A 54759-nucleotide genomic window follows, 5' to 3' on the forward strand; every position below is an offset into this window, starting at 1 on the left:
TGGTGTAGGGCGGGCTCCACGACGTTGTTCACGTCGAAGCCGGCCTGGTAGCGCGCGCCCAGCCACCCGGCGGCGGGCCCGAGGCGCCACTGCCCGGCCTCGGTCTGCACCATGTACTGCGACAGGGCCAGCGTGCGGGCCAGCCGCAGCGCCGTGGTCTTGTGCATGCCGGTGCGCCGGCTCAGCTCCGCCAGGGACAGCGACGACTCCCCGACCTCGAAGGCTTCCATCAGCGACAGCGCGCGGGTCACGGCGACGACGCCGCCTTCGGCGCCTGCCTCAGCGTCGTCGGTGGCTCTCGTGTTGCGCATGTCGAACCATGGTGCACGTGTTGAAACGCTATTGTACGTAGCGCAACGCACGCCTACAGTGCCCCACGGCGCCCGGGGCGCCATCGGAGACAAACCACATGCAGATTTCCCGTCGTGCGGCCCTTGCCATCGCGGCCGCCTCCCTCGTCACCGCCACGGCCTTCGCGCAGGGCTGGCCCGCCAAGCCCATCCGCCTGATCGTTCCCTTCCCGGCCGGCGGCGGCACGGACATCATCACGCGCGAGGTCGCCAACAAGATGACGGGGCCCGGCTACACGTTCGTCATCGACAACAAGCCGGGCACCGGCGGCAACATCGGCGTCGACGCCGCGGCCAAGTCGGCCCCCGACGGCTACACGCTGGTGATGGGCCAGACCAGCAACCTGGCGATCAATCCCACGCTCTACCCGAAGCTGCCCTACGACCCGCTCAAGGACCTCACGCCGGTCAGCCTGGTGGCCAGTTCGCCGCTGGTGATCGTCGCCAGCGCCAACTCGCCGTTCCGCACCCTGGCGGACGTGGTGAAGGAGGCCAAGGCCCACCCCGGCTCCATCAACTTCGCCTCGTCCGGCAACGGCACGGTGGCGCACCTGGCCGCGGAATCGTTCCAGAAGGCCGCCGGCATCAAGCTCACGCACATTCCGTACAAGGGCGCCACGCAAGGCGCGACCGACGTGATCAGCGGGCAGGTGCAGCTGTACGTGTCCTCGATCCCCACGCTGATCGGCTTCATCAACGGCGGCAAGATGCGGGCGCTGGCGGTGACGTCGCTCAAGCGCGTCGACGACCTGCCGCAGGTGCCCACCATCGACGAGTCCGGCTACAAGGGCTTCGAGGCCGTCACCTGGTTCGGCATCCTGGGCCCGGCCAACCTGCCGAAGGACGTGGTCGCCAGGCTCAATGCCGACATCAACAAGGCCCTGAAGAACCCCGAGCTGGAAAAGAAGCTGGGCGCGCAGGGCGCGGACATCGCCGGCAGCACGCCCGAGCAGTTCACCAAGCTGATCCGAGACGACATCGCCCGCTGGGGAAAGATCGTCAAGGACTCGGGCGCCAGGATCGACTGACCCCCGCCAGGCTTCACCCCAGCGAGCCTCCCGAGCCGGCCTGCCGCGGCACCGGCCGGGTGTTCCCTTTCCCGACGGAAGACCCCATGACCCCCGACATCCTGCGCGACTTCGATCGCGTCTCCCCCGACCTGGTGCGCCAGGCCTCCGATTTCCAGGCAGCCATCCTGGCCGACGTGAACGGCCGGCGCGGCGCGCTGCACGGGCGCATCGCCGCGCTGCGCCCGCGCATGAAGCTGGCCGGCCCCGCGCTGACGGTCGACGTGCGCCCCGGCGACAACCTCATGATCCACGCCGCCATCGCGCTGGCCCGGCCCGGCGACGTGCTGGTCGTCGACGGCAAGGGCGACCGGACGGCGGCGCTGATGGGCACCATCATGCTGACCGCCTGCAAGCAGCTGGGCCTGGCCGGCGTGGTGATCGATGGGGCGGTGCGCGACAGCCTCGAGATCGACGAGATGGACTACCCCGTGTTCTCCTTCGGCACCAACCCGAATGGGCCGACCAAGAACGTGCCTGGCCGCATCGGGCATCCGGTCTCCATCGGCGGCGTGACGGTGCGCTCCGGCGACCTCGTAGTCGCGGATGCCGACGGCGTGGTCGTGATCGAGCGCGAGCGCGTGGAAGGCCTGTTGCCGCTGGCGCGCAAGAAGGTGGAAGACGAGTCGGCCCGCATCGCCGCCATCAAGAAGGGCAGCACCGCGGCTTCCTGGCTGGACGCCGCCCTGCGCACCGCCGGCGTCCTGAAGCAAGGGGACAGCCTGTGAGCGACCGCCGCGCCATCGTCGTCACGGGGGCCGACCTGGCGCCCCAGGCCTTGGAGCTGCTGAAGGAATTCGAGATCGTCTACGCGGGCAAGACGCCGCAGGAGGCGGACCTGGTCGCGCTGGGCCAGCGGCACGACCCCGTCGCGATCATCGTGCGCTACGGCAAGGTCGGCGCCGCGGTGATGGACGCCGCGCCGTCGCTGCGCGTCATCTCCAAGCACGGCAGCGGCACGGACACGATCGACAAGGACGCGGCCAGGGCGCGCGGCATCGAGGTGCGGGCCGCGGTGGGAGCCAATGCCGCGGCGGTGGCCGAGCAGGCGCTGGCGCTCCTGCTCGCCTGCGCCAAGTCGGTGGTGCGGCTGGACGCGCGCATGCACGCCGGCCACTGGGACAAGGCCACGCACAAGAGCATCGAGCTGCACGGCCGCACGATCGGCCTCGTGGGCCTGGGCGCGATCGGCCAGCGCTTCGCGCGCATGTGCGATGCCATGGGCATGCAGGTGATCGGCTTCGATCCGTTCGCGCAGCACCTGCCCGCATTCATCCGCTCCGTGGACCTGGCGACGATCTGGCGCGAGTCGGACGCCATCTCGCTGCACTGCCCGCTGACGCCGGAGAACCGCGACATGGTGAACGCCCGGACGCTGGCAGCCTGCAAGCGCGGCGTGCTGCTGGTGAACACCGCGCGCGGCGGCCTCGTCGATGAAGCCGCGCTGCTGGGAGCCCTGCGTTCCGGCCAGGTCGCGTCCGCCGGCCTGGACAGCTTTGCCGTCGAGCCCATGACTGCGCCGCATCCCTTCCACGGCGAGCCGAACATCGTCCTGAGTCCGCACATCGGCGGCGTCACCGGCGACGCCTACGTCAACATGGGCGTGGGCGCCGCACGCAACGTGCTCGCCGTGCTCGAAGCGGAAAGCCTCACGGCGACGTCATCGGCTGCCGCGTGAACCGCTGCAGCCACAGGCGTCCATCCTCCGATGTCGGCCAGGTGAGGACGAAGCCGCCGTCCGTGGCAGGCGCCGCAACCGACGGCGGGTAGAAGCGCGCGCCCGGCGGGGCAGCGTCCAGCTGCGTGGGGGCGGACAGCCCGGCGCCATCCGCGGCGAAGCGCCTCGCCAGCGTGCCTTGCGAGGCGCCGTGCCCGTCCAGGTTGCGCCACAAGGCCACCCAGCCACCGTCCGACGTGGTCACCAGCGAAACGCTGGCCTGGGTGGGAGGGCAATCCGTCGCCATCGGCTTGTAGCAGACCGCCGGGGGGGTCTGGAGCCAGGCCGGGTCGAGCATCGTCCGCGGGCCCAGGGGCATGCCTTCGGCCGTGAACCGCTGGACACCGGCGCCGCTGCCGTCCCACGCCATCACGAAGCCGCCATCGGGCAGGGCAGCGGCGAGGGCGCCGGCGGACGGCTCGGTGGTCGCCTTGACCTCGGCCGACCGCGCGTTGAATCCCGCGTCGAACAGCCGCATGTGCACCACCCGGCCGGTGACGGCGGCGTCCAGCTCGTCCCAGGTGACCACGAAGCCTCCCCCGGCCAATGCGGCAACACGCGGCATGGAGGGGAACTCGGTGTTGCCTGTCTTGTCGATGCGGCCCGCGGGCTCGGTGACCGTGCCATCGGTTCCGACGCGCAACAGGCGGACACCGTCGGCATCGAGGAACGTCATGACGGCCTCCCCGGAGACCAGGGTCGCCGCCGACATGCCGAACTGGGCGCCGTACGACGACGGCGTCGCCTGGACACCGCCGAGTCGGGCGCCGGCTTCGGTGAACGCCTGCATCTCCACGAAATGTCCGCTTGCGCCGGACGGCACGTCGTCGCGCGCCCATGCGAGCACGAAGCCGCGTCCCAGCGCGGTGGCCGTCACGGGCTGGGCGCTGTTCGGACTGGCGGGAAAGCACTGGGCGCCGTCGACCGCGGCGGACTGCGCCGTGTAACGGCGCCAGCACACGCCCGAGCCGCCTCGCCATGCCACCACATGCCCGTCGTCGGCGAGTTTCGCGATGCTCTGGCCGCCGCCTGTCGCCACCAATTGCGATGCGGTGATGACTGCAGGGGAAGCGGCCGGGGCTGGGGCGGGGATCGGGGCAGAGACCGGTGCCGGTGCCGGGGCCGGGGCCTCTGTCGATGCGGGGACCGGCGCCGGCGCAGGAACCGGGGCCGGCGCGGGAGCCGGAGCGGGGCCGGGACCCAGTGCCGCGGGCGCCGTGCCGCCCGGCGGCAATGGCGCCGCCGCGACCGGATCCCCGCTTGCGCCACCTCCACCGCCACAAGCGGTGAGGAGCAAAGCCCATGCACACGCCGCGGCATGCCACGCCTTCTTCATGGCCGATCTCCCTGCAACTGATCTGGGGGAACAGTACGGTGCAGGAGCCCGACCGTGGTGTGACGGAGATGGATGCGTGCGAGCGCCGCGCGGGGGCGGTTCTCCAATGAAGCAGGGGGCCGCGGCCCGTCGGTTCTTCGTTGCGCAACGACACGTTTGCGGGTGCGGTCGTCGCATGGGGACGACAAACGACCGAAGACCCTTCAGGCGTGGATCCGGCCGCGCCGCCTCACCCCCGCCGTGCCGCCTCGATCGCCGCGATGTCGATCTTGCCCATCTGCATCATCGCTTCGAAGGCCCGCTTGGCCGCCGCGGGATCGGGATCGGCGATCGCGTCGGTGAGGGCGCGGGGCGTGATCTGCCAGGACAGGCCCCACTTGTCCTTGCACCAGCCGCAGGCGCTTTCCTGGCCGCCGTTGCCGACGATCGCGTTCCACAGGCGATCGGTCTCGGCCTGGTCGTCGGTCGCGACCTGGAACGAGAACGCCTCGCTGTGCTTGAACTCGGGCCCGCCGTTCAGGCCCAGGCAAGGGATGCCGATGACGGTGAACTCGACCGTCAGGACGTCGCCCTGCTTGCCGGCGGGATAGTCGCCCGGCGCGCGATAGATGGTGCCCACCGCGCTGTCCGGAAACGTCGCCGCATAGAACTGTGCGGCATCCAGGGCGGTGCCGTCGTACCAGAGACAGATCGTGTTCTTGCTCACCATGTGGTTCTCCAATCAGGACTGGGAAGGGCCATCGGGGCGATGGGGCCGGCCCGACATCGGGCGCCGTGGGCACTCGGGCCAGCGCACCCGCGGCATCAGTCTGCGACGGATCGCAGGCGAGCGAAAGCAGGCATTCCCCTGACGGCGGCGCCGCGGCGCCGTGCCGGCTGGCCGTCAGGGGTCTCGCTTTCGGCAAGCCTCGCCGGTTCGGCAGGCGTGGTCAAATCGCCGGCGCTGTCTCCCCGGTTGCGCCCTGAACTCTTCCACCGACCTCCGTTATCCCGGCCTGCCGGTGCCCCAGCGGTACCAGGCGATGGCCGTCATCATCCTGGGCATCGCGGTCTCGGTGCTCGATGGCACGGTCGTGAACCTCGCGTTGCCCGGCATCGTGCGCGACCTGCAGTCCACGGCGTCGCAGGCCGTCTGGGTGGTGAACGCCTACCAGCTCGCGACCCTCGCACTCATCCTGCCGCTGGCCACGCTCGGTGACCGGATCGGCTACCGCCGCGTGTACCTGGCCGGCGTGGCCGTGTTCACGATCGCCTCCGCCTCGTGCAGCCTGGCGGACTCGCTGCCGGTGCTGGCCGTGGCGCGGGCGGTGCAAGGCGCGGGAGCGGCCGGGATGATGGCGGTCAATGCGGCGCTGGTGCGGCTGACCTACCCGAGCGAGCAGCTCGGACGCGGGATCGCGCTGAACTCCGTCGTCGTGGCGACCGCTTCGGTCGCGGGCCCCGCGGTGGCGGCGGCCGTGCTCTCCGTCGCCAGCTGGCCCTGGCTGTTCGCGGTCAACGTGCCGCTCGGGCTGGTGCTGCTGGTGCTCGGGATGCGCGTGTTGCCACGCAACGAGCACGCGCGCACGGCCGGTCGGCTCTCGCCGCTCGATGTGCTGCTCAATGCGGCCATGTTCTCGCTGCTGTTCCTGGGCGCCGATGCGTTGGGCGTGCGCGCCGGCGGCGGGGATGCCGGCGCGCTGCTCACCGGGGCGGGGCTGGTGGGTGCCTCGATCGTGGTCGGGGCGCTGCACGTGCGCCGGCAACTTCTGCAGACCCATCCGCTGCTGCCCATCGACCTGCTGCGGATCCGGATCTTCCGCCTTTCGATGGCGACGTCGGTGTGCGCGTTCTGCGCGCAGACACTGGCCTACATCGCGCTGCCGTTCCTGCTGCTCGATGCCTGGCACATGACGGCCGGACACGGCGGGCTGCTGATGGCGTGCTGGCCCGCCGCGGTGATCGTGGCCGCGACCGTGGCGGGCCGCCTGATCGGCCGCTATCCCGGTGGCCTGCTCGGCGCGATCGGGCTCGGCGTGCTGGCGCTCGGACTCGCGTCGCTGGCCGAGGCGGCGCTGCACGCGCAACCGCCGTCGCTGGCGTGGCGCCTGGCCCTTTGCGGCCTGGGCTTCGGTTTGTTCCAGTCGCCCAACAACCACACCATCCTCACCAGCGCGCCCGCCAACCGGTCGGGCGCCGCCAGCGGCATGCTCGGCACCGCGCGCCTGACCGGCCAGTCGCTGGGGGCGGTGAGCATCGCCGCGGTGTTCGCCGCCGCCGGCGCGCAGCACGGTCGCGGCGCCTTGTTCGCGCTGGGGCTGGCCGCCTCTTTCGCGGCCGCGGCGGCGGTGTTCAGCGGGCTGCGCGTGCGGCAGGCGTGAGATCGCACTGGCCTCGGGGAAATCCCGCTCCCTGCAGGCGCGCCGGGGATGGAAGCATGCTAATACCAAACAAGACACCCCAAGGAGACACCATGCTCAGACGCATCGGCCTGCTGGCCGGCGCCGCACTGCTTGCCGCCGGCTGTGCCCAGAACCCGCCCGCTTCCCAGCCCGTGCTGTCCGCCGCCGCGCAGCCGGTGGCGCAGGGCACGCCCGACTGGCAGCAGGGTCGCGCGGGGCAGTACGCCAACTCCACCTTGGCGCCGGTCCCCGGCAAGCTCACCGCCACGCCGCCCGGCGAGATCCCGCTCAGTCAGCTGAAGGTGCCGCCCGGGTTCAAGATCGAGCTGTGGGCGCACGGCATGCCCGGCATCCGCGCCATGTCCCGGGCCGACAACGGCAAGATCTATGCGGGCACGCGCGGCATCGGCCGCGTCTACGAGATCACCGATGCGGGCGGCCAGCGCACCAGCCGCGTGGTGGTGGACAAGCTCAACCAGCCGGCCGCCGTGTGGCACAAGGGAACGCTGTACGTGTTCGCGGTCGACAAGGTCCTGCGCTACGACGGCATCGATGCCAACCCGAACGCGCAGCCGGTGGACATGACGGCCAAGTTCGAGCTGCCGCCCAAGCAGCACCACAACTGGAAGTACGTGCGCGTGGGCCCGGACGGCAAGCTGTACGTGCCCTTCGGCGCGCCCTGCAACATCTGCCTGCCCGAGGCGCAGTACGCGCAGATCCGCCGCTACGACCTGGACGGCTCCAACATGGAGGTCGTTGCGCGCGGGGTGCGCAACACGCAGGGCTTCGACTGGCACCCGGTCACCAAGGAGCTGTGGTTCACCGACCATGGCCGCGACTGGATGAGCGACGACGGCCCCGAGGACGAGCTCAACCGGATGGCCAAGCCCGGCCAGTTCTACGGCTATCCGTTCTGCCACGCCAAGGGCATCCCCGATCCCGACGTCAAGCGCGACCGGGCCTGCGACGGCGTGACCCTGCCGGTCACCACGCTGGGCCCGCACGCGGCGGCCATGGGCGTGCACTTCTACACCGGCAGCATGTTCCCGCCCGAGTACCGCAACGCGCTCCTGGTGGCGCGCAAGGGATCCTGGAACCGCACGCAGAAGTTCGGCTACGACGTGGTGATGGTCAAGACCGATGCGGCCGGCAGCAAGGCGGAGGTGGTGCCGTTCGTCACCGGCTTCCTCGATTCCTCCAAGAACATGATGTCGGGCCGCCCGGTGTACATGCTGCAGTTGCCCGATGGCTCGCTGCTGCTGTCCGACGAGCAGCTGGGCGCCATCTACCGCATCAGCTATGCCCGGTAGGCGGCGCGGGGTGGGGCGGGCGCTGCTCGCCGCCCTGCTCGCCATGGCCGCCGGCGCGCTGCAGGCACAGCCGGCGCCGCCGCCCGCCCAGCTGGCCCTGTGCGCGGCCTGCCACGGGGCCGAGGGCCGATCCCAGAACCCGGAGATCCCGTCGCTGGCGGGGCAGCCGCGCCTGTTCATCGAGAACCAGCTCGTGCTGATCCGCGAAGGCCTGCGCGAGGTGCCCGCCATGAAGGGCGCGCTGGACGGCCTGAAGGACAGCGACTTCGTGGCGCTGGGGCAGTATTTCAGCGCGCAGAAGCCGGCCGAGGCGCGCGCCGCCACCGACGCGGCCGCGGCCGAGCGGGGCCGCGCCCTGGCCGATCGCCTGCACTGCGCGAGCTGCCACCTGGCCAGCTACGCCGGCCAGCAACAGGTGCCCCGGGTGGGCGGCCAGCACGAGCCGTTCCTGCTCAAGTCGATGAAGCAGCTGCGCGACAACCCGGGGCTGGGCCGTGACAGCATCATGGCCTCGGTCCTCTACGGCCTGAAGGACAACGACCTGGCGGACCTGGCGCACTTCCTCGCGCATTTCAGGCCGTGAGCGGGCGGGGCTTCGCCTCGCGCCTTTCAAAAAAAAACTGAAACGGCCGATGCTGGCCGAAGCGGACAACGCGCGCAGCGCGCCGCTCTCAGCCGCGCGCGCGCCGCCTGGCGCTGGCCGCCAGGAAGGCCGCGATCGCGCGCAGCATGTCGAGGTCGTCCTCGGTGGCGTCGGGCTTGGCCGCGAAGCTGAAGCAGCACACCGTCCCGAAGGCCCGGCCGTCGGGCAGCCTGATCGGAACGCTCAGGTGCGTGCCGATCGGGAAAGCGGTTTCCACCCGGTCCGGCGCCTGCAGCACGCCGGCATCGGCGATGAACGAGGGCAGGCGGCCGTCGACCACGCGCTGGCACCAGGACGCCTGCACGGGATCGGCACCCCCGACGGCGATGACCGGGTTGTCCTCGGGCACGTTCACGTGCCGGAACACGCGCTGGCCGTCGACGAACTCGGACACGAACACCACGTCCATGCCCAGCGCCTTCTTCACGACCGCGAGCAACGCCGGGATGACGCTCTCGAGCTCCAGGTCGGAGGCGTCGCTGGTGGCCACCAGCATCCCGGGCCGGGGCTCGGCGCGCCGCACTTCGGACAGGTGCCCGAGGATGCTGTCGGTGCCACTGCCGCTGCGGCCGAAGCCGGGTGTGGGAGGTGACGTGGGAGCGTTGGTCATCGGGCCCAAATTCTGACACGTGCCCGCGCGCATGAGTCGTCCTGCCGCGAGGCCGGAGCCGGCCCTACACTCATCCGATGAACCAGCCGACGCTGACCACCGAGCGCTTGGTCCTGCGGCCTTTCACCGAGGACGACGAGGCGCAAGTCCAGCGACTTGCGGGCGACGCCCGCATTGCCAGGGGAACCGACGCGGTGCCGCACCCCTATCCGCGCGAAGCGGCCCGAGCGTGGATCGCCGGCCACCGCGGCGCCCACGAGGCGATGAAGGAAATCGTGTACGCCGTCACGCTGCGATCCAGCGCGGGCCTGGTCGGCGCCATCAGCTTGCTGAACATCTCTGCGCGCGACCGCCGCGCCGAACTGGGCTTCTGGATCGGCGTGGAGCACTGGTCCCGAGGCTATTGCACCGAAGCGGCCCATGTTTTGATCGACCACGCGCAGCGCAGTCACGGGTTCTCCAGGATCGTGGGCCGGTGCATGGCCTGGAACACGGCGTCGGCCAAGGTGATGGACAAGCTGGGGATGCAGCCCGAAGGCCGCCTGCGCAAGCACGTATTGCGGGAGGGCCGCTTCGAGGACCAGCTGGTCTTCGGGCTGTGCCTCGACGGGCGCTGAGGGTTCGCTGCAGGCTTCCCAGGCTTGCTTCACTCACTCGCGCCCGAACATGGAGCCTGTTCATTTGGGCCGCCCGCCCATCCTGGTCGCCGTCTACGTCACGAACACCGACGCGCCCCAGGCCGACCGGAACGGCGCCATCGCTGCCGTGGCGCGCCGGGTCACTGCGTCGCACGACCACGCGCAGCGGCCGGGTCGATGACCCATGGCAGCGCACAGGCGAGGAGCAGCCCGCGCCGGAGGCGGTTGTGCGCTACCGCGCCGGAAGGGGCGGGCGGTTCTTCCGGTACGAGTTCTTCAAGGCAATCTTCCCGTCGCGGAAGGTGAACACGTCGCAGCCGTTCACCTCCACCCGGCTGCCGTCCGCCCGGGTTCCGGTGAATGTCCATTCGGAGATCCCGCGGTCGCCGCAGACGAGGTGGCGCGGGAACCGCCATTGCGCGTCGGGGTAGGTCTTCCACACCTCGGAGAAAGCGGCCCGCACCGCTTCGCGGCCGACATAGGACGTGCCGCAGGCCTCGGAGCCGGCGGACGCTTCGAACACGCAGTCGTCCGTCATGAAGCCCATGAGCGCTTCCGCGTCGTGCCTGTTCCAGGCATCGGCGAATGCCTGCAGTTCATCGACGGTGACGGGCATGGCTCATCTCCGGCGCAACCGGGCATCGACGAGGCCCGGCCGGCGGCCGCGGCAAGCGGAGGACGTCAGGGCGCATTGCGGGGCAGCACCGTGAGCACCCGCACGATGAAGGCGTGCAGTTCGACCATGTAGTTGCGCAGGAACTCGGCCGTGCCTTCGTCCGTGACCTCGCCCTCGGCGCTGATCAGGCCGGGCTTGAAATGGATGTAGGCCTCCACGTTGTTCATGAGCGGGGAGTTGCAGAAGCACAGCACGCCACGCAGCTGGCTCTGCGCCACGGCGGTGCCGATCGAGCCCGGCGACGTGCCGATCACGCCCGAGGGCTTGCGTGCGAAGGCGTTCTGTCCCCACGGCCGGCTGGCCCAGTCGATCGCGTTCTTCAAGCCCCCCGGGATCGACCGGTTGTACTCGGGCGTGACGAACAGGATGGCATCGCAGTCGGCGATCGCCTGCTTGAACGCGCGCGCCACGGGCGGGTAGTCGGCGTCGTAGTCCTGGCTGTACAGCGGCAGGTCACGAATCGGGATCTCGACCAGTTGCAGCTCAGGCGGCGCCAGGCGGGTCAGCGCCTTGGCCAGCATGCGGTTGATCGACGTGGAAGACAGGCTTCCGACCAGGTAGCCGACCTTGTAGCTGGCCATGGTGATTCCTTCGCTGTCGGGTTGAAGTGGCTGGCCTTCGCGGACGCTGGCGCGGTTTCGGGCACCTTGTCTTTCGCCCTTTGCGGGCGCAGCATGCCAAGCATTGGAGACCGATCCGGCGAAGGACGAACTCGACCACGGGGGGAAGGTTGTACTTGTTACCGGTGGCAGCACCGGCATCGGCCGGGACGCGCGGGCCTTCACCGCCGGGAAGGCCGCGCACGACGCCGCACGCGAGGTGCAGCATGAACGATCGATTGCAGCATCGGCAGGGCCGGGCCGAAGCGGCCCCGGCCGGTTTCGCACAGACCGCCGAACGGGCCGGGCTGTTCGCCGACGAGGCGTCGGTGACGCAACGGTCGTCCGACGTCGTCGGCCAGAGGGTCGGCCCGCGGGGCCGCGCCCACGCCTGGCTGCTGCGGCTGCCGCCGCCGCTGGTGTACGTGGCCGCCTTCCTGCTCGGCGTCGGCCTCCAGCGGCTGGTGCCGGTGCCGTTGCCCGTGCGCCTGGAAGCGCCCCTGCAGGCGATCGGCGCCGTCCTGCTGGCACTGGGGGTCTTGCTGGGTCCGATGAACGCGCTGATGTTCCTCTTTCGCGGCACGACCCTGAACCCGGCGGCGGCGCCCAGGCGCCTGTTTACCGGCGGCATCTACCGGATCACGCGCAATCCGATGTACATCGGGCTGCTGCTGGTCTACGCGGGCGTGGCGTTCCTGCACGCGCAGGCGTGGGCCTTGCTGCTGATCGCCGTGCCGATCGTGCTGGTGGACCGCGTCTACATCCCGTTCGAGGAGCAGCGGCTGGCCGACACCTTCGGGGCCGCGTACCTGTCGTACTGCCGGCGGGTGCGGCGCTGGCTCGGTGTGCGTCGTCCGCCGGCCTAGGCGCGCGCCTTCGGCGTCAGGCCGCGTCGCCGGACGACCAGCGCGGCAGGGTGTAGCCGGTCACCAGCGCCAGGACGCGCAGGCCGGTGGCGCAGGCGGCGGCGAGCGCGAGCGCCAGGCCGGCCGGTGCGCCCGCGTGCTGCGCCAGCACCAGCACCCAGCCGCCCACGAACGCGCAGACGGCATAAGGACGGTGGTCGCGCAGCGCCGCGGGGATCTCGTTGCAGACGATGTCGCGCAGCACGCCGCCGAAGGTCGCCGTCATCACGCCCATCAGCACCGCGACGATGCCAGGCAGGTCCTGCGCGAGCGCGAGCTGCGTGCCGCTGGCGCTGAACAGGCCCAGGCCCAGCGCGTCGGGCCACTGCATTGCCCGTTCGGTCGGCGCGAAATGGCGCGCGCGCAGGAAGGCCATGGCGGCGACGCACAGCGCCAGCAAGCCCCAGAGCCATTCGGAATGCGCGACCCAGAAGAACGGCCGCCGGCCCAGCAGGACGTCGCGCAGGGTGCCGCCGCCGAAGGCGGCAAGTCCGGCCACGAGGCAGACACCGACGGCGTCCAGGCGCTTGCGGGCGGCTTCCAGCAGGCCGGAGAGGGCAAAGGCCAGCGTCGCGGCAGCCTCGACGACGGTCTGCAGCCAGGACAGGAGTGGCGCGTTGGACATGCACGGATTCTCGCGCGGGTGCGAAGCCCGGGCGCGCACGAAGGCGAGTGCAGGTTCCTTGCGCGTCGGCCACTCCGGGTTAGAGTGGCCGGATCCTTCCAGGGAGGTCCCATGCGCCCGTTCATCCTCGCCCTGTGTCTGCTCGCTGGCGCGGCTGGTGCGGCGCCGCCAGGCTGGCGCGCCGCGACCCCGGAGGAGCAAAGGGCCGATGCGACCGCTTTCGAGGGGGTGGACCAGGCGATCGGCAGCCAGCTGACGGACATCCAGAGCGTGGTGGTCGTCCAGCGGGGGCGCATCGCCTACCAGTACCACCGTGACGCGAATCCCGACGCGCTGCGCGACACGCAATCGGTCGCCAAGAGTGCGTTGGCCGCGCTGGTGGGCATCGCGATCCAGAAGCGCCAGATCGCGTCGCTCGACCAGCCCGTGGTGGAGCTGATGCCGGAGTGGGGCCCGCTGAATCCGGATGCGCGCGCGCAGTCGGTCACCCTGCGCCACCTGCTCGCCATGACGGCGGGTTTCGAGGTCGACGACGCAGCCGGCACGTCGGCGGCGCTCGCGGCCCCGCAGGCCTGGGCACGGCGGCTGCGCACGCGGCCGGGCGAATCGTTCGCCTACGACAACAGCAGCGTCAACCTGGTCATTGCCGTCGTGGAGAAGGTGGGTGGCCGCCCCTTGCAGGACTACGCGCGCGAGCACCTCGTGCAGCCGCTGGGCCTGGCGGAGCCGTCGTACCGGAAGGGCCTGCACCTGCGCACCGTCGACATGGCCAAGCTGGGGCAGCTCTGGCTGCAGCAGGGCGCCTGGAACGGCGAAGCACTCATGCCGCCCGGCTTCGTGGCCCAGGCCACCCAGGCCCACAGCAAGGGAGGCCCGCCCGTGGGGCTGCCCTATGGCCTGTTCTGGTGGGTGCCGTCCGGCAGCACCTTCTTCGCCAGCGGCTATGCGGGCCAGTTCATCTGGGTCCATGCGCCACTGGACCTGGTCGTCGCGGTCACCTCGGCCGTTTCCCCGGCAAGCCAGCAGCGCGGGCAGGCCCTGCAACTCATTCGTGGGCGCCTGTTCCAGGCCGCGCAGAAGCGCGTGAGTGCGGGCAACGAGCAGCGGCCGCAGCCAGCGTCCTAGCGGTCGCAGGCCTGCGGCGGCCAAGCCGCGCGGCGCCGAAGGCTCGACGCGGCCTGGCAAGCAACCGGGTCCTGGGTTTCGGGATGAAAGAACCATGGACAGCCGGTGGGCATGAGGCATACAAGACCTTCGATCGACACAAGGAGTTGTTGCATGTCCGTCTCCAACCTTCTTCGGCGCCTGGTGTTGCCTGTCGCCTCGCTCGTCCTGGCCCTGCAGGGCGGCCAGGCGCTGGCGCAACCGCGCGAGATCGACCGCTTCGTGGTCTTCGGCGGAAGCCTGAGCGACACCGGCAATGCGTTCGTCTTCCTGTCGGATCCGGTCAACCAGGCTTGCGGCGCGCGGCAGAACGTGCCGCCCTACGACACGCTGGACGACCTGCTCGTGCCGGACGGGCCGTACGCCAGGGGCGGCCATCACTTCACTGACGGTGCGACCTGGGCCGAGGAACTGGCGCGCGATCTCGCGCTCGCGGGGAACGCGCGGCCGGCGCTGCGCAATGGAGGCACCGAGGCCAGCAACTTCGCAGCCGGCGGGGCGCGCGCCGTTGCGTTTCCGTGCCGGTTCAACCTGCCGGACCAGGTGGCGGCCTACGTCGCGAAGTTCCCGCAGACGTCGCCGCGGGCGCTCGTCGCGCTGGAGATCGGCGGCAACGACGTGCGCGACGCGCTGGTGGCGGCCGCAGCGGGGCAGGATCCGGCACCCTATGTCCAGAACGCGGTGGCGAGCATGGCCAACAGCATCGCGACGCTCTATGCGCGGGGCGCTCGCCGGTTCCTGCTGCTGAACGTGCCGGACCTGGCGAAGGCGCCGTCGGTGCGCCTGATCGACCAGCAGGTGCCGGGCGCCGCGGCACTGGCGACCCTGCTCTCGCAGTCGTTCAACGCCGCCCTGGCGGGCGTCGTGCAGTACGCCAACGGGCTTGGCGGTGCCCAGGCGCGCGTGCTGGACATCAGCGGGTTGCTCGATGAGATCGTGGCCAACCCTGGAACCTATGGCTTCCAGAACACGACGGACGCCTGCGTCACACCCAATACGCCGCCGTTCCAGTGTGCGGCCCCCCGCACCTATGTGTTCTGGGACGGCGTCCATCCGACGCATGCGGTCCACGCGCTGATGGCGCAGCGCGCGCTCGAGGTGATCTCGGCGCCGTGAGTGGTCTTCACGCCGGCCTTGTCGCGAACGCCGTGGGTTGTCCCGCCTCGCGTTCGAGCGCGTGACCTCGGGGGAGGCAGCGGGTGCTTGCACCCCTAGGGGATCTTATGCACGCGGGCCAGGGCTGCCGCGAGGTTTTCCGCGCTGGGCAGCAAAATGCATCGGTCCAGTGCAGGCTGAAAGCCGCTTCCGTCAACTCGTCGACGCCAGCCCTCACGAGAGGCAACGAAAGCGATGCGCCCGACCGGCACTAAGTTGAACGGGTAGATCTCCGGGCGGCGATACGGCGCGTCCAGTGAGCGAGCCCGGCGCTCGTTGCTGCACTGCGGCACCCTCTGTAGATCACCCTACATCGCAACTCGCACGACAGGTCTTTGCCCGTCATCCGGGGCGGGGTCGCCTGGCCTCTACGAACTTCCAATGGCGAAAACCCGGTGTGGATCAGGTGTCCGCGTCCGACAATTTAGGTCGTATGCGCGATGCAGATGGCCAGGAACACACTGGTGATAGAGCCGAGGAGCTGCTGGCCGACGAGACGCGAGTAAGAAAATAGAGCCGTGCACGCGAAGCGGCCTTGGGAAACCAGACTTACCGAGGTCACCTAAGGAAAACTCCCTGGTGGAAAGTTGGCCGCCACTGTGACGCCCAAGAAATTGCGAACCGACTGACTGAGGTATCCGCCAATGCCTATGCCCGAACCGCCGCAAAAGAAAGCCGACACCGCGAAAGACCTCGCGGCGCTGTTCAAGGACGCCCCGGATAAGGTCAAGCTGGAAGCGCTCGCCATGGCGACTCACGCGGAGCGCGTGAGTGCCTGGTTTAAAGGTGTCATGGGTGTCGTCGCAACGATCGGTCTCGCACTTGTGGCAATGTACGCGGGACCGGCACTGTCCTCAGTTGCCACAACGACGGCTCTGAGGCTTCTCGCGAGGGCTCTCTGATCTGTTCGCTGGGTCTGGCGCGCCCTCAGTGAACATTTTAGGTAGCGGGAGTTGAATGAGAACGGAGGAAACGCGACAACTCGCGAGCGCCCGTCCCGCGGGCTCCGCGGCGACGATGTCCACTCTTGGCCGGAAGCGGACCTCAGCTACCGCTGGCACGCCTTTGCTTCTGTTCCAGGTGATGAGCAAGATCCCCTGCCCCTCTTGCACCGGAGCCCCTAAGAAAGCGCTCGATCGAGTCGAACAGAGATGCAACAAGGTCCGCGTCTCCAAACGCTTTGGCCACTACTGCCCCCGCCATTAGGCCTCGGTAGAAGTAGTTCCAAGCGTCGTGGACAGCATCATCCATTCGGGGGGTTCCCAGCATTCCGCGAAAATGAAATCCCGGGGGGCTCCCTCCGTAGAGATCCATGATCTGCGCCGCGCGAGCGTGGATGAAGCCCGAGTAGGTGCTACTCACGTTGTGCGACGCATCCGCTGCTTGCGACGAGGCGATCTCAGGCCCGAGCAGCGTCTCGTGGACATAGCCAACGATCTTGCTCCGAGGGACCGCGTCCGGCTTCTTCTGGCGTGCAAATGTGTTGTCCGGATCCGGGAACTGCTCGCCCCAGAATGAGGCCAAATACCGCTGATGCTTATCGGTGTACTCGCCATTCGATACTGATGCAGCAAGGAAGTAGATGTCCTCTGCTACTTCGTCAAGCACACGCTGCATGCAGCCGACTTCCTGGAGAAGGCCCTGCGAGAGAAGAGTATCGACGGCTCGCAGCCCCGTGATCACCCGGGCGTGCTTCAAGATCAATGCTTGGTGTACCGACTGCTCGACGTACCGAAAGACCTCTCCTCGCTGGCCAAAGGGAACAAGTCTTGGACGCGCAACTTGCGATTCCAGCCGCAAGAATGCTACTTCCAGCTCCTCCACCGCGCGCAAGCAGACTTCCCGCATGGACCACCTCTACAGAGTCCCGGGAATTATGGCGGTCAGCGCGACGGCTGCTTTCGACCCAAAGCGGACGCCTCTCACCCTATTGCGGGCGAGACTCAAGCCCTCAGCTGCGGCCACCGACGCGATCAGCTTAGGTTGATGTCCTCAGGCCAGAGGAAGTACGGGCCAAAGCGAGATTTGGCAACAAACTCTACTCCGGCCTGCTGCCCCTTGGGCGTGAGTGTGTGGCGATCACCTTCGAGTGCAAGGTATCCAGCGGCCGTGGCACGCTCGAGAAGCTGCGAGGTTTTCCATCCGTGCTTCTGCGCAATCTTTGAGGATGGAAGCTTCCCGCCCGCAGCTGTTTCGCCCTCTGTCGAAGCATCCGCCCCAGCTTCGGGGATCTCTGCCGCACCACTTGTGACCCGCTCCATCGTGATACGCACCTCGTCGCTGATGCGGATGATGCGCTGCGCCTCTTCGTAAGCATCTTTGTACAGTTGTGCGTCCTCGGTCCGCTCGATTAGAACTCCCATCTCGTTGTTGTTCACCTGACTGAATTCATAGAGGTTCAGGCTAGTCACGATGCAGAGCGACTCACTGAGGTAGCACTTGGCGTGTAAATTCTTGCAGAAGCTAGTGCGAACATAGGTCAAACCCCGCAGCCATTCGATCTCCTGCGGCTGCAGTTCGCTCTTGCCATATACGATTCGGACATCGATCTTCAGGCGATTCTTGTCTGCCAGTAGCTCCTTCATGCGATCGTTTAGCTTGAGGAAAGGGCTGATCAGGATTAACCGGTCTGTGGCACTCTTGATCAACTCCTCGAGGAAGTAGTTGGTCGCACTGGTGTTCAGGAATTTCGCCATCGGATAGTCAGAGGACTTCGGAGTTGAGCGGGACGCCATTTTGCAGCACCCGTTCCATGCGGTCTGCTCTCTGACGCCGCGCGTGGAAGGAGCCCGTGATGTTCAAGACAGCGCCGCTCACCGGAAGGGAGGAGACGAGGGACGAAGTCCGCTATCAGCCGCATTCCGCCGCTTGGCGATGCGCGGGACATCTGCTTCCGGCCAGCGGAGTGCGGAGCCCTACAGGCGCCTAGGCGCTGAAGACCAGCAGCAGGTTGTTCGCGGGCATCGCGTGCCGCTCGCGCAGCGTCAAACCCGCGCGGCGCGCCTCGGCCGCCACGTCCTCCAGTCGCCGCACTCCCCAGGCGGGATCGCGTGCGCGCAGGCTCTCGTCGAACGCCAGGTTGCCCGGCGCGGGCGGCGTGTCGTGCTCGAAGTAGGGCCCGTACGTGACCAGCAACCCGCCCGGCACCAGGTGGCGCGCCGCCCCGTGCATGAGTGCGGCGCACGCGGGCCACGGCGCGATGTGCAGCATGTTGGCGCAGAAGATCGCATCGAAGCGCTGCGCGAACGGGGCGTCCGGCGACGGCCAGGGGTTCGCCATCACGTCCAGCAGCAGCGGGGGCCGCAGGTTGGGCAGTCCGGCCTGCGCGACCCGGCCGGCCAGCGCGGGCAGCATGGCGGGGTCGGCCTCGGTCGGCTGCCAGGTCCATGGCTCGAGGGCCGCCGCGAACCAGGCGGCGTGCTGGCCGGTGCCGGAGGCGATCTCCAGCGCCGTGCCGCGCTCGCCCAGGATGCCGCGCAGCGCATCGAGGATGGGCTGCTTGTTGCGATCGGCAGCAGGGCTGTGGGGCAGGTCAGGCATCCGGGCGCGCATTGGAAGGGCGACGCTGGCAGGGTATCAGCCGCAAGGCGGTCGGGGCGCTCTGCCGTCCCGCGCCCCAGGCGCTATCACACCGCGGACCCCTGGATTCCCACAGCCGTCGTGGAGAAGGATGTGGACAACCATGTGAACTCCGGGCCAAACCCGCGCCGGTGCTTGCTGTCCAGCCGATGCCTCTTTCTTGGGCAGTCCGCGCAGCCTGCCCGACTTTCGACGCGCAGCGTGGCAGGCGAACCACGCGACGGTCCAGCAGTCGACCGGCGCCGGCTCGGCCGGGGCGACCGGGACGTTGGTGGCGAGGCCGGCGAGCAGGCCAGCCAGGGTCCGGCGAGGCAAAAAAAAGCCCGCTCAAGTGCGGGCTGGCGGGGGATGGCGGCGCCGGCGCGCCACCGGTGCCGCTACTTGGCTTCCAGGTGGTAGCGCGTGACGCGTTCCACCTCGTTCTTGCTGCCCAGCACCACGCTCACGCGCTCGTGCAGCTTCTGCGGCTGGATGTCCAGGATGCGCTGGCGGCCGTTGGTGGCCGCGCCGCCGGCCTGCTCGACCAGCCAGCTCATGGGATTGGCCTCGTACATCAGGCGCAGCTTGCCTGCCTTCTCGGGTTCGCGCTTGTCCCACGGGTACATGAAGATGCCGCCGCGGGTGAGGATGCGGTGCACGTCGGCCACCATCGAGGCGACCCAGCGCATGTTGAAGTCCTTGCCGCGCGGGCCTTCCTTGCCGGCCAGGCACTCGTCGATGTAGCGCTTCACCGGGGCGTCCCAGTGGCGCATGTTCGACATGTTGATGGCGAATTCCTTCGTGTCCTCGGGAATGCGCACGTTCTCCTGCGTCAGCACGAACGAGCCCTGCTCGCGGTCCAGGGTGAACATCGCCACGCCGTCGCCCACGGTCAGCACCAGGGTGGTCTGCGGCCCGTAGACGCAGTAGCCGGCCGCCACCTGCCGGTGCCCGGCCTGCAGGAAGTCGCCTTCGTCCACGCCCCGGTCGTCCTCGGGCATCTTCAGCACGCTGAAGATGGTGCCGATGCTCACGTTGACGTCGATGTTGGACGAGCCGTCCAGCGGGTCGAACAGCAGCAGGTACTCGCCCTGCGGATAGCGGTTGGGCACGACATAGATGCCGTCCATCTCCTCGCTGGCCATGGCCGCGAGGTGGCCGCCCCATTCGTTGGCCTCGATCAGCACCTCGTTGGCGATGATGTCCAGCTTCTTCTGGACCTCGCCCTGCACGTTCTCGCTACCGGCCGTGCCGAGCACGCCGCCCAGCGCGCCCTTGTTCACGGCCTGGCTGATGCCCTTGCAGGCGCGGGCGACGACCTCGATCAGCAGGCGCAGCTGCGACGGAATGTGGCCGTCGACGCGTTGCTGCTCGACGAGGTAGCGGGTCAGCGAAATCTTGCTCATGGTGGTGGTCCTGGAAAGCCTGTCACCCCGGGCTCGACCCGGGGTCCAGCGACGGCCGTCGACTGGAGACCGGGTCGCGCCCGGCATGACAGGTGTTGATCAATCGGCCAGCGCGCGCGTCACGACCTCGCGCACGTCGTTGGACAGGTCGGGCTTGGCCGCGACGCGGGCGATGGCCTCGCGGGCGGCGCCGCGCATCGGCTCGGCCAGCTTGCGCCAGCGGTCCAGCGCGCGGGCCAGGCGAGCGGCCACCTGCGGGTTGATCGCGTCCAGCTCCATCACGCGCTCGCTCCAGAACACGTAGCCGGCGGCGTCGGGTCGGTGGAACGCGCCCGGGTTGGCGCTGCAGTAGCTGAAGATCAGGCTGCGCGCGCGGTTCGGGTTGCGGATGTTGAAGTCCGGGTGCTGCATCAGCTGGCGCACGACCGGCAGGATGTTGCCGCCGCGGTCCGGCGCGCCGGCCTGCAGCGCGAACCACTTGTCCAGCACCAGGGCCTCGTCCTTGAAGATGGCGTGGAACCTCTCCAGCGCCGGCCGCGCGAGGTCCTGCCCGCTGACCACCAGCGCGGCCAGCGCGTTGAAGCGGTCGGTCATGTTCGAGGCGTCCTTGAACCGCTGGTAGGCCTTGCCCGGCCAGACGGTGTCGCCGCTCTGGCGCGCCGCGATGCACAGGTGCGTGAGCGCCAGGCCGGCGAGGGCGCGGCGGCCGGAGGACACCGGGTCGGGCCGGTAGGCGCCGTTCTCGCGGTGCTCCTCGTGGGCCCAGGCCCAGTCGTCCGCCAGCGCCGTGGCCAGCTGCTCGCGCATCGACTCGCGCACGGCATGCACGCGCTGCGGGTCCACCACGTCCAGCTGCTCGGCGATGTAGGCCTCCGCGGGCAGCGTGAGCACCAGCTCCTTGAACGCCGCGTCCAGGCGCGGGTGGCGCAGGATGTTGCGCATCGCGTTGATGAACGCCGGATCCAGGCGCAGCGCGCCGCCGGCCTCGCCGCGGATGGCGTCCAGGGCGCGCCGCACCGCCAGGCGCTGCGCCGCTTCCCAGCGGTTGAACGGGTCGGTGTCGTGCTCCAGCAGGGCGAGCAGCTGCTCGTCGGTGCAGTCCCACTCGAGGATCACCGGCGCCGAAAAGCCCCGCAGCAGCGACGGCACCGGCTCGGCCGAGAGGCCCTGCACCGTGAACGTCTCGCTCGCCTGCGTGAGCACGTGCATGCCGGCGGCGACCTCGCGGCCGTCGGCGCCCAGCAGGCCCCAGGCGACGGGAATGACGAACGGCTGCTTGTCCGCCTGGCCCGGCGTGGCGGCGCAGGTCTGCGACAGCGTGACCTCGTAGGTGCCGGTCGCGGCGTCCCAGCGGGTGGCGGCCTGCACGCGGGGCGTGCCGGCCTGGCTGTACCAGCGCTTGAACTGCTCGAGCACCTGCGCGAACTGGCTCTGCGGGTTGGCGTCGGCGATCGCCTGCGCGAAGTCGTCGCAGGTCACGGCCTGGCCGTCGTGGCGCTGGAAGTACAGCGTGAGGCCGCGCTCGAAGCCGGCGCGGCCCACCAGCGTCTGCATCATGCGGACGACCTCGGCCCCCTTCTCGTACACCGTGACGGTGTAGAAGTTGTTGATCTCGAGGTACTGCTCCGGGCGCACCGGATGCGCCATCGGGCCTGCGTCCTCGGGGAACTGCGCGGTGCGCAGCACCCGCACGTCCTCGATGCGCTTGACCGCGCGGGCCGACGCCTCGCCGGCCAGGTCCTGGCTGAACTCCTGGTCGCGGAAGACCGTCAGGCCCTCCTTGAGCGACAGCTGGAACCAGTCGCGGCAGGTGACGCGGTTGCCCGACCAGTTGTGGAAGTACTCGTGGCCGACGACGGACTCGATGTTGCCGAAGTCCATGTCGGTGGCCGTCGCCTGGCTGGCCAGCACGTACTTCGTGTTGAAGATGTTCAGGCCCTTGTTCTCCATCGCGCCCATGTTGAAGTCGCTGGTGGCGACGATCATGAAGCGCTCCAGGTCCAGCGGCAGCCCGAACCGGGCCTCGTCCCAGGCCACCGAGGCCATGAGCGAGTTCATCGCGTGCTCGGTCTTGTCCAGGTCGCCCGCGCGCACGTACACCTGCAGCAGGTGCTCCTTGCCGGCGCGCGACATGATCTTCTGCTCGCGGCACACCAGCTGGCCCGCCACCAGGGCGAACAGGTAGCAGGGCTTGCGGTGCGGGTCGACCCACTTGGCGAAGTGGCGCCCGTCCTCCAGGTCGCCCTGGTCGACCAGGTTGCCGTTGGACAGCAGCACCGGGTACTTGTGCTTGTCCGCGCGCAGCGTGACCGTGTAGGCGGCCATCACGTCCGGGCGGTCCAGGAAGTAGGTGATGCGGCGAAAGCCCTCGGCCTCGCACTGGGTGAAGAACGAGTCGTTGCTCGTGTACAGGCCCATGAGCTTGCTGTTCTTCGCCGGCGCGCAGGTGGTGAAGATCTCCAGCTCGAACGGCTCGCTGCCCTCGGGCAGGTTCTCCAGCACCAGCCGGTCGCCCTCCATCTTGAAGGAGGTGCCCTGGCCGTTGACCAGCACGCGCGCCAGGTTCAACTCGTCGCCATCGAGCTTCAGGGGCTGCGCCGGCACGTCCGGGTTGCGCCGCACCTTCATGCGGTTCAGGACCCGGGTCTTGGCCGGGTCGAGGTCGAAGCACAGGTCGACGGTGTCGATCCAGTACGGGGGCGCCTGGTAGTCGGCGCGGAAGATGACGGCGTTCTGGCCTTCACGCATGATGGTTCTCCTTCAGGGCGTCACACGCCCTGCTTCAACGATGCCTCGATGAACGGGTCGAGGTCCCCGTCCAGCACCTTTTGGGTGTTCGAGATTTCGACGTTGGTGCGCAGGTCCTTGATGCGACTCTGGTCCAACACGTAGCTGCGGATCTGGTGGCCCCAGCCGACGTCGGTCTTGGTGTCCTCCAGCTTCTGCTGCTCCTCCATGCGCTTGCGCATCTCGTGGTCGTACAGCCGCGAGCGCAGGCGCCGCCAGGCGACGTCGCGGTTGCTGTGCTGGCTGCGGCTGTCCTGGCACTGCACGACGATGCCGGTGGGCACGTGCGTCAGGCGCACGGCCGAATCGGTCTTGTTGATGTGCTGGCCGCCCGCGCCGGAAGCCCGGTAGGTGTCGGTGCGCACGTCGGCCGGGTTGATCTCGATCTCGATCGAGTCGTCGATCTCCGGGTACACGAACACGCTGGCGAAGCTGGTGTGGCGCCCGCCCGCGGAGTCGAACGGCGACTTGCGCACCAGGCGGTGCACGCCGGTCTCGGTGCGCAGCAGGCCGAAGGCGTAGTCGCCCTCGACCTTGATCGTGGCGCCCTTGATGCCGGCGGTGTCGCCCGGCGTCTCGTCCTCGATGGTGGTCTTGAAGCCCTTGCGTTCGGCGTACTTCAGGTACTGGCGCATCAGCATGCTGGCCCAGTCGCACGCCTCGGTGCCGCCGGCGCCCGCCTGCAGGTCGATGAAGCAGTTGTTCGGGTCCGCCGGCTGGTTGAACATGCGCCGGAATTCCAGGTCCTCGACGATCTTGGTGAGCTTGGCCGCCTCGGCTTCGATGGTGGCCAGGCCGGCCTCGTCGCCGTCGTCCTTGCTCATCTCATAGAGCTCGAGGTTGTCGGACAGCTCGCGGTCGAGGTCCTGCAGCACGACGACGATGCCGTCCAGCTGCTTCTTTTCCTTGCCCAGCTCCTGGGCCTTCTTGGGATCGTTCCAGACCGCGGGATCTTCCAGCGCGGCGTTGACGGTCCTCAGGCGCTCCGACTTGGCATCGAAGTCAAAGATACCTCCGGAGATCCGCGGTCCTCTGCTGGAGGTCCGTCAGGGTCGTGCCGATGAGGTTGATGCGCTCTGCGTCCATGGTGTGTTCTTTCCGGAAACCGCCGATTTTCGCAGATGGGCCCGGCCGCGCCGCAAAGTGCCGCCCCGCGCGGCCCGCCGGCTCACTTGGCCAGCGGCAGCCGGACCGTGAATTCGGCGCCGCCGCCCTCGGGCACGTTGCGCACCTGCAGCCGGCCGCCGTGCGCCTGCACGATCTCGCGGCTGATGAACAGGCCCAGCCCGAGGCCGGCGACGTTGCGCGCGGTCTCGGCGCGCTCGAACTGCTGGAAGATGCGCTCCTGGTCCGCCGGCGGGATGCCCGGCCCGTGGTCGCGCACGCACAGCAGCGCCTCGTCCTCGGTGGTCCGCAGGACCACTTCCACGGGGCGCGACTGCCCGTAGCGCAGCGCGTTGGTCAGCAGGTTGGTCAGCACCTGCTGCAGGCGCTGCGCGTCGCCCACCAGGGGCACGGCGGGGGGCGCCTCGACCGACAGCGGCGTGTCCGCCGCGCGCGCCTGCTCCTGCATCGCCTCCACCGTGCGGCGGGCCAGCTCGGCCAGGTCCATCGGGGCCGGCGACATCGTCAGCTTGCCGGTGCGCACGCGCGAGACGTCCAGCATGTCGTCCAGCAGCCGGATCATGCTGGTGATCTGCTGCTCGTCCCGGTTGGCCATCTGCTGGAAGGCGGCCAGGTCCGGCACGCGGCCCCCGGCGGCCATGCGCTTGCGCAGCTGCGCCTGCAGGAACAGCGTGTTGAGCGGGTTGCGCAGTTCGTGCGAGACCATCGACATGAAGTCGTCGCGCAGGCGCACCGCGTGCTCCAGCTCCGCCTGCATGCGCTGCAGGCGCTGGCGCTGGCGGTCCAGGTCGACGAACACGCTGACCTTGCTGCGCACGGTCTGCGGGTCCAGCGGCTTGTGCAGGAAGTCGACCGCGCCGCTGTCGTAGCCGCGGAACGCGTAGTTCATCTCGCGCCCGGCGGCGCTGACGAACACGATCGGGATGTGGCGGGTGCGCTCGGTGCCGCGCATCAGCTCCGCGAGCTCGAAGCCGTCCATGCCCGGCATCTGCACGTCCACGATCGCCAGCGCGAAGTCGTTGTCGAGCATCAGCGCGAGCGCCTCCTCGCCGCTGCGCGCGCACAGGATGGTGCGGCCGGGGGCGCGGATCAGCGCCTCCAGCGCGGTGAGGTTTTCCTGCAGATCGTCCACCAGCAGCACCTTGGCGGGCGGCAACTTGTCTTGGGTCATGGCGTCAGCAGTCGTTGCAGCAGCGCGCGCAGCTGCGCCAGCGCGAGCACGAAGTCGGGATCGGCGGCATCGATGGCCGCCTGCGGCATGGTGGCGTGCATGGCCTCGGCCGGGTCCTGCACCGCGGTGAGGCCGCCGGCCTGCCGCACGCGCCGCAGGCCGGCCGCGCCGTCGTCGTTGGCGCCCGTCAGCACGAAGGCCGCCAGGCGCGCGCCGTACGCATCGGCGCCGGACTCGAACAGCACGTCGATCGAGGGGCGCGAGAAATGCACCGGCGCGTCGCAGCTGAGCGAGAAGGTGTGGTCGGCCTCGACCAGCACGTGGTAGCCGGGCGGGGCGAAGTGCAACACGCCGCCTTCGGCCGGCGCGTGGCCCTCGGCTTCCCGCGCGGGCACGCCCAGGCGGGCGGAGAAGATCTCGGCCAGGCGGCTGTCGTGGTCGGGCGGCAGGTGCAGCACGACGATCACCGGCACCCTCGTGCCCAACTGCACGCCGTCCAGCAGCGACAGCAGGGCATCGATGCCGCCCGCGGACGCGCCGACCAGCACGGCGTCGACCTCAGGGGCGAAGTCGGCGGGCAGCTCGCGCCTCATGGCAGCGCCGCCTTCTTGCGGTAGATGCGCTCGCGCGCCGCCACCGGCTCGAACCGGTCGCCGTAGGCCGAGAACTCCAGCGACTCCTTGCTGCCCAGGCCGAGGAAGCCGCGGTGGGTCAGCGAGTCGTGAAACAGGCCGAGCGCGCGATCCTGCAGGCGGCGGTTGAAGTAGATCAGCACGTTGCGGCACGAGACCAGGTGCGTCTCGGCGAACACGCTGTCGGTGGACAGGCTGTGGTCGGCGAAGGTGATGGCGTCGCGCAGGGCGCGGCTGAACACCGCGCCGCCGTAGGCCGCGGTGTAGTACGTGCCCAGGCCCGTGGTGCCGCCGGCGCGCTGGTAGTTGGCCGTGAAGGCCTGCATGCTGTCCAGCGGGAAGATGCCCTGGCGCGCGCGCTCGAGCGAGGCCGGGTTGATGTCGGTGGCGTAGAGGATGGTGCGCTCGAGCAGGCGTTCCTCGTGCAGCAGGATGGCCAGCGAATAGGCCTCCTCGCCCGTGCTGCAGCCGGCCACCCAGACCTTGAGCGAGGGATAGGTGCGCAGCACCGGCACGACCTGCTCGCGCAGCGCGAGGAAGTAGGACGGGTCGCGGAACATCTCGCTGACCGGCACCGTGAGGAACTGCAGCAGCTGCGCGAACGCCGTCTCGTCGTGCAGCACCTTCTCCTGCAGCGCCGACACCGTGGGCTGCCCCATGCGCTCGCAGGCGTGCAGCACGCGGCGGCGCAGCGAGGCGCCCGAGTAATCGCGAAAGTCGTGCCCGAAGCGCAGGAACACCGCCTCCACCAGCAGGCGGATCTCGATGTCGGCGACATCGCTGGCGGTCATGTCAGAGCCGCTCCAGCTTGGGCATCCACACGCGCATGAGCGAGAACAGGCGTTCCAGCTCGATCGGCTTGGCCAGGTAGTCGTTGGCGCCGGCGGCCAGGCAGCGTTCCTGGTCGTCGCGCATCGCCTTGGCGGTGACCGCGATGATGGGCAGCTTCTGCCACGCGGGGTTGCGCCGGATCTCGCGCATGGCCGTGTAGCCGTCCATCTCCGGCATCATCAGGTCCATCAGCACCAGGTCCACGTTGTCGTCCTTGGCCAGCTTGTCCAGCGCTTCGACGCCGTTGCGCGCGACCACCACCTGGGCGCCCTTGTGCTCCAGGGCGCTGGTGAGGGCAAAGATGTTGCGCACGTCGTCGTCGACCACCATGATGCGCCGGGATTCGAAGGCTTTCTCGCGGCTGCGCGCGGTCACCAGCATCTTGCGCCGCTCGGCCGACAGCTCGGCCTCGACCTGGTGCAGGAACAGCGTCACCTCGTCCAGCAGCCGCTCGGGCGAGCGCGCGCCCTTGATGATGATCGAGCGCGAGTAGCGCAGCAGCTCGGCTTCCTCGTCGTGGCTGAGGTTGCGGCCGGTGTAGACGACCACCGGCGGGAACGAGCGGCTCTCGCCCGAGGCCATGCGCCGCAGCAGCTCCTGGCCGGTCATGTCGGGCAGGGTGAGGTCGATCACCATGCAGTCGTACACGCCTTCGCCCAGGGCCTTGAGCGCTTCGCTGCCGCGGCCCACGGCGGTGATCTCGACGTCGCGGTCGCCGATCAGGCGGGCGACGCTCTCGCGCTGGCGCGGGTCGTCCTCGACCACCAGCACCCGCTTGACCTTCTGGCTGAGCTTGGCTTCCAGGCGCTGGAACACGTCGCGCAGCTGCTCGCGCGTGGCCGGCTTGGTGGCGTAGCCCACCGCACCCAGCTGCAGCGCCGTCTCCGACTGGTCCTCCACCGACAGGATGTGCACCGGCAGGTGGCGGGTGGCCGGGTTGTCCTTCAGCCGCTGCAGGACGGTCAGGCCGGTGCCGTCGGGCAGGCGCATGTCCAGCAGCACGGCGTGCGGGTGCTGCTGCGCGGCCAGCACCACGCCTTCCTCGGCCTGGTGCGCGACCACGCAGCGGTAGCCCAGCTCGTGCGCGAGGTCGAACAGGATGCGCGCGAACACGCGGTCGTCCTCGATCACCAGCACCGTGCGGCGACCGTCGGGCGGGGCGCCGCGGTCGTCGGGGAAGGCCGGCCCGATCGGCGCCGGCGAGGCCTTGGGCAGCGCCGTGTCCAGGCGCGGCGCGCGCGCGGGCCGGGCCGGGAGGGCGGGGGCGGGCCGCGGAGCGGCCACGAGCGGCTCGTGGCGCACCGGCAGCGAGAGCGTGAAGGTGCTGCCCTGGCCGGGCGCGCTGTCCACGCGCAGGTCGCCGCCGAGCAGGCGCGCGAGGTCGCGCGAGATCGACAGGCCCAGGCCGGTGCCCCCGTGGCGGCGGCTGACGGTGCCGTCGGTCTGGCGGAACGCCTCGAAGATGAGTTCGTGCTGCGACGGGTCGATGCCGATGCCGCTGTCGCGCACCTCGAAGCGCACCCGGCCGGGGCCGTCGGCGGCGATGTGCAGGCCGACGGTGCCGCGCTCGGTGAACTTCAGGCCGTTGGACAGCAGGTTGCGCAGGATCTGCTCCAGGCGCTGGCGGTCGGTGAACAGGTCGGCGGGGGCGTCGCCGTCCACCTCGAACTCCAGCCCCAGCCCGCGTTCGCCGGCCAGCGGCTCGAACATCGTGCGCAGCGTCTGCACCACGGCGCCCACCGGCGTGACCTCCGGCCGCACCTCCAGCTTGCCGGCCTCGACCTTGGAGATGTCGAGGATGTCGTTGATCAGGTTCAGCAGGTCGTTGCCCGCCGAGTAGATCGACTCGGCGAACTTGACCTGCTCGGCGTCCAGGTTGCCCTGCGGGTTGTCGGCGAGCAGGCGGGCGAGGATGAGCGAGCTGTTCAGGGGCGTGCGCAACTCGTGCGACATGTTGGCGAGGAACTCGGACTTGTAGCGACTGGCGCGCTGGAGCTCGTCCGCCCGCTGCTCCAGCTCGCCCTGCGTCGCCCGCAGCGCGTCGCGCTGCTCGCCCAGCGCGACCGTCTGCTCGGCCAGCTGCTGGTTGGTCTGCTCCAGTTCGGCCTGCTGGTTCTCCAGGTTGGTCTGCGACTCCTCGAGCGCCTGCGCCTGCTCCTCCAGCTCCTCGTTGGCGGTGCGCAGCTCCTCCTGCTGGACCTGCAGTGCTTCGTTGAGCCGCTGGGTCTCGTCCAGCATGCCCTGCAGCCGCTGGCGCAGATGCGCCGCCCGCAGCGACGCGCCAAGCAGGGTCGACACTGCCGCCAGCAATTCGCCGTCGCTCGGCTTGAGCGGGCGCATGAAACCCAGCTCGACGACACCGCACAGGCTGCCTTCGTGCACCAGGGGGGCGATCAGCACCGAGGCGGCGTCGCCCGTGGCCAGCGACGTGGCCACGCGCAGGTAGCCCGCCGGGACGTCGGCCAGGGCGATCTGGCGCTGCTGCGAAGCGGCCTCGGCCAGCAGGGTGCGGCCGGCCTCGACCACTTCGCCGACCGCCGGTGCGTCCTGTGCCCAGCCGTACGTGGCCACGCGCAGCAGCTCGCCGCCGTTGCCCGCCGGCACGTACAGCGCGCCGACGCGCGCCTCGACGTAGCCGGCCAGGAAGTCGAGCGCGGCGCGGCCCACATCGGCCGCCCGTTGCTCGCCAGCCAGCCGGTCGGACAGCCGCGCCTGGCCCTCGCGCAGCCATCCCTGGGCCTGCAGTTCCTCCGCCTGGCGGCGCTGCGCCGCGAGCGCGTCCTCGAACACGGCGCTCAGGCCCAGCAGGTCGGCGCGGCCGCGCCAGGCCAGCACCCCAGCCACCACGAGCATGAGGACCACGAACGCGATGGTGACTTCCGTGGCGTTGCGGTTGGCCGCCTCGAGCCGCTCCACCCGCAGGCGCCGTTCGATGCCGACGAAGTCGTTGAACTCGTCGCGCACCGCCAGCCGCAGGCGCAACCCTTCCGTCACGTCGTCCTTGGAAGGCTTGTAGGCCGGGTCGCGCGTCTTGGCCGCCACCATCGCGCCGGCAACGTCGTTCCATTGCCGCTGCAGTCCCTGGATGCGGTCCAGCCGCGCCATCTGCGCCGGGTTGTCCTGCACCAGCCGGTGCAGTTCCTCGCGCAGCTTGTCCAGGTTGCCGCCTTGCCGGAACACCTGCAGCAGCCGCTCGTCGCCGCTGAGCAGGTAGCCGCGGGCGCTGGATTCCATCTCCAGTCCGGTGGTCTGCACGGCATAGGCCCGGGTCAGCACCTGGTCCGTGTGCTCGACCAGGCCGACGGCATGCATCAGGTAGGAGATCAGCCCGATGAAGACGACGGCACTGGCCACGCCGAGGGCCAGCGGCAGGGTCAGGTTGCGAACGAGGATGCGGCGGAAGGTCTGGGGGGCGAGGTTCGGCACGACGGAATGACGGCAGGGGCGGCCAGGTCGGCCGCCGCGCAGTGTGCCGGAATTCCCAGCTCAACAATGCGTCACGGCGGCCGAGGGGCCGCCGTGGGACGCAGGGGTGCGGTGCGGGGGGCGGGCGGACCAGCCGCCGCGTTCAGCGCGGGCCGGCCAGGTACGACTGGGCCTTGCGGTTGCCCGCGCTGGCCGCGCGCTCGAACCAGTTCAGCGCCTGCTTCTGGTCGGCGGCGACCATGCTGCCCTCGAAGAACGCGACGCCCAGGAAGTAGCTCATCTCGCTGCGGCCGCGGCGGATGCCTTCGTCGGTGGACTTGCCCGATCGCTTGACGATCGCGGGGATGTCGCCGCGGCCGGCGGCGTATGCCTGCATCTGCTCGACCGTCTGGGCGAAGAAGCGGTCGCGCGTCTGCGCGGCGGTGGCCTTGTCGGGCATGGTGGCCACCAGCTCGTCGGCCAGGACCGGCAGCGCCTCGAACGGCGTCATGCCGCCGCGCATGCGCGGCGAGTACCAGGCGCGCAGCATCACCCGGTCCAGCGGCAGCAGGCCGTCGACCTTGGAGGGGAAGTAGCTCAGCACGGTCTTGCCGGCGGGATGGCCGCGCACGCCCATCAGGTGCATGCCCTCGTGGTAGGCGCAGCGCCACACGTCCTTGCTGCGCATCTGCATGCTGGCAGTGTCCACCCGGTCCTCGGTGCGGAAGTCGAGGTAGGTGACGCAGGGCTGGTTGTCCTCGAGCGCCGTGTCGGCCACGACCTCGAGCTTGAAGTTGGCGGCCTGCTCGGCATTGGGCTGGTCGGTGACGTCGACCAGCTTCACCCCGGCCTCGTCCGTGACGGCGCGCAGCGCCTTCAGGATGTAGTCGCGGTGCTTGTCCAGGTCGACCCCGGTCATCCGCATGCGGATTTCGTTGTCCCAACGCACCACGCGCGTGGGCGTGCCACTCTGGTGCCACAGCGCTTCCCACAGCGTGGCAAGGCCCTGTTCCGTCTCATCCGCGGCGAACGCGCATGGGGACAGCAATGCAGCCAACAGCAACGTCCAGAACTTCCTGCTCATTCCGAGTCACCTCTTCGTTGGGTGACAGTCTATGAGTAGGAAGCCTCCTACGCCACGGAAGGGCTGGTGTCCGACGCGCAGGTCGGACAAATGCGACTTTTTCCGCGCCACCGCGGCGCTGGACCGACGCGCTGGAGCCGTGAAAGTGGCTCAGCAGTTCACTCGGCAATGGCTCAGCAGCTCACCCGGCGTCGACGAATTCCTCGATCAGCCGGGCCAGCAGCAGCGGCTGGTCGTGGTGCAGCATGTGGCCGCTGTCGGGCAACTGCGCCTGGCGCAGCCGCGGCACGGCGCGCAGGCGCTCGTGGAACTCGGCCAGCGTGAACCTGCCCTGCCACCACTGGCCGAGGCTGTCGTCGCTGGCCTCCACCCACAGCACGGGGCAGGCGATCCGCTGGTAGAGCTCCAGCACCTCGTCGACCCGGAACAACTGGGCGTTGGTGATCTTGTGGGCCGCATCGCCCAGGATGCGCCAGCGCCCGTCGGCGTCCTGGCGCGCCCAGTGGCGGGCCAGCCAGTCCGCCTTGTCCTGCGACAGGCGCCGGTTGGTCTTCATCAGGCGGCGGGCGACGCCGTCGACGCCGTCGTAGCTCTTCAGTGCCAGCTCGCCCCGGTGCAGGGCCTTGAGCTCGTCCATCCACTTGCCGTAGCGCCCGGGCGCCTGCGACGGCCGGGTGGCCGGCATGCCGAAGCCTTCCAGGTTGACGAGCCGGCGCACGCGCTGGGGCCGCGCGCCCGTGTAGAGCATGGCGACATTGCCGCCCATGCTGTGGCCCACCAGGTCGACCGGCGTGTCGCCCGCGTAGTGGTCGAGCAGGAAATCGAGGTCGGCCAGGTAGTCGGGGAACCAGTAGTTGTCGGCCACGGGCGACTCGGTCAGGCCGTAGCCGCGCCAGTCGGGGGCGATCACGTAGTGGTCGCGGGAGAAGGCGTCGACCATGAACTGCCACGACGCGGCGACGTCCATCCAGCCGTGCACCAGCACCAGCGGCACCTTGCCCGGGCCGGGCTCGCCCCACAGGCGCACGTGGTAGCGAAGGCGGCGGATCGGGACAAACTCGCTGCGCGAGGCGCGAAGGGGTTGGTACATTGCCTCGAAATCATAGGAGGAGCCACGATGGGCGTCAGTCAAGGCAGCGACAAGCAGGCCGACCACCACGCGCGCATGCATTCCGGGTTCCGCTGGGCGGTGCCGGCGCACTTCAACATCGCCGACGTGTGCTGCACCCGGTGGGCGAGGGCGGCCGACGGCGCGTCGCGCGTGGCCATCCGCGCGCACGGCGGCGGGCAGCTCTCCTTCGCCGCCCTGCAGGCGCAGGCCGACCGACTGAGCCACGTGCTCGCCTCGCTGGGCGTGCGCCGCGGCGACCGGGTCGCGATCGTGATGCCGCAGCGCTTCGAGACCGCGATCGCCTACATGGCGGTCTTCCAGCTGGGCGCGGTGGCGATGCCGCTGTCGATGCTGTTCGGGCCCGAGGCGCTGGAATACCGCCTGCAGGACAGCGAAGCGGTGGTGGCGATCTGCGACGAGAGCTCGGTCGCCAACGTGCTGGCGGTGCGCGCGGCCTGCCCGGCACTGCGCACGCTCGTCGGCGTGGGCGCCGCGGCGCTGCAGGCCGACCTGGACTGGGGCGTGGAGCTGGGGCGCCACCCCGGCGCGTTCACGGCGGCGAAGACCCAGGCCGACGAAGGCGCGGTGCTGATCTACACCAGCGGCACCACCGGCCCGCCCAAGGGCGCCTTGATCCCGCACCGCGCGCTGATCGGCAACCTGCCGGGGTTCGTCTGCAGCCAGAACTGGTTCGGCTTTCCGCCCACGCGCGATGCCCTGCGGACCGGCCAGAGCAGCGCCGTGTTCTGGTCGCCGGCCGACTGGGCCTGGACGGGCGGGTTGATGGACGCGCTGCTGCCGTCCCTGTATTTCGGCCGCCCCATCGTGGCCTGCAACCAGCGCTTCGCGCCCGAGCTGGCGTTCGGCCTGATGCAGGAGCACGGGGTGACGCACACCTTCCTGTTCCCCACCGCGCTCAAGGCCATGATGAAGGCCTTCCCCGAGCCGCGGCGGCAGTTCCGCCTGAAGCTGCAGGCGGTCATGAGCGCCGGCGAGGCGGTGGGCGACGCGGTGTTTGCGTATTGCCGCGACCACCTGGGCGTGGTGGTCAACGAGATGTTCGGCCAGACCGAGATCAACTACGTGGTGGGCAACTGCAGCATGAACGGGCGAAGCGAGGCGGGCATCGGCTGGCCCGCCCGCCCGGGCAGCATGGGGCGGCCCTACCCGGGGCATCGCGTGGCGGTGATCGACGAGGACGGCAACGAATGCCCGGTGGGCGTGCCGGGCGACGTGGCCGTCAACCGCTTCGACGTCCACGGCGAGCCGGACCCGATCTTCTTCCTCGGCTACTGGCGCAACGAAGGCGCCACCCGGCGCAAGTCCACCGGCGACTGGTGCCGCACCGGCGACCTCGCCACGCGCGACGCCGAGGGCTACCTCTGGTACCAGGGCCGGGCCGACGACGTGTTCAAGGCCGCCGGCTACCGCATCGGGCCGAGCGAGATCGAGAACTGCCTGGTCAAGCACCCGGCGGTGGCGAACGCCGCCGTGGTGCCCAAGCCCGACGCCGAACGCGGGGCGCTGGTGAAGGCGTACGTGGTGCTGGCGCCGGGGCACCTGCCGGGCGACCGGCTGGTGGCCGAACTGCAGCAGCACGTGCGCGGCAAGCTCGCGCCGTACGAGTACCCGAAGGAGATCGAGTTCATCGACGCCCTGCCGATGACCACCACCGGCAAGGTCCAGCGGCGCGTGCTGCGGCTGCGCGAGGAGGAGCGCGCGAAGGGGCAGGGCGTGGGGCGCTGAGCGGCCGCCCGCGCGCCCGTGGCCTCAGGCCCCCTCGACGAACGCCTTGAGGCGGCCGAGGGCGGCTTCCCACTCCTGCCCGATCACCTCCAGCGTGCGCCGGGCTTCGGCGATCTGGGCCGGGTCGAGCTGCCACAGGCGCTCGCGGCCCAGCTTCAGGTCGCGCACCACGCCGGCATCGGCCAGCACCTGCAGGTGCTTGGTCACCGCCTGGCGCGTGATGTCGGTCTGCGACGTCAGCTGCGCGATCGAGAACGCGCCGCCCGCGCACAGCGCGGCGACCAGGCGCAGCCGCGTCGGGTCGCCCAGCGCCGCGAAGACGCCGGCGATCGCCTGCGTTTGCCTGGCCAGCCGGGCAGCCGCGTCGTCAGTGCGTGGCGGCATGGCGGGCGATGTTCTGCAGCTGCGCGCCCCAGCCCTGTTCGTGCATGCGGAAGGCCTGCAGGCGGCGGTGCGGGGGGACCTTGTCGAACCCGGACTCGACCACCCGCAGCAGCGTGCCGCCGCCGGGCGCATCCTCGAGCGTGAACTCCACCAGCGTCGGCTCCTCCTGCGAGTAGTCGGCCGACGGCGGGATCGGGAACGGGGTCCAGCGCCAGGAGAACAGGCGCTCGGGCTCCATGCGCTGCACGACGATGTCGAACCAGACGTCCTCGTGGCCGCAGCCGGTGTTCTGGCCGCGCGCGCGCTCGCCCGGCCGGAACGCCTGGCCCTGCAGGTCGCAACCGAACCAGGCGCCGAAGTGCTCCGGCGTGGCCAGTGCGTTCCAGACGCGCGACCGCGGCGCCTGGATGTGGATGCTGCGCTCGATGCGGTCGGTGGACTCGGCCGCTGCGGGAGAGGTGCCGTGCGCGACGGCGGCGGAAGCGTGGGTCATGGGGGCTCCTTGAATGCAACCGAATGGTTGCTCATTGGCATTCTGGCGCCCCGATCCGAAAAAGGCAACCTGTGAGTTGCATTCATGCGCGCGACGGCGCTCAGTCGACGCGCAGCACGACGTTGCCGACCGCCTGGCCGCGCTCGACCAGCTCGTGGGCCTGCGCGATCTCCTCCAGCGGGAGCCGGGCCGCGATGTTGTGCTGCAGCGCCCCGCGCGCGAGCATCCGCGTGAGCGTGCCCACGGCGCGCTCGCGGTCGGCCGGCGCGAGGTTGTAGACGATGAAGAACTTCAGCTGCACGTTCTTGGTGATGAGCGGGTAGAACGGCAACTCGAACGCGGTCGCGCCGCTGCCGTAGACCACGCACTCGCCGCCCGGCCGCAGCAGTTCCAGGTCGGCCGCCGCGTTGGCCGCGATGTCCAGCTCGATCACCCGGTCGACGCCGCGCCCGCCGGTCAGCGCCAGCACGCGTTGCGCGAGCGGCTCGGACTTGTAGAGCACCACGTCGTCGGCGCCGGCCTCGCGCGCCAGGGCGGCCTTGGCCGGCGTGCTGGCCGAGGCGATCACGCGCGCGGCGCCGAGCTGGCTGGCCATCTGCACGGCGTAGTGGCCGACCGCGCCGGCGCCGCCGGCCACCAGCACGGTCTTGCCGGCCACCCCGCCGTCCATCAGGACCGCGTGCAGCGCCGTCAGCGCCGGAATGCCCAGGCAGGCGCCGGCTTCGCCGGGCACGTTGTCCGGCAGCGCCACCGCCTGCGCGTCGGGCAGGCACACCCACTGGCAGGCCGTGCCGTGCGCGCGGCCCCGGGCGGCGTTCCAGGTCCACACCCGCTCGCCGACCCGGCGGGCCGGCACGCCGTCGCCCACGGCATCGATCACGCCCATGCCGTCGCTGTGCGGGATCACGCGCGGGAACGGCATCCCCTGGCTGCGCAGGCCGATGCGCGACTTGGCGTCGGAGGGGTTGACGCCGGACCAGGCGATGCGCACCCGCACTTCGCCGGGCGCGGGACGGGGTTCGGGCAGGTCGCCCAGCTGCAGCACTTCGCGTGCTGGGCCGAGCCGGTCGTAGAAGGCAGCTTTCATCGCGGGCAGTTTAGTCCGGGGCTGCCGTCGCCCGCCCCAACCAGGATGCGCAGCGGCTGCCGACCCGGCCCGCTGCCGCCGGGGTCAGAACGTTGCCGTCTCGCCCGGCTTGAGCGGCAGCACGCGCGTCGGTCCATCGCCGAGCGCACGCATGAACTCCTCGGGCGTGCCGCGGCCCAGCGGGTTGGCGCCGTAGTGCATCGGGATCACGTTCTTCGGCCGGATCCATTCACGCGCGGCATAGGCGGCGTCGGCCGGGGCCATGGTGAAGTGGCCGCCAATGGGCATCAGCACCAGGTCGGGCTTGTAGTAGTCGGCGATGAAGCGCATGTCGCCGAACAGCCCGGTGTCGCCCATGTGCCAGATGCGAAAGCCGTTCTCCAGCTCGATGATGTAGCCCACCGGTTCCCCGCCGTAGTGCGATTCGTCCTTGCCGGTGGCCGGGTTCTTCCAGACGATCACCGAGGAATGCTCGGCGTGCACGGCGGTCACCTTGATGCCCGGCACGGGCGTGACGGTGCCGCTCTTGTTGAAGCGCGGCACCAGGTTGGCCGGCAAGATGCCCAGCAGGCCCACGGTCTGGTTCATGTCGCCGGGCGCGTACATCGGCACCTGGTTGGCCAGGGCGATCGCGGGCGCGTCGGCGAAGTGGTCGAGATGGCCGTGGGTGACCAGCAGGACGTCCACCTTGCCCAGCGCGTCCAGGTTCTTGTACTGCGCCGGCGTGAGCGGGTTGGCCTTCAGCCAGGGGTCGGTGACGATCACCTTGCCGCCGGGCGTGGTGATGCGGAAGGCCGACTGTCCCAGCCACAACACTTCGGTCTTGCCGGCTGGCTGCTGCGCGTGCGCGGCCCAGCCGCTGCAGGCCATCGCGGCGGCCAGGAGCCATCGTGCCAATCGTTCCATGCGTCTTCTCCTCCAGGTGGTGTCAATCGAGGTGGATGCGGGCGGCCTTGACGACGCGCTCCCAGCGCGGGATCTCGGCGGCGATCAGCTGGCCGAAGGCCTGGGGGGTCGCCGGCGTGGCTTCGGCGCCCTCGGACGCCAGGCGGGAGCGCACCTCGGCCGATTCGAGCGCCTTGTTCACGTGCTGGTTGAGCAGTCGCACCACGTCGGCCGGCGTGCCGGCCGGCGCGACAAGCCCGTACCACTGGTCGGCCTCGAAGCCCTGGGTGCCGGGCACGCCGCTCTCGGCGACGGTGGGCACGTCCGGCAGCACCGCGAGGCGCTTGGGGCTGGACACCGCGAGGGCGCGGATGCGGCCCGCCTTGATGTGTGGCAGCAGCGCCGGCACGCCCGTGAACAGCGCCTGCACCTGCCCGGCCAGCAGGTCCGTCACCGCCGGTGCCGTGCCCCGGTAGGGGATGTGCAGCAGCGAGGTGCCGGTCTGCAGCTTCAGGTATTCCATCGTGGTGTGCGCCGCGCTGCCGTTGCCGCCCGAGCCGTAGGCCAGCTTGCCGGGGTGGGCCCTGGCGTAGGCGACGAACTCCTGCAGGGTGCGCGCCGGCACGGCCTCGTGCACCACCAGCACGTTGGGCACCCGGGCCACCCAGGCCACCGGCGTGAAGCTGCGCACCGGGTCGTACCCGAGCTTCGGGTAGAGGGCCGGATTGATCGCCAGCGTGCCGATGTGCCCCATCAGCAGCGTGGTGCCGTCGGCGGCCGCCTTGGCGGCCCGCTCCGCCCCGAGCGAGCCGCCCGCGCCGGGCACGTTGTCGATCACGACCGGCTGGCCGAGCGAGCGCGCCAGTTCGACCCCGACGGCCCGGGCCAGCACGTCGCTGGAGCCGCCCGGCGTGAAGGGCACGACGATGTGCAGCGGGCGCGAGGGAAAGGACTGGGCCGCGGCCGGCACGGCGTGGCTGAGCGCCAGGGCACCGCCCCAGGCCAACGCCGCGCGGCGGTTCAGATGCGATGGCATGGCCCATCCTAGCGCTGCCGCCACCGGCCGTGCAGGGGGATGCCCCGGGGGCCGTTCACCCGTAGCGCAGCTGGCAGCGCTCGCACCAGAAGCTGCGGCGCTGCGTGCTGCCCAGGTGGCCCTTTTGCAGCGGGACGTGGCAGCGCGGACAGGTGCGCTTCGTGTGCGCGAGCCAGTGCTTGCGCAGCACGAAGGCCTTCTTCCACTCGAGGAAGTCGAAGCTGTAGCGGCGCGCCTCGCGCACCAGCTCGCGCAGCTTGGCCGGCGGCAGGGCGCCCAGGCGCGACAGCGGATGCACGCGGATGCGGAACAGCACCTCGTTCTTGATGATGTTGCCCACCCCCGCGAAGATGCCCTGGTCCAGCAGGGCGTCGCACACCAGCGCGTCCGGCTCGGCGAGCAGGCGCTCGCGCGCGAGCTTCGGGTCCCAGTGGTCCGACAGCACGTCGGCGCTCCAGTCGTACAGCAGGTCGACCGGCTCCTCCACCAGCCGCGCCGCGCAGCTGTAGAAGTTCAGCTCGCGGCCCTGCGCGAAGCCCAGGCCGATGCGGATGGGCTTGCCGGGCTTGCGCGAGTCGATGCAGTAGCTGCCGAACATCAGCAGGTGGATGCGCAGCGCCACGTTCGGCAGCTCGACGAGGAAATGCTTGCCCCAGGTGCGCACGGCCTGGACGGTGCGCCCCCGCAACAGGTCCTTGTCGAGCGTGGTGTTGCCCTCCACGCGCAGGATGCGGCGGCCCTCGAACACCTGCGCCTGCTCGCGCAGGATGACCAGCGACGGACCTTCGGGCATGGTTTATTCTGCGCACCCCGCTCGCGCAGCCCATGTCATCCATTTGCCCATGAACCTCGTCCAACTCGGCGCCAGCGACCTGCGCGTCACGCCCATCTGCCTCGGCACCATGACCTTCGGCGAGCAGGTGGCCGAGGCCGACGCCCACGCCATCCTCGACCGCGCGCTGGAGCGCGGCGTCAACTTCATCGACACCGCCGAGATGTACTCGGTGCCGGCGCGCAAGGACACCTACGGCGCCACCGAGTCCATCATCGGCCGCTGGTTCGCGAAGAACCCGGCGGCGCGCGGCAAGGTGGTCCTCGCCACCAAGGTGGCGGGTCCCTCGCGCGGGATGCCCTGGGTGCGCGAGGGCAGCGGCATGACCGCCGCCGACATCGTCGCGTCCTGCGAGGCGTCGCTGCGCCGGCTGCAGGTCGACACCATCGACCTCTACCAGATCCACTGGCCCGAGCGCAACGTGCCGATGTTCGGCTCGCTCTACTACGACCCGTCCAAGGAGCGCACCCAGACCTCGATCCAGGAGCAGCTCGAGGCGATGGACAGGCTGGTGCGCCAGGGCAAGGTGCGCCACATCGGCCTGTCCAACGAGACGCCCTACGGCGTGCACGAGTTCGTGCGGCTGGCCGAGCAGCACGGGCTGCCGCGCATCGCCACCGTGCAGAACGTCTACTGCCTGATCAGCCGCGCGCTGGAGAACGCCCTGGACGAGACGATGCACCGGCTGGGCGTGTCGCTGCTGGCGTATTCGCCGCTCGGCTTCGGCCTGCTCACCGGCAAGTACGACCAGGCCGGCATCGACGGCCCGTCCACTCCGCGCGAGGCGCGCATCGGCAAGTTCGAGTCGGTGCGGCAGGGGCGCTGGGGCCGGCCGGAAGCGCTGGCCGCGGCCCGCCGCTACAACCAGCTCGCGCGCGACCACGGCCTGACGCCGGCGCGCCTGGCGCTGGCCTTCTGCTACACCAAGTGGCAGGTGGCCAGCACCATCGTCGGCGTGCGAACGCTGCAGCAGCTGGACGAGGACCTGGACGCCTGGGGCACCCGGCTCGCCCCCGAGCTGCTCGCCGAGATCGACCGCATCCGCTGGGAAATGCGCGACCCCGCCAACTGAGGCCGTCCGTGGCGCGCAAGGAGCACGTGAGCGAGACGCCGGCCACGGCGCTGCTGCGCTCGCACGGCGTCGCATTCACCGAGCATCCCTACGAGTACGTGGAGCACGGCGGCGCCGAACACAGCGCCGCGGTGCTCGGCTTCGACCCCTTCACGGTCGTCAAGACGCTGGTGATGGAGGACGAGAAGGCGCGGCCCCTGCTCGTGCTGATGCACGGCAACCGCAAGGTCTCGACCAAGAACCTGGCGCGGCAGATCGGCGCCAAGTCGGTGGAGCCATGCAAGCCAGAGGTTGCCAACCGGCACAGCGGTTACCTCGTCGGGGGCACCTCGCCGTTCGGCACCCGCAGGAAGATGCCGGTGTACGTCGAGGAAACGATCCTCGGCCTGCCGCGCATCGCGATCAACGGCGGCCGGCGTGGCTACCTGGTGGGGATCGACCCGCGCGTGTGCGTCGACCTGCTCGGGGCCACGCCGGTGCGGTGCGCGCTGCAGGACTAGGCCCGACAGTTCCTCGTCAGCCAAGCCCGGTTACAAAGGCAGGCAGAAGACAAGGAGACGAGCCATGACCTGGCAACAAATCTACGACCCCATGGGCAGCATGGTGCTGTCCACGCTGCTCGCCGCCATCCCGGTGGTGGTCATGCTGGTGGGACTGGGCTTCCTGCACATGAAGGCCCACATCGCGGCCGGCGCCGGCCTGCTGGCCGCGGTGGTGATCGCGGTGTTCGCCTTCGGCATGCCGGCGGCGATGGCCGGCAAGGCCGCCTGGCTCGGCGCGCTGACCGGCATGCTGCCGATCGGCTGGATCGTGCTGAACATCATCTTCCTGCACCAGCTGACCGAGCGCAACGGCTCGTTCGCCATCCTGCAGGACTCCATCGCCGGCGTCACCGAGGACCGCCGGCTGCAGCTGCTGCTGATCGCCTTCTCGTTCGGCGCCTTCTTCGAGGGCGCGGCCGGGTTCGGCACGCCGGTGGCGGTGACCGCCGCGATGCTGATCGGGCTGGGCTTCTCGCCGCTGGCCGCCTCGGGCCTGTCGCTGATTGCCAACACGGCGCCGGTGGCGTACGGCGCGCTGGGCACGCCGATCATCACGCTGGCCAAGGTGCACGGCTACGACGTCATGGCGATCTCCGCCATGGTGGGCCGCCAGCTGCCGTTCTTCTCGCTGCTGGTGCCGTTCTGGCTGATCTGGGCGTTCGCGGGCTTTCGCGGGATGCTGCAGATCTGGCCGGCGATCCTGGTCACCGGCCTGTCGTTCGCGATCCCGCAGTTCGTGGTGTCCAACTACATCGGCCCCGAGCTGGTGGACGTGATCGCCGCCGCCTGCTCGATGCTGGCGCTGGCGCTGTTCCTGCGCGTGTGGAAGCCGGCCGAGATCTGGACGTCGGTGGTGCCGCGCGGCCACGAGGCGGACGCCGGCACCGCCCATGCGGCCGCGGCCCGCAGCGTCCATCCGCGCGGCGACGTCCTGCGCGCCTGGCTGCCCTGGGTGCTGCTGGCGGTGTTCGTCTTCGCCTGGGGCCTGCCGGTCACCAAGGCCTGGCTCAATGGCATCTTCGCGCCCAACTACCCGATCGAGGGCCTGCACAACCTGATCGAGCGCGTGCCGCCGGTCGTGCCCAAGGTCACCAAGGAGAGCGCGGTGTACGCGTTCACGCTGCTGTCGGCCACCGGCACCGCCATCCTGGTGGCGGCCATCGTCGGCGGGCTGCTGGCGCGCTACAACCCGGTGGAGCTGGTGCGCGTGTACGGCGCCACGTTCTGGAAGGTGCGCTACTCGCTGCTGACCATCGCCCTGATGCTGGCGCTGGGCACGCTCACCCGCTACTCGGGCCTGGACACCACGCTGGGCCTGGCATTCGCCTCCAGCGGCGTCCTCTATCCGTTCTTCGGCACCCTCATGGGCTGGCTGGGCGTGGCGCTCACCGGCTCGGACACCGCCTCCAACGTGCTGTTCGGCGGCATGCAGAAGGTCGCCGCGGGCCAGCTGGGCCTGCCCGAGAACCTGATGGGCGCGGCCAACAGCTCGGGCGGCGTGATGGGCAAGATGATCGATGCGCAGTCGATCGTCGTCGCCTCCACGGCGACCGGCTGGATGAACAAGGAAGGCGAGATCCTGCGCTACGTGTTCTTCCACTCGCTCGCCCTGGCGGCGCTGGTGGGCATCCTGGTCACGCTGCAGGCCTACGTCGATCCGTTCACCCGCATGGTGGTCCGCTAGGCGAACGGGGCCCAGCCGGCGTGACGGCTGGGCCAGGATGGCAGAATCGCCGCCGTGCAATCGCTGTCCCCCCTGCTGGCCGCCATCGCGGCCTACCTCCTCGGATCCCTCGCGTTCGCGGTGATCGTCAGCCGCGCCATGGGCCTGGCCGACCCCCGGACCTTCGGCAGCAAGAATCCCGGCGCGACCAACGTGTTGCGATCGGGCAGCAAGGCCGCGGCCGTCACCACGCTGCTGCTCGATGCCTGCAAGGGCCTGCTGCCGGTGCTGGCGGTGCGCGCCTGGGGCAGGCCGTTCGGGCTGGAGGAGGGCACGGTGGCCATGGTGGCGCTGGGCGCTTTCCTCGGCCACCTGTATCCCGTGTTCTTCCGCTTCCAGGGCGGCAAGGGCGTGGCCACCTTCATCGGCGCGGTGTTCGGCATCCACTGGCTGCTCGGCGTCGCGACCGGCCTCACCTGGCTGATCATCGCGTTCTTCTTCCGCTATTCGTCGCTGGCCTCGCTGGTGGCCGCGGTGTTCGCGCCCGCGTACTACCTGCTCGGCCACCGCCTGCAGTGGTACGCCGACCCCGCGGTGGCGATCGCGCTGGCCGCGATGGCGGCGCTGCTGGCCTGGCGGCACCGCGAGAACATCAAGCGCCTGCTGGCGGGAACGGAATCGCGCCTGGGCGCGAAGAAGAAGGCGTCCTAGTAGCGCCGCTCCAGCACCAGCTGGTCGTCGTCGCGGCGCATGCGAAAGCGCGTGAGGAAGCTGTTGCCCAGCAGCACGTAGGGCATGGGCTGCTGGCCGACCACCGCGTCGACGTCGCGCACCTCCACGTCGCCCACGCGCACCGATGCGAGCTTGATGCGCCAGCCGATGGCCGTGCCGTTGGCGGTGCCCAGGCGCACCGGCTGCCCGCCGCGGTAGTCGATGCCCAGGCGCTCGGCGTCGGCCGCACCCAGGCTCACGACCGAGGCGCCGGTGTCCACCAGGAAGTGGGCGGCCCGGCCGTTGATGCTGCCCGCGCTCATGAAATGGCCGCCGCCCTGGGCCGTCAGCACGATGCGGCTGCCCGAGGGGCCGTCGCCGCCGCTACCCACGCTGGCCGGGGCTTCGCCCACGCGCAGCGTGAAGCGGCGGCCCCCGGCCTCCAGCACGGCCTCGTCGCCGCGGGTGGCCAGCACCTTGACGCCCTTCCAGCTCTCGCCGGGCGCCACGGTCCTGGGCGCGCTGCCGTCGACGATCAGCAGCGCCTTGGATCCGAGCATGCCCTGCAGCGCGACGGCTTGTGCCCAGGCCCAGGCAGGCGCCGCCAGCAGCGCGGCCAGCAACACGCCAGCGAGCGCGCCGCGGCGGCCCGCCGGCGCGGATTCAGTCACGGAAGTTGTCGAACGACAGCGGCAGGTCGCTGATTTCCTTGCGGATCAGGGCCATGGCGATCTGCAGGTCGTCCCGCTTGGCGCCGGTGACGCGCACGGCGTCGCCCTGGATCGAGGCCTGCAGCTTGAGCTTGCTGTCCTTGACCAGCTTCTGGACCTTCTTGGCCTGCTCGGACTCGATGCCGCTGCGCACCTTGACCACCTGCTTGACCTTGTCGCCGCCGATCTTCTCGACCTTGCCCTTGTCGAGGAACCGGACGTCGACGCCGCGCTTGGCCAGCTTGCTGGTGAGGATGTCCTCGACCTGCCCGAGCTGGAACTCGGCGTCGCCGAACAAGGTGATCTCCTTGTCCTTGATCTCGATGGCGGCCGACGTGCCCTTGAAGTCGAAGCGGGTGCCGATCTCCTTGGCCGCGTTGTCGACCGCGTTCCGGACCTCCACCAGGTTCGGCTCGCAGACGGTGTCGAAAGACGGCATTCGCTCTTCCTCCTGAACGGTTCGCTTGGGTGACAATTCTCCCATGATCGTGGAGCAGAACGTCGGGCTCGCGCCGCACAACAGCTTCGGCATCGTCGCCAAGGCGCGCGAACTCGTGCGCGTGCGCGGCGAGGCCGACGTGGTGCAGCTGCTGGCCGACCCCGAGCTGGCCGCCCGGCCCAAGTTCGTGCTGGGCGGGGGCAGCAACATCGTCCTGACGGGCGACGTGCGCTCGCTGGTGCTCAAGGTCGAGATCGCCGGCCGCCGCGTCGTCGCCGACGGCCCGCGCGCCACCATCGTGGAGGTCGGCGCCGGCGAGAACTGGCACGAGACCGTGGCCTGGACGCTCGAGCAGGGCTTCCCGGGGCTGGAGAACATGGCCCTGATCCCCGGCACGATGGGCGCCTCGCCGGTGCAGAACGTGGGCGCGTACGGCGTGGAACTGCAGGACCGGTTCGATTCGCTCGATGCCATCGACCTGCGGACGGGCAGGGTGTTCACCCTCGATGCGTCGCAGTGCGCCTTCGGCTACCGCGACTCGGTCTTCAAGCATCCGCCGCCGGACGATGCGGATGCCGACGCGTCGCCGCGCGGCATGGGCCTGGCCGGCCGGGCGCTGATCCTGCGCGTGCGGCTGCGGCTGCCCAAGCCATGGCGGCCGGTGCTGGACTACGCCGACCTGCAGCGCCGGATGGCCGAAACCGGCATCGCCGAGCCGTCGCCGCGCCAGGTGTTCGACTGGATCTGTGCGATCCGCAGCGCCAAGCTGCCCGACCCGCGCGTGATCGGCAATGCCGGCAGCTTCTTCAAGAACCCGACCGTCACGCCCGAGCAGTGCACCGACATCATCGCGCGCGAGCCGGGCATCGTGCACTACCCCATGCCCGACGGCAGCGTGAAGCTCGCCGCCGGCTGGCTGATCGATGCCTGCGGCTGGAAGGGCAAGTCGGTGGGCAACGCCGGCGTGTACGAGAAGCAGGCGCTGGTGCTGGTGAACCGCGGCGGCGCCACCGGCGGCGAGGTGGTCACGCTGGCGCGCGCCATCCAGACCAGCGTCTACGAGCGCTTCGGCATCCGCCTGGAGCCCGAGCCCGTCGTCGTCTGAAGCGGGGGCCGGCCCGCAATGGCCGGGCCTGTCGGCCTCGGCCTACGCGTCGGCCCGCCGCGCTTCTTCATAGTGGCGACTGAGCCTTGCCGACGCCCGTGTCCCCATCCATGCCCCGTGTCCGCCACCGATCGCCCCCCTGGCTTGCGGGCGTGGTCGCGTTGCTCCTGGGGTGGCTGGCCGGCGCGGCGTTCGCGCAGGAGGCCCCCGCCCAGCGCGCGTTCGAGCTCGACGTGCGGGCGCCGGGCCCCGTGCGCGAGGTGCTGCAGCGCCACCTGGAACTGCAACGCTACCGCGAGGTGACCGACCTCGAGGAGGCCGAGCTCGCCCGCCTGATGCGGCTGGCCGAGCGCGACGCGCGCGAGCTGCTGGGCACACTGGGCTACTTCTCGCCGCGGCTGGACATCCGGCGCGAGCCGCCCGCGCAGGGCAAGGTGCCCGTCGTGGTGGTGGACGTCGACCCCGGCCCCGAGACCACCGTCGAGGGGATCGACATCGCGTTCGAGGGCGACATCCGGGACGCGCAGGCGGGCGATGCGGTGGCCCAGCGCGAGCGCATCCGCGAGCGCTGGAGCCTGCCGGCCGGGCGCCGCTTCACCCAGGACGCCTGGAGCGACGCAAAGACGGGCGCGGTGCGTGAACTGGTCGCGCGCCGCTATCCCGCGGGCCGGGTGAGCTACAGCCTGGCCGACGTGGACGCCGCGGCCAACCGGGTGCGCCTCGGCCTGCGGCTGGATTCCGGGCCGCTGTTCCGCCTCGGCGCCATGCAGGTGAGCGGCATGGAGCGCTACGACCCGGTGCTCGTGCCGCGGCTCGCGCGGCTGCCGCCCGGCACCATCTACGACCAGGACCAGATCCAGCGCGCCCAGCTGCGGCTGGTGGGCAGCGGCTACTTCGATTCCGCCTTCATCTACGTCGACCCGGCCGGCAACCCCGACGCGGCGCCGGTGCAGGTGAACGTGCGCGAGTCGCGCCTGCACAAGCTGGTGCTGGGGCTGGGCGTGTCCACCGACAGCGGGCCGCGGGCGACCGCGGAGTACACGCACAACCGGCTGCCCGGGCTCGGCTGGCGCTCGGTGACCAAGCTGCAGCTGGACCGCAAGACACCCTTCATCGAGACCGAGCTGTCGGCCGTGCCCGGCGAGGACCTGTGGCGCTGGGGCGTGTCGGGCCGCATCGAGCGGCTGGACGACGGCGTGCTGGTCACGCACGGGCAGCGGCTGCGCGTGGGGCGCACGCGCAGCGACGAGCACATCGACCGCAACATCTACCTGCAGTACGACCGCGCGACGGTGCAGGCCGAGGCCGGCGTGGCGCCGCCGCTGGACACCGGCGACGGCACGGCGATCAGCGCCAACTACATCTGGAACGGCCGCTACTTCGACCGCGTGCCGTATCCGACGCGCGGCTTCTCGGCCGGCCTGGAGCTGGGCGGCGGCCTCACCCTGGTGGGCAGCAAGAGCCCGTTCCAGCGCACGGTGGTGCGCTGGCTGCAGATCCATCCGTTCGAGCGCAGCCGGCTGCAGTGGCGCGCCGAGGCCGGGGCGGTGCTGGCCAACCGGCAGGCGCGCGTGCCGGCCACCCAGCTGTTTCGCACCGGCGGCGACACGACGGTCCGCGGCTACGGCCTGCGCGAGATCGGCGTGCGCCGCGACAACGGCGTGGTGGCGCCGGGCCGTTACCTCGCGGTGGGCAGCGTGGAGTGGCAGCGGCCCATCCGGCGCGGCGGCGTGGAGACCAACTTCGAGCATGCCCTGTTCATCGACGGCGGCGCGGTGGCGGACGAGGTCTCGCGCCTGAAGCCCAACTGGGGCGTGGGCACGGGCGTGCGCTACCGCAGCCCGCTCGGGCCGGTGCAGGCGGACCTGGCGTACGGCGTGCAGGCCCGGCGGTTCCGGCTGCACCTCACCCTGAGCAGCACCTTCTGAGGCCGGCCGTGCGGATCCTGCGTTGGCTGCTCGGTGGGTTGGCGGTGCTGGTGGGGCTGTTGCTGGTCGCCATCGCCGCCGCCTGGGTGTGGTCGGGCACCGAAGGCTCGGCGCGCTGGACGCTGGAGCAGGTGGCCAGGCGCCAGCCGCTGGTGGCTGAGGGCGTGCGCGGCTCGCTGCGCCGGGGGCTGCAGGCCGACCGGCTGGCCTGGTCGCAGGACGGGCTGTCCGCGGAGGCGCGGGATGTCCGGCTGGACTGGAAGCCGCTGCTGCTGCTGCACCGGGAACTGAAGATCGACCAGCTGCGCGCCGCCTCGGTGCGCGTCGAGGACCGGCGGCCGAAGACGGACGAGCGGCCCCGGCCGCCCGAGTCGCTGGCGTTGCCGCTGCTGGTCGCCGTGGACCAGCTCGTGGTGGACCGCTTCGACTGGGTCGGCCCGGTGCCGGTGCAATTGCTGGACCTGTCCGCGGCCTACCGCTACGACGGCGCCGAGCACCAGCTCGGGGTGCGCAACCTGCGGGCGTGGGACGGGCACTACCGCGGCGACATCCGACTCGGCGCGAGGGAAGGCTTCCCGCTGTCGGCCGGCGTGCAGGGACGCATCACCCCGCCCGTGCCCGGCGCGCTCGCCCCGGTGCCGCTGGTCTTCAACGCCAAGGCCGCGGGACCGCTGGCCGCCTTCGACCTGCAGCTGCGCGTGGAAGGCGAGCCGGGCAGCCCCGCGGCGGGCTCGACCCGCGCCAACGTCGTGGCGCGCGTGACGCCGTGGACCGAGGTGCCGGTCGCCTCCGCCCGCGCCGACTTCGACGGCTTCGATGCCGGCGCGCTGTGGCCGCGCGCGCCCCACACGCTGCTGTCGGGCCAGGTCTCGGTGCAGCCGCGCGGCCCGCGCGCCTGGGCGGTGCGCGCCGACCTGCGCAATGCCCTGGCGGGCCCGTGGGACCACCAGCGCGTGCCCGCCACGCGCGTGCGCCTGGACGGCGACTGGCGCCTGCCGCGGGCGGTGCTCGTGCGCGAGCTCGAGGCGCAGGTGGGCGGCGGGCGCGTGGTCGCCCAGGGTGCCTGGGAGGGCGAGGAGGCGTGGAAGGTGGACGGCACGCTGTCGGACATCAATCCGGCCGCCGTGCACAGCGCGATGGCCGCCGTGCCGCTGAGCGGACGGGCCACGGTGCGCGCGCAGGGGACGGCGATCGCGTTCGACACCGAGCTGCAGGCCGCCGGCGCGGCGCGCACCGGCGGGCCGACGTCGGAGCTTGCCGCCGCCGTCGGGGCGCTGGAGCTGCGCTCGCTCAGCGCGCGCGGCCGCTGGGCCGGGCAGGAGCTGTCGCTGCCGCTGCTGGTGGTGCGCACCGCCGACGCCAGGCTCGATGCCGCGCTGGAGATCCATCCGGGCGCCCGCACCGGCCGCGGCCGCGCCGACCTGGAGGCGCCGGGCCTGCGCGCCCGCGGCGTCGGCTCGGTCGCGCGCACCACCGGCGGCGGCAACGTGCGCGTCACCGTGTCCAACGTCGCGCAGGCGCAGCAGTGGCTCGGCAAGCTGCCCGGCGTGCCGGCTGCCGTGGGCGCGACGGCGCTGGAAGGCAACGGCGACCTGCAGCTCGCATGGCAGGGCGGCTGGGACGACCCCACCGTGCAGGCCACCGCGGCCTTGCCCCTGCTGCGGGCCGGCGGCACGCCGCAGTCGCCCTGGATCGTGAAGGACGCGACGGCGAAGGTCGATGGCCGGCTCGCGGACGCGCGGCTCGACCTGCGCGCCAAGGCGGTGGTGGGCGCGCGCGAGGCCAGCCTGGACCTGGTGGGGCGCGGCGGCCGCCGCTCGGCGACCGCCTGGCAGGGCGAGGTCACCTCGCTCAACGCCGCGGTGCGCGATCCCGCGCTGACCCCCGGGCCGTGGCGCCTCACGCTGCGCAAGGCGGTGGACTGGCGCTGGTCGGGCGGCCAGCTCGACACCGGGGCCGGCGAGGCGGCGCTGGCCGCGCCTACGCCGCAGGCGTCGCAGGCGATCGTCGCCTGGGAACCGGTGCGCTGGCGACCGGGCCAGCTGCGCAGCGCCGGCCGCATCACCGGCCTGCCGCTGGCGTGGGCGGAATTGCTCGGCGGTCCGCAGCTGGCGGGCTCGGCGCTGGCGGGCGACCTGGTGTTCGACGCGAACTGGGACGCGCAGCTGGGCGACACGCTGCGGCTGCGCGCGCAAATGGCCCGCACCATGGGCGACGTGTCGGTGCAGGCGGAAACCGTCGACGGCACGCCGGCGCGCGTGCAGGCGGGCGTGCGCGAGGCCCGGTTGACGCTCGACAGCCAGGGCGACGCCGTCACGCTCGCGCTGCGCTGGGATTCCGAGCGGGCGGGCACGGCCGACGCGCGCCTGGTGACACGGCTGTCCCATGACGAGCAGGGCTGGTCGTGGCCGGAGACCGCGCCGCTGACCGGCAACGTGAAGGCGCAGCTGCCGCGCCTGGGCGTGTGGTCGCTGCTCGCGCCGCCCGGCTGGCGCCTGCGCGGCTCGGTCGCGGCGGACGTGGCGGTGGCCGGCACGCGCGGCGATCCGCAACTCGCAGGCACGGTGCGCGCGGACGACCTCGCGCTGCGTTCGGTCGTCGACGGCGTCGCGCTGCAGGACGGCCGCCTGCTCGCCCGCCTCGAAGGGCGCCGGCTGCTCGTGGAGCAGTTGCAGCTGCGCGGCGCAGGGCCTTCGGGCGGCAGCGTCACGGGCACGGGCGAGGGCGGCTGGACGCGCGAGGGCGTGCAGGTGCGCGTGAATGCCACGCTCGAGCAGTTGCGCGCCAGCACGCGCTCCGATCGCGAGCTGACCGTCTCCGGCCAGCTCACCGCGGCCATGGACGGCAGCGGCGCGCAGGTGCGTGGCGCGCTGCACGTGGACCGGGCGCGCATCGTGCTGCCGGACGAGACCGCGCCGAAGCTGGGCGACGACGTGGTGGTGCGCAACCTGCCGCCGGGCACCGGCCTGCGGGGCCGGGACAAGGCGCCGCCGGAGCCCGGCGCCGCGCGCGGCCGGCCCGTCATCCTGGCGGTGAACCTGGACCTGGGCAACGACTTCCGCGTGCGCGGGCACGGCATCGACACGCGCCTGGCCGGCACGCTGGTGATCTCGGGCGAGTCGCTGGCGGCGCCGCGCCTGGTGGGCCTGATCCGCACCATCGGCGGCGAGTACCAGGCCTATGGCCAGCAGCTGCAGATCGAGCGCGGCGTGCTGCGTTTCACCGGCGCGGTCGACAACCCGGCGCTGGACATCCTGGCGATCCGCCCGCGCCTCGCGCAGCGCGTCGGGGTGCAGATCACCGGTTCGGCGCAGGCGCCGTTCGTGCGCCTGTACGCCGAGCCCGACCTGCCCGAGGCGGAGAAGCTGTCCTGGCTGGTGCTGGGGCGCGCGGCCGCGGCGGGCGGCGCGGAGTCGGCGTTGCTGCAGCAGGCGGCGGTGGCGCTGCTGGCCAGCCGCACCGGCCGGCGCGGCGACGGCAAGGGGGCGGCGGGCCTGGTGGGGCTGGACGAGCTGTCCTTCAGCCGGCAGGGCGCCGAGGGCCCGGCCGTGACGCTGGGCAAGCGGCTGGGCCGCAACCTGTACGCCGCCTACGAGCGCAGCCTGTCGGGCGCGGTCGGCACGCTGTACGTGTTCTACGACCTGTCGCGGCGCGTCACGGTGCGCGCGCAGACCGGCGAGCGGTCCGCGGTCGACCTGATCTTCACCTTCGCGTACGACTGACGGGCGAGCCGGGGGCTCGCCGCCCCGCCGCTTACTTCTTCTCGTCGGTCAGTTGCGGCAGCGGCGCGCCGCCGCCCAGCGACAGCAGCCCGGCCTTGCTGTACACGCCCAGCTTGTCGCGCGTGTCGACGATGTCCAGGTTGCGCATGGTCAGCTGGCCGATGCGGTCGCGCGGCGAGAACATCGACTCGCCCTTTTCCATCGTCAGCCGCTCGGGCTGGTAGGTGAGGTTGGCCGATTCGGTGTTCAGCAGCGAGTAGTCGTTGCCGCGGCGCAGTTCGAGCGTCACTTCGCCCGTGATCGCGCGCGCCACCCAGCGCTGCGCCGTCTCGCGCAGCATGATGGCCTGCGGGTCGAACCAGCGGCCCTGGTACAGCAGGCGCCCGAGGCGCCGGCCGTTGTCGCGGTACTGCTCGATCGTGTCCTCGTTGTGGATGCCGGTGACCAGGCGCTCGTAGGCGATGAACAGCAGCGCCAGGCCCGGGGCCTCGTAGATGCCGCGGCTCTTGGCCTCGATGATGCGGTTCTCGATCTGGTCGCTCATGCCCAGGCCGTGGCGGCCGCCGATGCGGTTGGCCTCCAGGATCAGTTCGACCGGGTCGTCGAAGGTCTTGCCGTTCAGGGCGACCGGCTGGCCTTCCTCGAAGCGCACGCGCACTTCCTCGGGCTTGACCTGCACGTCCTCGCGCCAGAACGCCACGCCCATGATCGGGTTGACGATCTTGATGCCCGAGTTCAGGTGCTCCAGGTCCTTGGCCTCGTGCGTCGCGCCCAGCATGTTGCTGTCGGTGGAGTACGCCTTCTCGGCCGACATCTTGTAGGCGAAGCCGGCCTTCTGCATGAACGCCGACATCTCGGCGCGGCCGCCCAGTTCGTCGATGAACGCCTGGTCCAGCCAGGGCTTGTAGACCTTCAGCGACGGGTTGGTGAGCAGGCCGTAGCGGTAGAAGCGCTCGATGTCGTTGCCCTTGAAGGTGCTGCCGTCGCCCCAGATGTGGACGTCGTCCTCCTTCATCGCGGCCACCAGCATGGTGCCGGTGACGGCGCGCCCGAGCGGCGTGGTGTTGAAGTAGGTCAGGCCCGCGGTGGAGATGTGGAACGCGCCGGCCTGCAGGGCGGCGATGCCCTCGTGCGCCAGCTGCTGGCGGCAGTCGATCAGGCGCGCCTGCTCGGCGCCGTACAGCATCGCCTTGCGCGGGATCTCGTCGTAGTCCGGCTCGTCGGGCTGGCCCAGGTTGGCCGTGTAGGCGTACGGAATCGCGCCCTTCTGGCGCATCCAGTGCAGCGCGGCGCTGGTGTCCAGGCCGCCGGAAAACGCGATGCCGACCTTCTGGCCGGCGGGCAGGTGTTCGAGGATGGTGCTCATGGCGGTGGCCCGGTCAGCCGAAGTGGCAGATGTAGTGGTAGGGCTCGGTGACCCGGATGTCGAAACTGGAGTTCGCCGGCACCGAGAAGCGCTGGCCCGCCGTGGACGGCACCCACTGCGCGGTGCCCGCGAGGCGGTACTCGCACGAGCCGGCCACGCATTCCATGATCTCGGCGGCGCCGGTGTTGAACGTCAGCGTCGCGGGCAGGATCACGCCCACCGACTTGCGGGTGCCGTCCGCCAGCGTGATGCTGTGGCTCACGCACTTGCCGTCGAAATAGACGTTGGCGCGCGTGGTCACGCTGACGCCGGCGAGGGTCTCGGTGGTCATGGAATGCAGGCTCGGGGAAAACCCGTGATTTTAGGCGACCGGCCTTCGCCCGAGCCGTGTGCGGTGCAGGAGCGGCCGGGCGAGAGGTTCCCACGCTGGCCGTCAGCCAAAGGCTGGAAAAGGAAAAGGGCGGGAAGAACCCGCCCTTGGTGCGATCGCGCCGCGCTCAGCGCCAGTGGCCGTGGTGGCCGCCGCCGCCGTGGTACACGTAGCCGAAGCTCAGGGACACCGGCGGGTAGTACGGGCGGTAGTAGGCCGGCCCGTACGGGTAGTAGGCATAGGCCGGCGGCGCGACGTAGGTGGTGACCACGGGCGCGGGCGCGGGCGCCGCGTAGGTCACCGGACCGGTGACGGCCGGGGCGGGCATGGTGGCGGCGGGCTGCTGCTCCATGGCGCCGACCGGGGTGACCTGCAGGCGGATGGTGGGACCCGGGTCGTACGGCATCTGCACCGTGTACTGGCGGCCGGCGTACTCGTAGACGACGTTCCAGTTGGTGGTGCGGTTCTCGTAGAACGTCTGGGTCGCGCACTGCTGCACGTTCTGCACCTGGGTGTTCGAGCCCTCGATGCGGTCGCCCAGGAGGGCGCCGCCCACGACACCGAGGACGGTGGCGGCCGCGCGGCCGGCGCCGCCGCCGATCTGGTTGCCGATGGCGCCGCCGGCGATCGCGCCCATGACGCCGCCAGCGCCCGACTTGGGCTGCTCGATCGCCATCGGCTGGTTGCTGCAGACCTGCCGCGGCACGGCGACCTGCTGGACGACGGGCGTGCTGGAGATCACGCGGCCGACCGCGTCCTGCGCCTGCGCGGCGCCCGCCGCGGCCAGGCCGATCAGGGAGAGGGTGAGGGTCTTCTTCATGGCGATGCCTCGCTCGCAATCAAGCTCGGATGCGCAAAGTTTAGGCAATGCGCCTGCATCCAACCTGAACAGGGCGTAAAGCCGCGGTAAAAATTCCCACGTCAGCGGCCGGCGGCCAACGTTTCCCAGCCGGCGGAGTCGAATCCGACGGTGGTCCGGCCCGGCCACTCGACCACCGGCCGCTTGATGACGCTGGGCTGCGCGAGCATCAGGCGGGCGGCGCTCGCCTCGTCCGTCACCGCGGCCTGCACCGCCGGGTCGAGCTTGCGCCAGGTCGTGCCCTGCCGGTTGAGCAGCTTGTCCCAGCCGACGGCCCGGCACCAGTGCGGCAGGCGGTCCGCCGGCACGCCGGCCTTCTTGAAGTCATGGAAACGGTACGCCACGCCGCGGCCATCGAGCCAGGCCCGGGCCTTCTTCACGGTGTCGCAGTTGGGGATGCCGTACAGGGTGATGTCCATCGTCCGATTGTGCGGCGGCGGCGTCGGGGCCATTCGCCGCGACAATCGCCGCATGCAGACCCTGCAAGACTGGCTCGCGCACTGCGAGCGACTGCACCCCCAGGCGATCGCGCTCGGCCTCGACCGCGTGCGCGCCGTCGCCGCGCGCATGGAACTGGCCTTTCGCGCCACCGTCGTCACGGTGGCCGGCACCAACGGCAAGGGCTCGACCTGCGCCATGCTCGAAGCCATCGCGCTGCAGGCCGGCTGGCGCACGGGCGTGTACACCTCGCCCCACCTCGTGCGGTTCGAGGAGCGTTGCCGGCTGCTGGGCGAGCCGGTCGCGGCCGACGCGCTGGTGCCGCACTTCGCCCGCGTCGAGGCGGCGCGCCAGGACGTGCAGCTGACCTATTTCGAGTTCACCACGCTGGCCATCCTGAGCTGCCTGGCGGCCGCCGAACTGGACCTGGTCGTGCTGGAGGTGGGGCTGGGCGGGCGGCTCGACGCGGTGAACGTGATCGACGCCGACTGCGCCGTGATCACCAGCATCGACCTGGACCACCAGGAGTTCCTCGGCCCGGACCGGGAGGCGATCGGCCGCGAGAAGGCCGGCATCCTGCGCGCCGGCAAGCCGGCGATCGTGAGCGATCCCGTGCCGCCGCGCAGCGTCGTGGAGGCCGCCGAGGCGATCGGCGCCGACCTGTGGCTGCTCGGGCGCGACTACAACTTCTCCGGCGACAAGCAGCAATGGGGCTGGGCCGGGCGGGGCCGCCGCTATGCGGGGCTGGGCTACCCGGGCCTGCGCGGCGCCAACCAGCTGGTCAACGCCTCGGGCGTGCTGGCCGCGCTCACCGCCCTGCGCGACCGCGTGCCGGTGACGGCCCAGGCGATACGCAACGGCCTGTCGATGGTGGAATTGCCGGGCCGCTTCCAGATCGTGCCCGGCCAGCCGACCCTGGTGCTCGACGTCGCGCACAACCCGCATTCGGTGGCGGCCCTCGCGGCCAACCTGGACGCGATGGGCTTCTACCCGACCACCCACGCCGTCTTCGGCGCGATGGGCGACAAGGACCTGGCGGCCATGCTGCGCCGGATGGACCCGCTTGTGGACCGCTGGTACTTCAC

51 protein-coding genes (2 of these 51 only partly in view) are annotated in these 54759 nt (G+C 70.7%); 20 read left to right on the forward strand and 31 right to left on the reverse strand.

Annotated features, from left to right (window positions below):
• Window positions 1-311: the 5' end (the start) of an IclR family transcriptional regulator gene (locus tag AC3ANR_RS06005; RefSeq protein WP_488290968.1), read on the reverse strand. Its footprint begins 451 nt before the window's first position; only the first 311 of its 762 coding nucleotides appear in the window; it begins with the start codon at window positions 309-311; its stop codon lies beyond the left edge, outside the window.
• 98 nt (window positions 312-409) lie between these two features.
• On the opposite strand from AC3ANR_RS06005, the gene AC3ANR_RS06010 reads away from it, so the two are divergent.
• The 3 genes from AC3ANR_RS06010 to AC3ANR_RS06020 all read left to right on the forward strand — a co-directional run bounded on the left by AC3ANR_RS06010 (window position 410) and on the right by AC3ANR_RS06020 (window position 3095).
• On the forward strand, window positions 410-1378 hold the full coding sequence (locus AC3ANR_RS06010) for a Bug family tripartite tricarboxylate transporter substrate binding protein (RefSeq protein WP_488290969.1): 969 nt from the start codon (window positions 410-412) through the stop codon (window positions 1376-1378).
• A gap of 86 nt (window positions 1379-1464) precedes the next feature.
• Window positions 1465-2145: an RraA family protein gene (locus AC3ANR_RS06015; RefSeq protein ID WP_488290970.1), complete on the forward strand. Its 681-nt coding sequence runs from the start codon at window positions 1465-1467 to the stop codon at window positions 2143-2145.
• Window positions 2142-3095, forward strand: a complete 954-nt coding sequence (locus AC3ANR_RS06020; protein ID WP_488290971.1) for an NAD(P)-dependent oxidoreductase — start codon at window positions 2142-2144, stop codon at window positions 3093-3095. Before AC3ANR_RS06015 ends, AC3ANR_RS06020 begins: the two co-directional genes overlap by 4 nt.
• Here the strand turns inward: AC3ANR_RS06020 and AC3ANR_RS06025 are convergent.
• Together AC3ANR_RS06025 and AC3ANR_RS06030 are read right to left on the reverse strand one after the other, a co-directional pair.
• A complete protein-coding gene (locus tag AC3ANR_RS06025) occupies window positions 3067-4176 on the reverse strand; it encodes a hypothetical protein (RefSeq protein WP_488290972.1) in 1110 nt (369 codons plus the stop codon). The two genes, AC3ANR_RS06020 and AC3ANR_RS06025, sit on opposite strands and share 29 nt — an antisense overlap.
• A 523-nt stretch (window positions 4177-4699) precedes the next feature.
• Complete coding sequence (locus AC3ANR_RS06030; protein WP_488290973.1) at window positions 4700-5179, reverse strand: VOC family protein; 480 nt, start codon at window positions 5177-5179, stop codon at window positions 4700-4702.
• A 313-nt stretch (window positions 5180-5492) separates the two neighbouring features.
• Between AC3ANR_RS06030 and AC3ANR_RS06035 the strand changes: the two genes are divergently transcribed.
• From AC3ANR_RS06035 to AC3ANR_RS06045, 3 genes are all read left to right on the forward strand, one after another.
• Window positions 5493-6830, forward strand: coding sequence for an MFS transporter (locus tag AC3ANR_RS06035; RefSeq protein WP_488291758.1), 1338 nt, complete (start codon window positions 5493-5495; stop codon window positions 6828-6830).
• 92 nt (window positions 6831-6922) lie between these two features.
• Window positions 6923-8161, forward strand: a complete 1239-nt coding sequence (locus tag AC3ANR_RS06040; protein ID WP_488290974.1) for a PQQ-dependent sugar dehydrogenase — start codon at window positions 6923-6925, stop codon at window positions 8159-8161.
• Window positions 8151-8744: a c-type cytochrome gene (locus AC3ANR_RS06045; protein ID WP_488290975.1), complete on the forward strand. Its 594-nt coding sequence runs from the start codon at window positions 8151-8153 to the stop codon at window positions 8742-8744. Before AC3ANR_RS06040 ends, AC3ANR_RS06045 begins: the two co-directional genes overlap by 11 nt.
• A gap of 88 nt (window positions 8745-8832) precedes the next feature.
• Here AC3ANR_RS06045 and AC3ANR_RS06050 read toward each other — a convergent pair whose 3' ends face one another.
• Complete coding sequence (locus AC3ANR_RS06050; protein ID WP_488290976.1) at window positions 8833-9414, reverse strand: GAF domain-containing protein; 582 nt, start codon at window positions 9412-9414, stop codon at window positions 8833-8835.
• A gap of 77 nt (window positions 9415-9491) precedes the next feature.
• Here AC3ANR_RS06050 and AC3ANR_RS06055 point away from each other — a divergent pair, with 77 nt between their 5' ends.
• On the forward strand, window positions 9492-10031 hold the full coding sequence (locus AC3ANR_RS06055) for a GNAT family N-acetyltransferase (protein ID WP_488290977.1): 540 nt from the start codon (window positions 9492-9494) through the stop codon (window positions 10029-10031).
• A gap of 253 nt (window positions 10032-10284) precedes the next feature.
• Here AC3ANR_RS06055 and AC3ANR_RS06060 read toward each other — a convergent pair whose 3' ends face one another.
• Both AC3ANR_RS06060 and AC3ANR_RS06065 read right to left on the reverse strand, forming a co-directional pair.
• Window positions 10285-10668: a nuclear transport factor 2 family protein gene (locus tag AC3ANR_RS06060; RefSeq protein ID WP_488290978.1), complete on the reverse strand. Its 384-nt coding sequence runs from the start codon at window positions 10666-10668 to the stop codon at window positions 10285-10287.
• Between the two features lie 65 nt (window positions 10669-10733).
• Window positions 10734-11309, reverse strand: a complete 576-nt coding sequence (locus tag AC3ANR_RS06065; RefSeq protein WP_488290979.1) for an NADPH-dependent FMN reductase — start codon at window positions 11307-11309, stop codon at window positions 10734-10736.
• Between the two features lie 245 nt (window positions 11310-11554).
• On the opposite strand from AC3ANR_RS06065, the gene AC3ANR_RS06070 reads away from it, so the two are divergent.
• Window positions 11555-12193 carry a methyltransferase family protein gene (locus AC3ANR_RS06070; RefSeq protein WP_488290980.1) on the forward strand — a complete coding sequence of 213 codons (639 nt, stop codon included), beginning with the start codon at window positions 11555-11557 and terminating at the stop codon, window positions 12191-12193.
• A 16-nt stretch (window positions 12194-12209) separates the two neighbouring features.
• Here the strand turns inward: AC3ANR_RS06070 and AC3ANR_RS06075 are convergent, their stop codons facing one another.
• Window positions 12210-12857: a trimeric intracellular cation channel family protein gene (locus AC3ANR_RS06075; RefSeq protein WP_488290981.1), complete on the reverse strand. Its 648-nt coding sequence runs from the start codon at window positions 12855-12857 to the stop codon at window positions 12210-12212.
• A gap of 111 nt (window positions 12858-12968) precedes the next feature.
• On the opposite strand from AC3ANR_RS06075, the gene AC3ANR_RS06080 reads away from it, so the two are divergent.
• The 3 genes from AC3ANR_RS06080 (at window position 12969) to AC3ANR_RS06090 (ending at window position 16078) form a co-directional block, all read left to right on the forward strand.
• On the forward strand, window positions 12969-13982 hold the full coding sequence (locus tag AC3ANR_RS06080; protein ID WP_488290982.1) for a serine hydrolase domain-containing protein: 1014 nt from the start codon (window positions 12969-12971) through the stop codon (window positions 13980-13982).
• Window positions 13983-14135: 153 nt separating this feature from the next.
• Complete coding sequence (locus AC3ANR_RS06085; protein ID WP_488290983.1) at window positions 14136-15137, forward strand: SGNH/GDSL hydrolase family protein; 1002 nt, start codon at window positions 14136-14138, stop codon at window positions 15135-15137.
• Window positions 15138-15826: 689 nt separating this feature from the next.
• A complete protein-coding gene (locus AC3ANR_RS06090; protein WP_488290984.1) occupies window positions 15827-16078 on the forward strand; it encodes a hypothetical protein in 252 nt (83 codons plus the stop codon).
• 142 nt (window positions 16079-16220) lie between these two features.
• Here the strand turns inward: AC3ANR_RS06090 and AC3ANR_RS06095 are convergent, their stop codons facing one another.
• The 12 genes from AC3ANR_RS06095 to AC3ANR_RS06150 form a co-directional block, all read right to left on the reverse strand.
• Window positions 16221-17024 (reverse strand): hypothetical protein, encoded by an 804-nt coding sequence (locus tag AC3ANR_RS06095; protein ID WP_488290985.1) that lies wholly within the window; start codon window positions 17022-17024, stop codon window positions 16221-16223.
• A 125-nt stretch (window positions 17025-17149) separates the two neighbouring features.
• Window positions 17150-17872, reverse strand: coding sequence for a phospholipase D family protein (locus tag AC3ANR_RS06100; protein ID WP_488290986.1), 723 nt, complete (start codon window positions 17870-17872; stop codon window positions 17150-17152).
• 229 nt (window positions 17873-18101) lie between these two features.
• A complete protein-coding gene (locus AC3ANR_RS06105) occupies window positions 18102-18716 on the reverse strand; it encodes a DUF938 domain-containing protein (protein WP_488290987.1) in 615 nt (204 codons plus the stop codon).
• A 416-nt stretch (window positions 18717-19132) separates the two neighbouring features.
• Window positions 19133-20140, reverse strand: coding sequence for a class 1 fructose-bisphosphatase (locus tag AC3ANR_RS06110; protein ID WP_488290988.1), 1008 nt, complete (start codon window positions 20138-20140; stop codon window positions 19133-19135).
• A gap of 99 nt (window positions 20141-20239) precedes the next feature.
• Entirely contained in the window at window positions 20240-22888 is a 2649-nt protein-coding gene (gene pepN, locus AC3ANR_RS06115; RefSeq protein ID WP_488290989.1) for an aminopeptidase N, read from the reverse strand.
• A gap of 20 nt (window positions 22889-22908) precedes the next feature.
• Window positions 22909-24013 (reverse strand): peptide chain release factor 2 gene (gene prfB, locus AC3ANR_RS06120; RefSeq protein ID WP_488290990.1). Its coding sequence is split into 2 segments (ribosomal slippage): window positions 22909-23931 and window positions 23933-24013, totalling 1104 coding nucleotides; the frame shifts between segments, so codons are not numbered across the junction.
• Window positions 24014-24095: 82 nt separating this feature from the next.
• Window positions 24096-25223, reverse strand: a complete 1128-nt coding sequence (locus AC3ANR_RS06125; protein ID WP_488290991.1) for a hybrid sensor histidine kinase/response regulator — start codon at window positions 25221-25223, stop codon at window positions 24096-24098.
• The gene (locus tag AC3ANR_RS06130) at window positions 25220-25816 is read right to left on the reverse strand and encodes a chemotaxis protein CheB (RefSeq protein ID WP_488290992.1); all 597 of its coding nucleotides are present in this window, start codon (window positions 25814-25816) and stop codon (window positions 25220-25222) included. The genes AC3ANR_RS06125 and AC3ANR_RS06130 overlap by 4 nt, the downstream gene beginning before the upstream one ends.
• Entirely contained in the window at window positions 25813-26646 is an 834-nt protein-coding gene (locus AC3ANR_RS06135) for a CheR family methyltransferase (RefSeq protein WP_488290993.1), read from the reverse strand. The genes AC3ANR_RS06130 and AC3ANR_RS06135 overlap by 4 nt, the downstream gene beginning before the upstream one ends.
• A 1-nt stretch (window position 26647) precedes the next feature.
• Complete coding sequence (locus tag AC3ANR_RS06140) at window positions 26648-30112, reverse strand: response regulator (protein ID WP_488290994.1); 3465 nt, start codon at window positions 30110-30112, stop codon at window positions 26648-26650.
• 142 nt (window positions 30113-30254) lie between these two features.
• The gene (locus tag AC3ANR_RS06145; RefSeq protein ID WP_488290995.1) at window positions 30255-31175 is read right to left on the reverse strand and encodes a hypothetical protein; all 921 of its coding nucleotides are present in this window, start codon (window positions 31173-31175) and stop codon (window positions 30255-30257) included.
• Between the two features lie 181 nt (window positions 31176-31356).
• Window positions 31357-32265: an alpha/beta fold hydrolase gene (locus AC3ANR_RS06150; protein ID WP_488290996.1), complete on the reverse strand. Its 909-nt coding sequence runs from the start codon at window positions 32263-32265 to the stop codon at window positions 31357-31359.
• A gap of 27 nt (window positions 32266-32292) precedes the next feature.
• On the opposite strand from AC3ANR_RS06150, the gene AC3ANR_RS06155 reads away from it, so the two are divergent.
• Entirely contained in the window at window positions 32293-34032 is a 1740-nt protein-coding gene (locus AC3ANR_RS06155; RefSeq protein ID WP_488290997.1) for an acetate--CoA ligase, read from the forward strand.
• A gap of 24 nt (window positions 34033-34056) precedes the next feature.
• Here AC3ANR_RS06155 and AC3ANR_RS06160 read toward each other — a convergent pair whose 3' ends face one another.
• From AC3ANR_RS06160 to AC3ANR_RS06185, 6 genes are all read right to left on the reverse strand, one after another.
• Window positions 34057-34416 carry an ArsR/SmtB family transcription factor gene (locus tag AC3ANR_RS06160; RefSeq protein ID WP_488290998.1) on the reverse strand — a complete coding sequence of 120 codons (360 nt, stop codon included), beginning with the start codon at window positions 34414-34416 and terminating at the stop codon, window positions 34057-34059.
• Window positions 34400-34909: an SRPBCC family protein gene (locus AC3ANR_RS06165; RefSeq protein WP_488290999.1), complete on the reverse strand. Its 510-nt coding sequence runs from the start codon at window positions 34907-34909 to the stop codon at window positions 34400-34402. The genes AC3ANR_RS06160 and AC3ANR_RS06165 overlap by 17 nt, the downstream gene beginning before the upstream one ends.
• Window positions 34910-35009: 100 nt before the next feature.
• A complete protein-coding gene (locus AC3ANR_RS06170) occupies window positions 35010-35996 on the reverse strand; it encodes an NADPH:quinone reductase (protein ID WP_488291000.1) in 987 nt (328 codons plus the stop codon).
• 84 nt (window positions 35997-36080) lie between these two features.
• The gene (locus tag AC3ANR_RS06175; RefSeq protein ID WP_488291001.1) at window positions 36081-36902 is read right to left on the reverse strand and encodes a metal-dependent hydrolase; all 822 of its coding nucleotides are present in this window, start codon (window positions 36900-36902) and stop codon (window positions 36081-36083) included.
• Between the two features lie 22 nt (window positions 36903-36924).
• Complete coding sequence (locus AC3ANR_RS06180; RefSeq protein ID WP_488291002.1) at window positions 36925-37917, reverse strand: Bug family tripartite tricarboxylate transporter substrate binding protein; 993 nt, start codon at window positions 37915-37917, stop codon at window positions 36925-36927.
• A 55-nt stretch (window positions 37918-37972) separates the two neighbouring features.
• Window positions 37973-38710 carry a DNA-formamidopyrimidine glycosylase family protein gene (locus AC3ANR_RS06185; RefSeq protein ID WP_488291003.1) on the reverse strand — a complete coding sequence of 246 codons (738 nt, stop codon included), beginning with the start codon at window positions 38708-38710 and terminating at the stop codon, window positions 37973-37975.
• Between the two features lie 49 nt (window positions 38711-38759).
• Here AC3ANR_RS06185 and AC3ANR_RS06190 point away from each other — a divergent pair, with 49 nt between their 5' ends.
• From AC3ANR_RS06190 to plsY, 4 genes are all read left to right on the forward strand, one after another.
• A complete protein-coding gene (locus AC3ANR_RS06190) occupies window positions 38760-39821 on the forward strand; it encodes an aldo/keto reductase (protein ID WP_488291004.1) in 1062 nt (353 codons plus the stop codon).
• Window positions 39822-39829: 8 nt separating this feature from the next.
• Window positions 39830-40321, forward strand: coding sequence for an aminoacyl-tRNA deacylase (locus AC3ANR_RS06195; RefSeq protein WP_488291005.1), 492 nt, complete (start codon window positions 39830-39832; stop codon window positions 40319-40321).
• 64 nt (window positions 40322-40385) lie between these two features.
• On the forward strand, window positions 40386-42047 hold the full coding sequence (locus AC3ANR_RS06200) for an L-lactate permease (protein ID WP_488291006.1): 1662 nt from the start codon (window positions 40386-40388) through the stop codon (window positions 42045-42047).
• Between the two features lie 54 nt (window positions 42048-42101).
• Entirely contained in the window at window positions 42102-42737 is a 636-nt protein-coding gene (gene plsY, locus AC3ANR_RS06205) for a glycerol-3-phosphate 1-O-acyltransferase PlsY (RefSeq protein WP_488291007.1), read from the forward strand.
• Here plsY and AC3ANR_RS06210 read toward each other — a convergent pair.
• Together AC3ANR_RS06210 and AC3ANR_RS06215 are read right to left on the reverse strand one after the other, a co-directional pair.
• Complete coding sequence (locus AC3ANR_RS06210; RefSeq protein WP_488291008.1) at window positions 42734-43408, reverse strand: retropepsin-like aspartic protease family protein; 675 nt, start codon at window positions 43406-43408, stop codon at window positions 42734-42736. The two genes, plsY and AC3ANR_RS06210, sit on opposite strands and share 4 nt — an antisense overlap.
• On the reverse strand, window positions 43401-43886 hold the full coding sequence (locus tag AC3ANR_RS06215; protein ID WP_488291009.1) for a YajQ family cyclic di-GMP-binding protein: 486 nt from the start codon (window positions 43884-43886) through the stop codon (window positions 43401-43403). The genes AC3ANR_RS06210 and AC3ANR_RS06215 overlap by 8 nt, the downstream gene beginning before the upstream one ends.
• A gap of 43 nt (window positions 43887-43929) precedes the next feature.
• On the opposite strand from AC3ANR_RS06215, the gene murB reads away from it, so the two are divergent.
• From murB to AC3ANR_RS06230, 3 genes are all read left to right on the forward strand, one after another.
• Window positions 43930-44991, forward strand: coding sequence for a UDP-N-acetylmuramate dehydrogenase (gene murB, locus AC3ANR_RS06220; protein WP_488291010.1), 1062 nt, complete (start codon window positions 43930-43932; stop codon window positions 44989-44991).
• Window positions 44992-45143: 152 nt separating this feature from the next.
• Window positions 45144-46919, forward strand: a complete 1776-nt coding sequence (locus tag AC3ANR_RS06225; RefSeq protein WP_488291011.1) for an autotransporter assembly complex protein TamA — start codon at window positions 45144-45146, stop codon at window positions 46917-46919.
• Window positions 46920-46927: 8 nt separating this feature from the next.
• Window positions 46928-50641 carry a translocation/assembly module TamB domain-containing protein gene (locus AC3ANR_RS06230; RefSeq protein ID WP_488291012.1) on the forward strand — a complete coding sequence of 1238 codons (3714 nt, stop codon included), beginning with the start codon at window positions 46928-46930 and terminating at the stop codon, window positions 50639-50641.
• Window positions 50642-50672: 31 nt separating this feature from the next.
• Here the strand turns inward: AC3ANR_RS06230 and argG are convergent, their stop codons facing one another.
• From argG to AC3ANR_RS06250, 4 genes are all read right to left on the reverse strand, one after another.
• Window positions 50673-52007 (reverse strand): argininosuccinate synthase, encoded by a 1335-nt coding sequence (argG, locus tag AC3ANR_RS06235; protein ID WP_488291013.1) that lies wholly within the window; start codon window positions 52005-52007, stop codon window positions 50673-50675.
• A 13-nt stretch (window positions 52008-52020) separates the two neighbouring features.
• Entirely contained in the window at window positions 52021-52338 is a 318-nt protein-coding gene (ppnP, locus tag AC3ANR_RS06240) for a pyrimidine/purine nucleoside phosphorylase (RefSeq protein ID WP_488291014.1), read from the reverse strand.
• A gap of 166 nt (window positions 52339-52504) precedes the next feature.
• Window positions 52505-53197, reverse strand: a complete 693-nt coding sequence (locus AC3ANR_RS06245; protein ID WP_488291015.1) for a glycine zipper 2TM domain-containing protein — start codon at window positions 53195-53197, stop codon at window positions 52505-52507.
• Window positions 53198-53298: 101 nt separating this feature from the next.
• Window positions 53299-53655 carry an ArsC family reductase gene (locus AC3ANR_RS06250; RefSeq protein ID WP_488291016.1) on the reverse strand — a complete coding sequence of 119 codons (357 nt, stop codon included), beginning with the start codon at window positions 53653-53655 and terminating at the stop codon, window positions 53299-53301.
• A gap of 52 nt (window positions 53656-53707) precedes the next feature.
• Here AC3ANR_RS06250 and folC point away from each other — a divergent pair, with 52 nt between their 5' ends.
• On the forward strand, window positions 53708-54759 hold the 5' portion of the coding sequence (folC, locus tag AC3ANR_RS06255; protein ID WP_488291017.1) for a bifunctional tetrahydrofolate synthase/dihydrofolate synthase. Its footprint extends 238 nt past the window's final position; 1052 of the gene's 1290 nt are visible here — the first part of the coding sequence; its start codon is at window positions 53708-53710; the stop codon falls past the right edge of the window.

It is taken from the genome of Ramlibacter sp. JJN2-2R, assembly GCF_057747835.1.

Excerpts from the sequence above, each read along its gene's own strand:
- AC3ANR_RS06010 (WP_488290969.1), top strand. The coding sequence starts at position 410 with ATGCAGATTTCCCGTCGTGCGGCCCTTGCCATCGCGGCCGCCTCCCTC.
- AC3ANR_RS06015 (WP_488290970.1), top strand. The coding sequence starts at position 1,465 with ATGACCCCCGACATCCTGCGCGACTTCGATCGCGTCTCCCCCGACCTG.
- AC3ANR_RS06030 (WP_488290973.1), bottom strand. The coding sequence starts at position 5,179 with ATGGTGAGCAAGAACACGATCTGTCTCTGGTACGACGGCACCGCCCTG.
- AC3ANR_RS06035 (WP_488291758.1), top strand. The coding sequence starts at position 5,493 with ATGGCCGTCATCATCCTGGGCATCGCGGTCTCGGTGCTCGATGGCACG.
- AC3ANR_RS06040 (WP_488290974.1), top strand. The coding sequence starts at position 6,923 with ATGCTCAGACGCATCGGCCTGCTGGCCGGCGCCGCACTGCTTGCCGCC.
- AC3ANR_RS06045 (WP_488290975.1), top strand. The coding sequence starts at position 8,151 with ATGCCCGGTAGGCGGCGCGGGGTGGGGCGGGCGCTGCTCGCCGCCCTG.
- AC3ANR_RS06050 (WP_488290976.1), bottom strand. The coding sequence starts at position 9,414 with ATGACCAACGCTCCCACGTCACCTCCCACACCCGGCTTCGGCCGCAGC.
- AC3ANR_RS06055 (WP_488290977.1), top strand. The coding sequence starts at position 9,492 with ATGAACCAGCCGACGCTGACCACCGAGCGCTTGGTCCTGCGGCCTTTC.
- AC3ANR_RS06060 (WP_488290978.1), bottom strand. The coding sequence starts at position 10,668 with ATGCCCGTCACCGTCGATGAACTGCAGGCATTCGCCGATGCCTGGAAC.
- AC3ANR_RS06065 (WP_488290979.1), bottom strand. The coding sequence starts at position 11,309 with ATGGCCAGCTACAAGGTCGGCTACCTGGTCGGAAGCCTGTCTTCCACG.
- AC3ANR_RS06070 (WP_488290980.1), top strand. The coding sequence starts at position 11,555 with ATGAACGATCGATTGCAGCATCGGCAGGGCCGGGCCGAAGCGGCCCCG.
- AC3ANR_RS06075 (WP_488290981.1), bottom strand. The coding sequence starts at position 12,857 with ATGTCCAACGCGCCACTCCTGTCCTGGCTGCAGACCGTCGTCGAGGCT.
- AC3ANR_RS06080 (WP_488290982.1), top strand. The coding sequence starts at position 12,969 with ATGCGCCCGTTCATCCTCGCCCTGTGTCTGCTCGCTGGCGCGGCTGGT.
- AC3ANR_RS06085 (WP_488290983.1), top strand. The coding sequence starts at position 14,136 with ATGTCCGTCTCCAACCTTCTTCGGCGCCTGGTGTTGCCTGTCGCCTCG.
- AC3ANR_RS06090 (WP_488290984.1), top strand. The coding sequence starts at position 15,827 with ATGCCCGAACCGCCGCAAAAGAAAGCCGACACCGCGAAAGACCTCGCG.
- AC3ANR_RS06095 (WP_488290985.1), bottom strand. The coding sequence starts at position 17,024 with ATGCGGGAAGTCTGCTTGCGCGCGGTGGAGGAGCTGGAAGTAGCATTC.
- AC3ANR_RS06100 (WP_488290986.1), bottom strand. The coding sequence starts at position 17,872 with ATGGCGAAATTCCTGAACACCAGTGCGACCAACTACTTCCTCGAGGAG.
- AC3ANR_RS06105 (WP_488290987.1), bottom strand. The coding sequence starts at position 18,716 with ATGCCTGACCTGCCCCACAGCCCTGCTGCCGATCGCAACAAGCAGCCC.
- AC3ANR_RS06110 (WP_488290988.1), bottom strand. The coding sequence starts at position 20,140 with ATGAGCAAGATTTCGCTGACCCGCTACCTCGTCGAGCAGCAACGCGTC.
- pepN (WP_488290989.1), bottom strand. The coding sequence starts at position 22,888 with ATGCGTGAAGGCCAGAACGCCGTCATCTTCCGCGCCGACTACCAGGCG.
- AC3ANR_RS06125 (WP_488290991.1), bottom strand. The coding sequence starts at position 25,223 with ATGACCCAAGACAAGTTGCCGCCCGCCAAGGTGCTGCTGGTGGACGAT.
- AC3ANR_RS06130 (WP_488290992.1), bottom strand. The coding sequence starts at position 25,816 with ATGAGGCGCGAGCTGCCCGCCGACTTCGCCCCTGAGGTCGACGCCGTG.
- AC3ANR_RS06135 (WP_488290993.1), bottom strand. The coding sequence starts at position 26,646 with ATGACCGCCAGCGATGTCGCCGACATCGAGATCCGCCTGCTGGTGGAG.
- AC3ANR_RS06145 (WP_488290995.1), bottom strand. The coding sequence starts at position 31,175 with ATGAGCAGGAAGTTCTGGACGTTGCTGTTGGCTGCATTGCTGTCCCCA.
- AC3ANR_RS06150 (WP_488290996.1), bottom strand. The coding sequence starts at position 32,265 with ATGTACCAACCCCTTCGCGCCTCGCGCAGCGAGTTTGTCCCGATCCGC.
- AC3ANR_RS06155 (WP_488290997.1), top strand. The coding sequence starts at position 32,293 with ATGGGCGTCAGTCAAGGCAGCGACAAGCAGGCCGACCACCACGCGCGC.
- AC3ANR_RS06160 (WP_488290998.1), bottom strand. The coding sequence starts at position 34,416 with ATGCCGCCACGCACTGACGACGCGGCTGCCCGGCTGGCCAGGCAAACG.
- AC3ANR_RS06165 (WP_488290999.1), bottom strand. The coding sequence starts at position 34,909 with ATGACCCACGCTTCCGCCGCCGTCGCGCACGGCACCTCTCCCGCAGCG.
- AC3ANR_RS06170 (WP_488291000.1), bottom strand. The coding sequence starts at position 35,996 with ATGAAAGCTGCCTTCTACGACCGGCTCGGCCCAGCACGCGAAGTGCTG.
- AC3ANR_RS06175 (WP_488291001.1), bottom strand. The coding sequence starts at position 36,902 with ATGGAACGATTGGCACGATGGCTCCTGGCCGCCGCGATGGCCTGCAGC.
- AC3ANR_RS06180 (WP_488291002.1), bottom strand. The coding sequence starts at position 37,917 with ATGCCATCGCATCTGAACCGCCGCGCGGCGTTGGCCTGGGGCGGTGCC.
- AC3ANR_RS06185 (WP_488291003.1), bottom strand. The coding sequence starts at position 38,710 with ATGCCCGAAGGTCCGTCGCTGGTCATCCTGCGCGAGCAGGCGCAGGTG.
- AC3ANR_RS06190 (WP_488291004.1), top strand. The coding sequence starts at position 38,760 with ATGAACCTCGTCCAACTCGGCGCCAGCGACCTGCGCGTCACGCCCATC.
- AC3ANR_RS06200 (WP_488291006.1), top strand. The coding sequence starts at position 40,386 with ATGACCTGGCAACAAATCTACGACCCCATGGGCAGCATGGTGCTGTCC.
- AC3ANR_RS06215 (WP_488291009.1), bottom strand. The coding sequence starts at position 43,886 with ATGCCGTCTTTCGACACCGTCTGCGAGCCGAACCTGGTGGAGGTCCGG.
- murB (WP_488291010.1), top strand. The coding sequence starts at position 43,930 with ATGATCGTGGAGCAGAACGTCGGGCTCGCGCCGCACAACAGCTTCGGC.
- argG (WP_488291013.1), bottom strand. The coding sequence starts at position 52,007 with ATGAGCACCATCCTCGAACACCTGCCCGCCGGCCAGAAGGTCGGCATC.
- ppnP (WP_488291014.1), bottom strand. The coding sequence starts at position 52,338 with ATGACCACCGAGACCCTCGCCGGCGTCAGCGTGACCACGCGCGCCAAC.
- AC3ANR_RS06245 (WP_488291015.1), bottom strand. The coding sequence starts at position 53,197 with ATGAAGAAGACCCTCACCCTCTCCCTGATCGGCCTGGCCGCGGCGGGC.
- AC3ANR_RS06250 (WP_488291016.1), bottom strand. The coding sequence starts at position 53,655 with ATGGACATCACCCTGTACGGCATCCCCAACTGCGACACCGTGAAGAAG.